Annotated in this window: 56 protein-coding genes and 5 pseudogenes (1 of these 61 only partly in view); 29 read left to right on the forward strand and 32 right to left on the reverse strand. The window is 71.7% G+C overall.

Features of this window, described 5'->3' with window-relative positions:
• Positions 1-544: 544 nt before the first annotated feature.
• On the forward strand, positions 545-1,351 hold the full coding sequence (locus tag AB0J86_RS30020) for a tRNA(His) guanylyltransferase Thg1 family protein (protein ID WP_363861011.1): 807 nt from the start codon (positions 545-547) through the stop codon (positions 1,349-1,351).
• 84 nt (positions 1,352-1,435) lie between these two features.
• Here the strand turns inward: AB0J86_RS30020 and AB0J86_RS30025 are convergent, their stop codons facing one another.
• The 7 genes from AB0J86_RS30025 to AB0J86_RS30055 all read right to left on the reverse strand — a co-directional run bounded on the left by AB0J86_RS30025 (position 1,436) and on the right by AB0J86_RS30055 (position 7,844).
• Entirely contained in the window at positions 1,436-1,885 is a 450-nt protein-coding gene (locus AB0J86_RS30025; protein WP_363861012.1) for a protein phosphatase, read from the reverse strand.
• A 28-nt stretch (positions 1,886-1,913) separates the two neighbouring features.
• Positions 1,914-2,471 carry a MauE/DoxX family redox-associated membrane protein gene (locus AB0J86_RS30030; RefSeq protein ID WP_363861013.1) on the reverse strand — a complete coding sequence of 186 codons (558 nt, stop codon included), beginning with the start codon at positions 2,469-2,471 and terminating at the stop codon, positions 1,914-1,916.
• 73 nt (positions 2,472-2,544) lie between these two features.
• Positions 2,545-3,231: a S26 family signal peptidase gene (locus AB0J86_RS30035; protein WP_363861014.1), complete on the reverse strand. Its 687-nt coding sequence runs from the start codon at positions 3,229-3,231 to the stop codon at positions 2,545-2,547.
• Entirely contained in the window at positions 3,228-5,225 is a 1,998-nt protein-coding gene (locus tag AB0J86_RS30040) for an ABC transporter ATP-binding protein (RefSeq protein ID WP_363861015.1), read from the reverse strand. Before AB0J86_RS30040 ends, AB0J86_RS30035 begins: the two co-directional genes overlap by 4 nt.
• Positions 5,222-5,770 (reverse strand): TlpA disulfide reductase family protein, encoded by a 549-nt coding sequence (locus tag AB0J86_RS30045; RefSeq protein ID WP_363861016.1) that lies wholly within the window; start codon positions 5,768-5,770, stop codon positions 5,222-5,224. Before AB0J86_RS30045 ends, AB0J86_RS30040 begins: the two co-directional genes overlap by 4 nt.
• A 103-nt stretch (positions 5,771-5,873) precedes the next feature.
• Positions 5,874-6,056, reverse strand: coding sequence for a hypothetical protein (locus AB0J86_RS30050; RefSeq protein ID WP_363861017.1), 183 nt, complete (start codon positions 6,054-6,056; stop codon positions 5,874-5,876).
• A 192-nt stretch (positions 6,057-6,248) separates the two neighbouring features.
• Positions 6,249-7,844, reverse strand: coding sequence for an alpha/beta hydrolase (locus AB0J86_RS30055; RefSeq protein ID WP_363861018.1), 1,596 nt, complete (start codon positions 7,842-7,844; stop codon positions 6,249-6,251).
• A 131-nt stretch (positions 7,845-7,975) separates the two neighbouring features.
• Here AB0J86_RS30055 and AB0J86_RS30060 point away from each other — a divergent pair, with 131 nt between their 5' ends.
• The 7 genes and pseudogenes from AB0J86_RS30060 (at position 7,976) to AB0J86_RS30090 (ending at position 13,220) form a co-directional block, all read left to right on the forward strand.
• Positions 7,976-9,160: a histidine kinase gene (locus AB0J86_RS30060; RefSeq protein WP_363861019.1), complete on the forward strand. Its 1,185-nt coding sequence runs from the start codon at positions 7,976-7,978 to the stop codon at positions 9,158-9,160.
• On the forward strand, positions 9,148-9,825 hold the full coding sequence (locus tag AB0J86_RS30065; protein ID WP_363861020.1) for a response regulator transcription factor: 678 nt from the start codon (positions 9,148-9,150) through the stop codon (positions 9,823-9,825). The genes AB0J86_RS30060 and AB0J86_RS30065 overlap by 13 nt, the downstream gene beginning before the upstream one ends.
• 246 nt (positions 9,826-10,071) lie before the next feature.
• Positions 10,072-10,542 (forward strand): annotated as a pseudogene (locus AB0J86_RS30070) (hypothetical protein); the annotation flags it as partial.
• A gap of 10 nt (positions 10,543-10,552) precedes the next feature.
• The gene (locus tag AB0J86_RS30075; protein WP_363861021.1) at positions 10,553-10,777 is read left to right on the forward strand and encodes a hypothetical protein; all 225 of its coding nucleotides are present in this window, start codon (positions 10,553-10,555) and stop codon (positions 10,775-10,777) included.
• Between the two features lie 219 nt (positions 10,778-10,996).
• Positions 10,997-11,200 carry a cold-shock protein gene (locus AB0J86_RS30080; RefSeq protein WP_121398059.1) on the forward strand — a complete coding sequence of 68 codons (204 nt, stop codon included), beginning with the start codon at positions 10,997-10,999 and terminating at the stop codon, positions 11,198-11,200.
• 145 nt (positions 11,201-11,345) lie between these two features.
• Positions 11,346-11,645, forward strand: coding sequence for a hypothetical protein (locus tag AB0J86_RS30085; RefSeq protein ID WP_363861022.1), 300 nt, complete (start codon positions 11,346-11,348; stop codon positions 11,643-11,645).
• Positions 11,646-12,179: 534 nt separating this feature from the next.
• Positions 12,180-13,220 carry an acyl-CoA desaturase gene (locus AB0J86_RS30090; RefSeq protein ID WP_363861023.1) on the forward strand — a complete coding sequence of 347 codons (1,041 nt, stop codon included), beginning with the start codon at positions 12,180-12,182 and terminating at the stop codon, positions 13,218-13,220.
• A gap of 110 nt (positions 13,221-13,330) precedes the next feature.
• Here AB0J86_RS30090 and AB0J86_RS30095 read toward each other — a convergent pair.
• From AB0J86_RS30095 to AB0J86_RS30110, 4 genes and pseudogenes are all read right to left on the reverse strand, one after another.
• Positions 13,331-13,633 (reverse strand): annotated as a pseudogene (locus AB0J86_RS30095) (transposase); the annotation flags it as partial.
• A gap of 215 nt (positions 13,634-13,848) precedes the next feature.
• Positions 13,849-14,100, reverse strand: a complete 252-nt coding sequence (locus AB0J86_RS30100) for a hypothetical protein (RefSeq protein WP_363861024.1) — start codon at positions 14,098-14,100, stop codon at positions 13,849-13,851.
• Between the two features lie 161 nt (positions 14,101-14,261).
• Positions 14,262-14,483: pseudogene (locus AB0J86_RS30105) on the reverse strand (flavin reductase); the annotation flags it as partial.
• Positions 14,480-14,707: a hypothetical protein gene (locus AB0J86_RS30110; protein WP_363861025.1), complete on the reverse strand. Its 228-nt coding sequence runs from the start codon at positions 14,705-14,707 to the stop codon at positions 14,480-14,482. The gene AB0J86_RS30110 and the pseudogene AB0J86_RS30105, both read right to left, overlap by 4 nt.
• A 329-nt stretch (positions 14,708-15,036) precedes the next feature.
• On the opposite strand from AB0J86_RS30110, the gene AB0J86_RS30115 reads away from it, so the two are divergent.
• Together AB0J86_RS30115 and AB0J86_RS30120 are read left to right on the forward strand one after the other, a co-directional pair.
• Entirely contained in the window at positions 15,037-15,927 is an 891-nt protein-coding gene (locus tag AB0J86_RS30115) for a helix-turn-helix transcriptional regulator (protein ID WP_363861026.1), read from the forward strand.
• Complete coding sequence (locus AB0J86_RS30120; RefSeq protein ID WP_363861027.1) at positions 15,924-16,124, forward strand: DUF397 domain-containing protein; 201 nt, start codon at positions 15,924-15,926, stop codon at positions 16,122-16,124. The genes AB0J86_RS30115 and AB0J86_RS30120 overlap by 4 nt, the downstream gene beginning before the upstream one ends.
• A 7-nt stretch (positions 16,125-16,131) precedes the next feature.
• Here AB0J86_RS30120 and AB0J86_RS30125 read toward each other — a convergent pair whose 3' ends face one another.
• The 3 genes from AB0J86_RS30125 to AB0J86_RS30135 form a co-directional block, all read right to left on the reverse strand.
• Entirely contained in the window at positions 16,132-16,524 is a 393-nt protein-coding gene (locus AB0J86_RS30125; protein ID WP_363861028.1) for a VOC family protein, read from the reverse strand.
• 95 nt (positions 16,525-16,619) lie between these two features.
• Positions 16,620-17,930 (reverse strand): low temperature requirement protein A, encoded by a 1,311-nt coding sequence (locus AB0J86_RS30130; protein WP_363861029.1) that lies wholly within the window; start codon positions 17,928-17,930, stop codon positions 16,620-16,622.
• Between the two features lie 327 nt (positions 17,931-18,257).
• Positions 18,258-19,157, reverse strand: a complete 900-nt coding sequence (locus AB0J86_RS30135; RefSeq protein ID WP_363861030.1) for an alpha/beta hydrolase — start codon at positions 19,155-19,157, stop codon at positions 18,258-18,260.
• 92 nt (positions 19,158-19,249) lie between these two features.
• On the opposite strand from AB0J86_RS30135, the gene AB0J86_RS30140 reads away from it, so the two are divergent.
• The gene (locus tag AB0J86_RS30140; RefSeq protein ID WP_363861031.1) at positions 19,250-19,843 is read left to right on the forward strand and encodes a TetR/AcrR family transcriptional regulator; all 594 of its coding nucleotides are present in this window, start codon (positions 19,250-19,252) and stop codon (positions 19,841-19,843) included.
• Between the two features lie 82 nt (positions 19,844-19,925).
• Here AB0J86_RS30140 and AB0J86_RS30145 read toward each other — a convergent pair whose 3' ends face one another.
• Positions 19,926-21,041 carry a MerR family transcriptional regulator gene (locus AB0J86_RS30145; RefSeq protein WP_363861032.1) on the reverse strand — a complete coding sequence of 372 codons (1,116 nt, stop codon included), beginning with the start codon at positions 21,039-21,041 and terminating at the stop codon, positions 19,926-19,928.
• A gap of 201 nt (positions 21,042-21,242) precedes the next feature.
• Between AB0J86_RS30145 and AB0J86_RS30150 the strand changes: the two genes are divergently transcribed.
• The 4 genes from AB0J86_RS30150 to AB0J86_RS30165 all read left to right on the forward strand — a co-directional run bounded on the left by AB0J86_RS30150 (position 21,243) and on the right by AB0J86_RS30165 (position 26,350).
• Positions 21,243-22,235: a DUF1152 domain-containing protein gene (locus tag AB0J86_RS30150; RefSeq protein WP_363861033.1), complete on the forward strand. Its 993-nt coding sequence runs from the start codon at positions 21,243-21,245 to the stop codon at positions 22,233-22,235.
• Positions 22,236-22,345: 110 nt separating this feature from the next.
• On the forward strand, positions 22,346-23,623 hold the full coding sequence (locus tag AB0J86_RS30155) for a M48 family metalloprotease (protein WP_363861034.1): 1,278 nt from the start codon (positions 22,346-22,348) through the stop codon (positions 23,621-23,623).
• Between the two features lie 97 nt (positions 23,624-23,720).
• Positions 23,721-24,182, forward strand: coding sequence for a hypothetical protein (locus AB0J86_RS30160; RefSeq protein ID WP_363861035.1), 462 nt, complete (start codon positions 23,721-23,723; stop codon positions 24,180-24,182).
• Positions 24,183-24,523: 341 nt separating this feature from the next.
• Positions 24,524-26,350, forward strand: a complete 1,827-nt coding sequence (locus AB0J86_RS30165) for a hypothetical protein (RefSeq protein WP_363861036.1) — start codon at positions 24,524-24,526, stop codon at positions 26,348-26,350.
• Positions 26,351-26,665: 315 nt separating this feature from the next.
• Here AB0J86_RS30165 and AB0J86_RS30170 read toward each other — a convergent pair whose 3' ends face one another.
• Positions 26,666-26,932, reverse strand: coding sequence for an integrase core domain-containing protein (locus tag AB0J86_RS30170; RefSeq protein WP_363861096.1), 267 nt, complete (start codon positions 26,930-26,932; stop codon positions 26,666-26,668).
• A gap of 35 nt (positions 26,933-26,967) precedes the next feature.
• Here AB0J86_RS30170 and AB0J86_RS30175 point away from each other — a divergent pair, with 35 nt between their 5' ends.
• The gene (locus AB0J86_RS30175; RefSeq protein ID WP_363861037.1) at positions 26,968-27,531 is read left to right on the forward strand and encodes a dihydrofolate reductase family protein; all 564 of its coding nucleotides are present in this window, start codon (positions 26,968-26,970) and stop codon (positions 27,529-27,531) included.
• Between the two features lie 159 nt (positions 27,532-27,690).
• Here AB0J86_RS30175 and AB0J86_RS30180 read toward each other — a convergent pair whose 3' ends face one another.
• Together AB0J86_RS30180 and AB0J86_RS30185 are read right to left on the reverse strand one after the other, a co-directional pair.
• Complete coding sequence (locus AB0J86_RS30180) at positions 27,691-28,569, reverse strand: DUF1963 domain-containing protein (RefSeq protein WP_363861038.1); 879 nt, start codon at positions 28,567-28,569, stop codon at positions 27,691-27,693.
• 95 nt (positions 28,570-28,664) lie between these two features.
• Positions 28,665-29,051: a hypothetical protein gene (locus tag AB0J86_RS30185; RefSeq protein WP_363861039.1), complete on the reverse strand. Its 387-nt coding sequence runs from the start codon at positions 29,049-29,051 to the stop codon at positions 28,665-28,667.
• Positions 29,052-29,119: 68 nt separating this feature from the next.
• Here AB0J86_RS30185 and AB0J86_RS30190 point away from each other — a divergent pair, with 68 nt between their 5' ends.
• The 3 genes and pseudogenes from AB0J86_RS30190 to AB0J86_RS30200 all read left to right on the forward strand — a co-directional run.
• Positions 29,120-29,593, forward strand: a complete 474-nt coding sequence (locus AB0J86_RS30190) for a MarR family winged helix-turn-helix transcriptional regulator (protein ID WP_363861040.1) — start codon at positions 29,120-29,122, stop codon at positions 29,591-29,593.
• Between the two features lie 83 nt (positions 29,594-29,676).
• The gene (locus AB0J86_RS30195; RefSeq protein WP_363861041.1) at positions 29,677-30,216 is read left to right on the forward strand and encodes an AAA family ATPase; all 540 of its coding nucleotides are present in this window, start codon (positions 29,677-29,679) and stop codon (positions 30,214-30,216) included.
• Positions 30,217-30,255: 39 nt separating this feature from the next.
• Positions 30,256-30,474: pseudogene (locus tag AB0J86_RS30200) on the forward strand (DUF1877 family protein); the annotation flags it as partial.
• Between the two features lie 169 nt (positions 30,475-30,643).
• On the opposite strand, the gene AB0J86_RS30205 reads toward AB0J86_RS30200, so the two are convergent.
• Together AB0J86_RS30205 and AB0J86_RS30210 are read right to left on the reverse strand one after the other, a co-directional pair.
• On the reverse strand, positions 30,644-31,078 hold the full coding sequence (locus AB0J86_RS30205; RefSeq protein WP_363861042.1) for a hypothetical protein: 435 nt from the start codon (positions 31,076-31,078) through the stop codon (positions 30,644-30,646).
• Between the two features lie 479 nt (positions 31,079-31,557).
• The gene (locus AB0J86_RS30210) at positions 31,558-32,598 is read right to left on the reverse strand and encodes a hypothetical protein (RefSeq protein ID WP_363861043.1); all 1,041 of its coding nucleotides are present in this window, start codon (positions 32,596-32,598) and stop codon (positions 31,558-31,560) included.
• A 296-nt stretch (positions 32,599-32,894) separates the two neighbouring features.
• On the opposite strand from AB0J86_RS30210, the pseudogene AB0J86_RS30215 reads away from it, so the two are divergent.
• Both AB0J86_RS30215 and AB0J86_RS30220 read left to right on the forward strand, forming a co-directional pair.
• Positions 32,895-33,221: pseudogene (locus tag AB0J86_RS30215) on the forward strand (ADP-ribosylation/crystallin J1); the annotation flags it as partial.
• A gap of 456 nt (positions 33,222-33,677) precedes the next feature.
• Positions 33,678-33,941 carry a hypothetical protein gene (locus AB0J86_RS30220; protein ID WP_363861044.1) on the forward strand — a complete coding sequence of 88 codons (264 nt, stop codon included), beginning with the start codon at positions 33,678-33,680 and terminating at the stop codon, positions 33,939-33,941.
• Between the two features lie 99 nt (positions 33,942-34,040).
• Here the strand turns inward: AB0J86_RS30220 and AB0J86_RS30225 are convergent, their stop codons facing one another.
• The 3 genes from AB0J86_RS30225 to AB0J86_RS30235 form a co-directional block, all read right to left on the reverse strand.
• Positions 34,041-34,826 (reverse strand): hypothetical protein, encoded by a 786-nt coding sequence (locus AB0J86_RS30225; RefSeq protein ID WP_363861045.1) that lies wholly within the window; start codon positions 34,824-34,826, stop codon positions 34,041-34,043.
• A 169-nt stretch (positions 34,827-34,995) separates the two neighbouring features.
• Entirely contained in the window at positions 34,996-35,709 is a 714-nt protein-coding gene (locus AB0J86_RS30230) for a response regulator transcription factor (protein ID WP_363861046.1), read from the reverse strand.
• On the reverse strand, positions 35,706-36,905 hold the full coding sequence (locus AB0J86_RS30235) for a sensor histidine kinase (protein WP_363861047.1): 1,200 nt from the start codon (positions 36,903-36,905) through the stop codon (positions 35,706-35,708). The genes AB0J86_RS30230 and AB0J86_RS30235 overlap by 4 nt, the downstream gene beginning before the upstream one ends.
• 109 nt (positions 36,906-37,014) lie before the next feature.
• Between AB0J86_RS30235 and AB0J86_RS30240 the strand changes: the two genes are divergently transcribed.
• Positions 37,015-37,935 (forward strand): ATP-binding cassette domain-containing protein, encoded by a 921-nt coding sequence (locus AB0J86_RS30240; RefSeq protein WP_363861048.1) that lies wholly within the window; start codon positions 37,015-37,017, stop codon positions 37,933-37,935.
• Complete coding sequence (locus AB0J86_RS30245) at positions 37,932-38,801, forward strand: ABC transporter permease (RefSeq protein WP_363861049.1); 870 nt, start codon at positions 37,932-37,934, stop codon at positions 38,799-38,801. Before AB0J86_RS30240 ends, AB0J86_RS30245 begins: the two co-directional genes overlap by 4 nt.
• Positions 38,802-38,843: 42 nt before the next feature.
• Here AB0J86_RS30245 and AB0J86_RS30250 read toward each other — a convergent pair whose 3' ends face one another.
• From AB0J86_RS30250 to AB0J86_RS30285, 8 genes are all read right to left on the reverse strand, one after another.
• Positions 38,844-39,770, reverse strand: coding sequence for a hypothetical protein (locus AB0J86_RS30250; protein WP_363861050.1), 927 nt, complete (start codon positions 39,768-39,770; stop codon positions 38,844-38,846).
• Between the two features lie 181 nt (positions 39,771-39,951).
• A complete protein-coding gene (locus AB0J86_RS30255) occupies positions 39,952-40,671 on the reverse strand; it encodes a hypothetical protein (RefSeq protein WP_363861051.1) in 720 nt (239 codons plus the stop codon).
• A 3-nt stretch (positions 40,672-40,674) separates the two neighbouring features.
• Positions 40,675-42,867, reverse strand: a complete 2,193-nt coding sequence (locus tag AB0J86_RS30260) for a hypothetical protein (RefSeq protein ID WP_363861052.1) — start codon at positions 42,865-42,867, stop codon at positions 40,675-40,677.
• A gap of 69 nt (positions 42,868-42,936) precedes the next feature.
• Complete coding sequence (locus AB0J86_RS30265; protein WP_363861053.1) at positions 42,937-43,797, reverse strand: hypothetical protein; 861 nt, start codon at positions 43,795-43,797, stop codon at positions 42,937-42,939.
• A gap of 71 nt (positions 43,798-43,868) precedes the next feature.
• Positions 43,869-45,050: an MFS transporter gene (locus AB0J86_RS30270; RefSeq protein WP_363861054.1), complete on the reverse strand. Its 1,182-nt coding sequence runs from the start codon at positions 45,048-45,050 to the stop codon at positions 43,869-43,871.
• Between the two features lie 280 nt (positions 45,051-45,330).
• Entirely contained in the window at positions 45,331-46,611 is a 1,281-nt protein-coding gene (locus AB0J86_RS30275; protein WP_363861055.1) for a glycosyltransferase, read from the reverse strand.
• Between the two features lie 234 nt (positions 46,612-46,845).
• A complete protein-coding gene (locus tag AB0J86_RS30280) occupies positions 46,846-47,838 on the reverse strand; it encodes an acyl-CoA desaturase (RefSeq protein ID WP_363861056.1) in 993 nt (330 codons plus the stop codon).
• Between the two features lie 113 nt (positions 47,839-47,951).
• Positions 47,952-48,377: a hypothetical protein gene (locus AB0J86_RS30285; protein ID WP_363861057.1), complete on the reverse strand. Its 426-nt coding sequence runs from the start codon at positions 48,375-48,377 to the stop codon at positions 47,952-47,954.
• A 178-nt stretch (positions 48,378-48,555) separates the two neighbouring features.
• Between AB0J86_RS30285 and AB0J86_RS30290 the strand changes: the two genes are divergently transcribed.
• Positions 48,556-49,185 (forward strand): nucleoside monophosphate kinase, encoded by a 630-nt coding sequence (locus AB0J86_RS30290; RefSeq protein ID WP_363861058.1) that lies wholly within the window; start codon positions 48,556-48,558, stop codon positions 49,183-49,185.
• A gap of 41 nt (positions 49,186-49,226) precedes the next feature.
• On the opposite strand, the gene AB0J86_RS30295 is transcribed toward AB0J86_RS30290, so the two are convergent.
• Positions 49,227-50,165, reverse strand: a complete 939-nt coding sequence (locus tag AB0J86_RS30295; RefSeq protein WP_363861059.1) for an alpha/beta hydrolase — start codon at positions 50,163-50,165, stop codon at positions 49,227-49,229.
• 94 nt (positions 50,166-50,259) lie between these two features.
• Between AB0J86_RS30295 and AB0J86_RS30300 the strand changes: the two genes are divergently transcribed.
• The 5 genes from AB0J86_RS30300 to AB0J86_RS30320 all read left to right on the forward strand — a co-directional run.
• Complete coding sequence (locus tag AB0J86_RS30300; protein ID WP_363861060.1) at positions 50,260-50,826, forward strand: helix-turn-helix domain-containing protein; 567 nt, start codon at positions 50,260-50,262, stop codon at positions 50,824-50,826.
• A gap of 144 nt (positions 50,827-50,970) precedes the next feature.
• Positions 50,971-51,879 (forward strand): AraC family transcriptional regulator, encoded by a 909-nt coding sequence (locus tag AB0J86_RS30305; protein WP_363861061.1) that lies wholly within the window; start codon positions 50,971-50,973, stop codon positions 51,877-51,879.
• Positions 51,880-52,263: 384 nt separating this feature from the next.
• Positions 52,264-52,740 (forward strand): (2Fe-2S)-binding protein, encoded by a 477-nt coding sequence (locus tag AB0J86_RS30310; RefSeq protein WP_363861097.1) that lies wholly within the window; start codon positions 52,264-52,266, stop codon positions 52,738-52,740.
• Positions 52,727-53,770 carry a xanthine dehydrogenase family protein subunit M gene (locus tag AB0J86_RS30315; RefSeq protein WP_363861062.1) on the forward strand — a complete coding sequence of 348 codons (1,044 nt, stop codon included), beginning with the start codon at positions 52,727-52,729 and terminating at the stop codon, positions 53,768-53,770. The genes AB0J86_RS30310 and AB0J86_RS30315 overlap by 14 nt, the downstream gene beginning before the upstream one ends.
• Positions 53,767-55,059 carry the 5' portion of a xanthine dehydrogenase family protein molybdopterin-binding subunit gene (locus tag AB0J86_RS30320; RefSeq protein ID WP_363861063.1) on the forward strand. It continues 963 nt past the right edge of the window, so only the first 1,293 of its 2,256 coding nucleotides appear in the window; it begins with the start codon at positions 53,767-53,769; its stop codon lies beyond the right edge, outside the window. The genes AB0J86_RS30315 and AB0J86_RS30320 overlap by 4 nt, the downstream gene beginning before the upstream one ends.

Raw genomic sequence — 55,059 nt, forward strand, 5'->3', positions numbered from 1 at the left:
CCAGCCAGCATTCCGCCGAAACCGTGCCGCCGGTCACCCCAAAACGGACAGGCCGCCCAGGTCGCGAGAGACCACACCATCCCGCGACCGGCCTCCCGCCATACCGCGCCACCGTCACCTGGACACCAGAAGCGCTACCGGACACCGATAACGCACCTGACGTTCAGGTAACGACGCATGCAGCCCGACCGTGGGCCGTAAACGCGGCGCAGCCGGCGACGGAAAGCACTCCCGCGCGTGACTGGTACGCCAGAGACGTTATCCGCCGGGGCGAATGACGTCTCTGGTGTACCAGTCACGGGAGGCACCCTCGGGGAACCGGAGCACCCGGGGCAGGGCGTACCCGGGGGCTGGTCCACCGAGGCGGTGGCGAATCCGCTCGGCCGGCTGGCGAAGCTGGCGGACAATGTCGCGACAGCGACCCCGCGCGGCTCGCCCCGCTTGCCCCAGAGTGGGCGGTCCGCCCCAGAGCAGGCGGTCCGGCTTCGGCAGAGGTGCGCCGAGGCGCGTGCCGTGCGGCAGCCGCCCGAGAGAAAGGTGCGCCATGAGCATTGACCGGGACTCGCTCGCCGACCGCATGAAGAGGTACGAGCGGGTCACCCAGACGGTGCTGCCCCGCCGCACCTACACCCTGATCCGAGTGGACGGGCGCGCCTTCCACTCCTATCTGCGCGACGCCGACAGGCCCTACGACTACCAGTTCATGGCCGACATGGACGTCGTCGCCCAGGCGCTGTGTGCCGAGGTGTCGGGCACCGTGTTCGCCTACACCCAGTCGGACGAGATCAGCCTGCTGGTGGTGGACTTCCAGGGCGCGAACACGCAGCCGTGGTTCGGCGGTGAAGTTCAGAAGATTGTGTCAACGTCGGCCGCGGTCGCCACCGCCGCCCTGTGTGCCCGCCGGCCGGGCAAGCCGGCCACGTTCGACGCCCGCGTGTTCACCATCTCGGATCCCGTGGAGGTGGCGAACTACTTCCTGTGGCGGCAGCGGGACGCGGTCCGCAACTCGATCACGATGGCGGCGCAGGCCCAGTTCTCGCATCAGCGGCTGCACGGGGTGAACACCCGCCAGATGCAGGAGTTGCTGTGGGCCGAGAAGCAGATCAACTGGAACGACTACCCGGTGGGGGCGAAGCGTGGCCGGGTGGTGGTGAAGGCGTCAGGCGAGCGAGAGGTGACGTTCGTTCACAGGCGCACCCAGCAACCGCAGACGGTGTCGGCGATGCGTTCGTGGTGGGAGGTGCGGGACGCCCCGCACTTCGTCCTGAACGCGGGCACCTGGCTGCCGCAGTCGATCCCGGCCATGCCACCGTTCGCCGGAGTGCTGCCGGCGGCGAGCGCCCTGGGATGAGGGTTCGACGTGCTGTCGACAGTTCCCGGTCGGAGCACCCGGTCGGGACAGCACCGACGGACCCGCGCGTACGGGCAGCCGGCGCTATCGGCCGATCGGCGAGGGGGCGTCGAAATGGGCCACGTACCGTTTCTGCCAGGGCGTCTCGACCGCACGCCGGTCGTAGTGCTCCCGGACGAAGGCGACCGCCCGTTCGGGCGGCACCCCGTCGATGACCGCCAGGCAGGCGAGGGCGGTACCGGTGCGGCCCCGACCGCCGCCGCAGGCGACCTCGACGCGCTCGGTACCGGAACGCCGCCACGCCTCGTGGAGGAGGTTCCGCGCGTACGCCCGGTCGGTGGGCAGGCGGAAGTCCGGCCACCGCAACCACCGGCTCTCCCAGTCGACGGGCGGCGGTGGCTTGCCGAGCAGGTAGACGGCGAAGGTGGGAGTCGGCCCCGGCGGCAGCGGTCGCTGCAGGGCGCGCCCACGGACCAGCCGCCCCGACGGGAGGCGCAACACGTCCGGACGGCTGGGATCCCACAGGTCGGTCACGAGGAAACAGATACCAGAAACCAACCGGCTACCGTGCCTTCGACAGTGGGGTGAACAGTTCCGCGATGTCGTCCAGCCGGACGATGACCAGCGCCGCGACCAGCGCGGGTGGCGCCCCGAGCAGGACCACCTGCGGGTCCAGGATCGGTGACCGGAGTGCGGCGTGGACGCCGAGGCCGGCCACGAGCGCGAGGGCGGCGTTGCGCGCGACGTGGTGCCACCCGAACGGCGCCGCCGTCCCGCCGCCGAAGCAGCGACAGGACGCGGGCGTACCCCGGTGCAGCACCACGACGATCGCGACCGTGAACGCGCTCAGCAGCACGCCGGCGAGGGCGAGGGCGGCGAGGGTGAGGGCGGCGACCGGCAGCGACCGTGCCGACGCCGCGACGAGCAGCGCCGGCACGGCGAGTTCGCCCACGGCGACGGCCGCCGCTACCGGCGTCACCAGCCGTTCCGGCAGCAGCCGCAGGTCGGCCACGGACGACGCGAACTCCCGGAACCGCCGGCGACCGCCCAGCTTGCTCAGCCCCGAGGCGAGAAAGACCACGCCGATCAGGCAGTGGGTGAATACCAGGACGTACGACACGGTCGGCTCTCCCTCGACGGCGGTTTCCCGGCTCGAACGCCGTCGCCCCGGACGGCGCGCGACCGGGGCTTGTTCACGTAAGGCGACGCTCTTCCCGGCGCGGAAGCGGGTCTGTCGAAAGCTGGCGGAGCACCGCCCCCAGCACCCGCTCGGCCGGGAAGTAGCCCAGTTGCCGGGAGTCGATGCTGGCCTCGGCGTTGTCCCCGAGGAGGACGAGCTTGCCCGGCGGCACCGTGGCCCCGGGCACCCGGGCCAGCGCGGGTACTCGCTCGCGCGGCACCGGGTCGCCCGGCACCGCCGTCACCCGCTTGATGATCCAGGTACGGCCGGCGACCGCGCCCCCGCCGGCCGTACGGCCCAGCGGCGGCTGCGGCCAGCCGCGACCGGCACGAGGACTCTCCGCGACCACTACCTGTCCGGGCGTGAACGCGGCCGTCCGGCGCACCAGGACCCGGTCCCCGTCATGGTAGGCGGGTTCCATGCTGGCGCCGAGCACGGTCACCACGGCGAGCCGGCGGCGCAGCAGCAGGACCGCCACCAGGCCGAGGCTGAGCACGAGCCCGGCGACGACGCAGGCCAACGCCCGGTCGGGCGCCCCGGCGCGCAGCAGCAGCCACGCCCCGGCGTACGACAGGACCGCGACGAGCGGTACGGCGGAAGCGGCCAGGGGTCCGCGCCACCGATCCGGGCGGGTTTGCGTCGGCTCGGACGAGACGACCCGTACCGGTCGCGTCGGGTCGGTGGGCCGGACGGTCCTCATCGCGCACCCGCCAGCCTGGGTTCGCTCGCCGCCCCCGCGCGGTATCCCGACGCCTGGAGCGTGAACAGCCGCGCGTACTCCCCGCCGGCGGCCAGGAGTTCGGCGTGCCGGCCCTGCTCGACGATCCGCCCCTCGGCGAGCACGACGATGTGGTCGGCGTCGCGTACCGCGCCGAGACGGTGCGAGACGAGCAGGCTGGTCCGCCCGTCGCGGTGCCGCCGCAGCGAGCTGTGCACCTCGTGCTCGGCCTCGGCGTCGAGCCCGGCCGAGGGCTCGTCGAGAATCATCAGGTCGCGCCGGTCCCGCAGGAACGCCCGGGCCAGCGCGAGTCGCTGCCACTGCCCGCCGGAGAGCACCACACCGGTCTCGGGATCGTCCTGGTTGGCCCCCATGAAGAACACCCGCGACAGCAGCGTGTCGTACCCGTGCGGGAGGGTCGCGAGCTTCTCGTGGATGCCGGCCCGGTCCGCCGCCGCCCGGATGCGCTCCCGGTCGTCGAGGGCGGCGAGGTCGCCGAGGGCGATGTTCTCCGTCGCGCTGAGGTCGTAGTTCATGTAGTCCTGGAAGACCGCGCCGATGCGGCGGCGCAGTTCGACCGGATCGGCGTCGCGGATGTCCACGCCGTCCCAGAGGATCGCGCCCCGGCTCGGGTCGTAGAACCGGCACAGCAGCCCCACCAGGGTGGACTTGCCGGCGCCGTTGAGGCCGACGAGCGCGAGCGACCGGCCGTACGGGATGTGCAGGTCGACGCCGCGCAGCACCCAGGGGTGGTCGTCGGAGTACCGGAACCACACGTCGCGCAGCTCGATCCCGCGCCTCAGCGGCGGCAGCGACCGGGGCCGTCGGGGCACCGGCAGGTCCGGCCCCGCCGCGGTCACCGCGAGATAGTGGTCGAACATCAACAGGGCCTGGTGGGCACGGGCGACGTCGAGGGCCGCGCTGGTGAGGGCCGCCTGCAACCCCGCCACCGCGGCCACGAAGATCGTCACGTCGCCGACCGACAGCCGGCCCTGACCGGCCGCGCCAACCGCCCAGAGCAGCCCGACGCCGGCCACCACCGCCGCCAACAACGCCAGGCCCGCGCCGATCGCGACCTCCCGGCGGTCCACGGCCCGCCTGGCGGCGTTGCTGGCCCGCCGCTCGCTCAGCATCCGCCCGCGCAGGAACGCACCGGTGCCGAAGAGCCGGATCTCCTTGGCCGCGTCGACGCTGCACAGCAGTTGGCGGTAGAAGAGTTCCCGTCGTTGGACGGGGCCGATGTCCCAGAACATCCGCGCCCGGCGCCGGGAAAGCGCGAGCTGCGCGAGCAGCGTCGGCACCCCGGCGGCCACGACCAGCAGGGTCATCGGCGGGCTGAGTAGGAGGAGTGAACCGAGGAAACCCGCGACGGTGAAGCCCGACCGGGCGAGCCCCAGCAGACCGTCGAGGGCCTGGTTGGAGGAGGGCGCCACCTCCCCGGCCTGCTGCGCCAGCCGCAACCGGTCCAGGAAGTGCGGATTCTCGAAGCGCCCCAGCCCGACGAACCGCTCCACCGCGGCGAAGAGCCGGTCCTGCGCCAGCAGTCCGACCCGCCGGTCCAGCTCGGCCCGGAGGTACCGGGTGACCTGCGGAACCACGGCCGCCAGTACCCCGACCAGGGCGAGCCCGGCGGCGAGCGCGGCCAGCGTGCCCGGTGGCGCCCCGGCGACGAGCCGGTCGACGACGAGCTTGGTGAGCCACGCGGCGCCGATCGGCAGCGCGCCCGCCACCGCCGTCAGCACCAGGTAGAGCGCGAAGGTGCCGGGTGCTGCCCGCACCGCGAGCGCCGCGGCCAGCCGGACCCGCCGGATCAGCTCCCGGGGCCGCGCGGGCCGGCCGGGCGCCGTGTCCGCGTCGTCGGCGGACCGGCCGGACGCGTTGGCGGACCGGCCGGGCGAACTCGCCGCCTCGTCGGCGGACCGGCCCGGTTCGGGACCGGTGGAGCCGGCGGCCCGGCGGACAACACCCGCGCTCATGCCATCGCGGCGAGGGGACGGGCCAGGTTCACCTGGTCGTCGACGACCACGGGACGCCCCTCGCGGTCCGGCTCGACCAGCAGCACGGTCGGGAACATCTTGGTCTTGAAGGCCGCGCTCAGCTCGCCGTCGTACGTCTCCACGACGACCTGGGCGACCGGGCGCAACTCGCGCACCAGGTCGTCGGCCTCGGCGATCTTGCCGACCACCCCGGCCACGACCCGCGACCGTCCACCCGGCACGCTCTTCGCGAACTCGACAAACTTCGGCAGCTTTTCCCGGCAGGGCGCGCAGGTCGGCGAGAAGAACGCGACCAGCGTGGTGTCCCGCAGCGCGTCCCGGGTCAACGGCTCGCCGTCCACAGTGGAAGTGGCGAACTCGCCGACCTCTCCGCCCACCGGCAGCGCGGGCCGCAACGCCGGCTGGTCCCGCTTCGAGAGCAGTTCCGAATGCTCGCGCAGCCGTTTGATGACGCCCAGCGTCAGGATCAGGTCCAGCGCACACAGCAGACCCACGACAACGACGGCGGCGGTAAGAAATGGCACTTCTCCTCCAGTTGGCTCATTGCTGGGGGGCCATCGCCCCGGCCGGTGCCGATTTCGGGGAACGCATTTCTCGGCCGGCCGGGACGATGGTCGAATCGAATGCCTACAGCACGTTGCAGGCGAGGTGGTACGAGCCGTCCGTGCAGGTCGTCCCGCAGCACGGGTCGTAGTCGCACTGCCAGCACGAGTCCCAGCAGCCGCGGTAGCAGGTCACCGCCGCCGCCTCGATCCTCGGCACGAACCGTTCGAGCAGGCGGGTGCCCAGCCCTTCCAGGTGCTTGAACACTTGCAACTCCCCTCCGGGTAGACGAGCGGGCGGCCGGAGTTGCCGGGACCTGACATCCCATCGCGAATACCGGACCCCCCGCGATCCTTGGTAATCATGGTTACCAATGTGAATGGCGATCCGCAAGAAAAGCGCGAAGGCACCGCACAGATATGCGCACAGGCGATATCCGATTCGCAAGCACCTATGCCCCTACCCGGCGCCCGTACCGGCCAGGATCTCGTCCAGCACCGCGGTGAAGCGGTCGGGTTGTTCGAACATGGCGCGGTGCCCGGCGGTCTCGAAGACGTACTGGTGCTTCTGCGGCGCCTGGAGTCGCTGGTACCACTCCCCGAACGGCACGGCGAGGCTGGGCATCTCGTGTCCGCCCTGGACGAAGTGGACGGGTACCGCGAGGCGTGGCACGTCGCGGCGGAGGTCGACGTGCTGCATGTCGGGGTAGAGCGCGCTCCACGCGTCGAGGAGCCCGTTCACGATGTGCACCCGCTGGAGCAGGGTGTACTCGGGCACGTCCGGGTTGAAGCCGAGGGCGCCCGGCGCGTTGGGGGTGTGGTCGTAGTCGTACGCCCGGGGTGCGTACAGCATGATCGGCTCGTAGTCGTAGACGCTCCGGTACGGGGGCGGGCCCTGGCTCGCGAGCTGCCGGGCGAGGCCGTCGCGGCCCGTGGACCTGGCCCACGCCAGGATGTCGCGGTAGGCGGTGCGGTCGGTGCTCACGAGGTCGACCGCCTGGCCGGTACCGATGTACGCGCGGTACCTCTCCGGATGCCGCTGCACGGCGAGCACACCGATGATCGAGCCGCCCGAGTGCCCGAGCAGGTAGATCTTCTCCTGCCGGAAGCGTTGCCGGAGGTAGTCGGTGACGGCGAGGGTGTCGGCGACGGCGCCGTCCAGTGCACCCGTCGCCGTGGAGCCCAGTGCGGGGTACGACGCGCCGCCGCCGCGCCGGTCGAGGGTCGCGACCACGAAGCGCCGTTCCAGCGCGCCGAGGTACCGACGCATCGCCCCGAGTTCGGTGCCGCCGGGCGCGCCGGGGATGAACAGCAGCACGGGCGCCGTCGCGTCGACTCCGCGGATCATCATGTTCAGCCCGGCCCCGCCGACGTCGACCCGGGTGAGTTCGGCGACCCCGTTCGGGCCCAGCGGGGCGGTACGGGCGGGCAGCGCCACCGCCACCGTCACGGCGGCCAGGGCCGCGGTCAGTACGCCCGTGCACGTCCGCCGGGCCATCCGCCACCACCGACCCCGGCGACCGGCGCTCGGGCGGGGCCCGGTGTCGCCCCGGACCGAGCCGTCCCGGGCGACAGGGCCGGCGGCGGCAGCAGGGCCGGCAGGAGCGGCAGGGGCGGGAGCGCCCCGGACTCGGCGGGCCAGACCCGCGCCGTAGGCCGCGCCGAGCACGAGGGGCAGCACGGAGAGCGCGCCGTGCACGCCACGGCCGCCGAGCAGGGCGACGATCCCGAGCGGGCTCAGCCGCGGCGCGTCCACCGACGGTCCGCGTACCCCGATCCGGGCCGCCTCCAGCGCCAACAGGAAGGCCGCGGGAGCCACCAGCATCGCCCACCGCGAGCGGCTGCTCCAGCCGGCGGCCAGGCCCACCGAGGCGCTGATCACGATCGACCAGAGCGCCTCGGCGTTGGTCAACGGCCCGCGCGGCGTCCAGTTGGCCGCCACCACACCCCAGGCGGCGGCTACGAGCACGGCCACGGCGGGGCGCCAGGGATGTCCGGCGACGGTTGGGTGATCCTTGACGGTCATGGTTCGCGCGGTCACAGGTCGAACGGTCATGGGTCGAGGGTGTGCCGGACCGGCGGCGGCACACATCGGCCCGTGGTCGGTGCCGACCCCTTCCGGGGTTCCGGTACCGACCACGACTTTGGTAGGTCCCGCCCGTCGCCGCGATTCCGTACGCTGCGCACATGTCGGCTCTGTTCTTCGCTCTCCTCGTACCGGAGCCGTCAGGAACTCGCCGGTCGGCGGTGCGGGACCGGGTCGCCGACGGAATCGCGATCGGGGTGGCCCTGCTCTACGGGGCGAGCATGGTGCCGCTGGGCGACGCCACCACGCCCGGCGCGGCGCTGCCGTGGCCGGTCGACGTCGCCGTCGGTACCGCGTGCGCGCTCGCCCTGGTGCTGCGTCGACGCTGGCCGGTCGCGCTCGCCCTGGTGCTGCTGCCGATCGGCGCGGTCTCCGTCATGGCGACCGGCGCCGTGCTCGTCGCGCTGTTCACCGTGGCGATCCGACGCCGGCCGCTGGTCGTGCTGCCGCTCGCCGTGGCGCACGTTCTGCTCGGTGCGGCGTACTCGCTGCTGCACCGGGACCCGGCGTTCCCGCTCTGGGTGGACGTGGTGCTGCGCGCGGGCCTCACCGTCGCGGCGATCGGCTGGGGACTGTTCGTGCAGGCGCACCGGCGGCTGACCGGCTCGCTGCGCGAACGGGCCGCCCGGCTGGAGGCCGAGCAGCACCTCCGCGTCGAGCAGGCCCGGCTGACCGAACGCGCGCGGATCGCCCGCGAGATGCACGACGTCCTGGCGCATCGCATGTCGCTGGTCAGCCTGCACGCCGGGGCCCTGGAGGTACGCACCGACGCCCGGTACGAGGAGGTGGCGCTCGCCGCCGGGGCGATCCGGGAGAGCGCGCACGAGGCGCTGCAGGAGCTGCGTACCGTCATCGGGGTGCTCCGCGACGGCGGGAACGTCCGGCCGGAGCCGCCCCAGCCGGACCTCGCCGACCTGCCGGAACTCGTGGACAGCGCCCGCGCCACGGGGATGGACGTCCGGTACGCCTGCCGGGTGGAGCCGGCCGGCCCGTCCACGGCCCTCGGTCGCACCGCGTACCGGTTCGTGCAGGAGGGCCTCACGAACGCCCGCAAGCACGCGCCGGACGGAACGGTGGAGGTGCTGGTCGACGGCGCCGCCGGCGAGGACCTGCGGATCACGATCACCAATCCGTACCCGGCCGCCCCCGGGGGACCGGCCGTACCGGGCGCCGGTATGGGCCTGGTCGGCCTCGGCGAGCGGGTCGCGCTGGCCGGCGGGCGGATCGAGTACGGCGTGCACGGCGACACGTTCCGACTCCATGCCTGGCTGCCATGGCCGAGCTGAACCCGGGCCGGCCGATCCGGTTGGCCATCGTCGACGACGATCCGCTGGTCCGGGCCGGGCTGCGCATCCTCGTCGGGGGCTCGCCCGACATCGAGGTGGTCGCCGAGGGCGGGAACGGCGCGGAGGCGGTGTCGCTGGTGGACGCCCACTGGCCGGACGTGATCCTCATGGACATCCGCATGCCCAAGACCGACGGCCTGATCGCCACGCAGCGCATCCGGCGCCGGCCGTCGGCGCCGCACGTGATCGTCCTGACCACGTTCAACGCCGACGAGTACGTCCTCGAGGCGCTGCGCGGCGGGGCCAGCGGCTTCCTGCTCAAGGACACGCCGCCGCGCGACATCCTCACGGCGATCCGGGCGGTCGCCGCCGGCGCGGCCAGCCTGTCGCCGACCGTCATCCGTCAGCTCATCGACCACATCGCCGATCCGGCGGCCGGTCCCCGCCGCAGCCGGGCGAGGGCCAGCCTGGCCAGGCTCACCGACCGGGAGCGCGAGGTGGCAGCCGCGCTCGGCCGCGGGCTGTCGAATGCGGAGATCAGCGCCGAGCTGGGCATGAGCGTACCGACCGTGAAGGGTCACGTGTCCCGGCTGCTGACCAAGCTGGACCTCAACAACCGGGTCCAGGTCGCCCTGCTCATCCACGACGCCGACCTCCCCGGCTAGTACCCCAACGTCACTTCGCCTGTCTGCGCTGGCAGTGGGATCGTCGGGCTCGGGTTGGGAGGTCTTGCGCCAGATCGACCAGCGCAGGGTGTGCGCTGATGCTAGCGATGTGGCGAGGGCGTCATCCGCTGTGGTGGCGGTGATGATCCAGGCTGAGCCACCTTTCATGGAGCTTTTTGATCATGGTCTGATGGCCGTGAGGAAGTCGTCCGTGGCAGCACCGAAGAAGTACCCGACGAGCTACGCCAGCGTGTTATGCGTTTGTACCGCGAGTCGGACCCGAAGCCGGTGATCCGGCGCCTGGCCGAGCAGCTCGGCGCGCGTCACGAGGCGCTGCGGAACTGGATCGGGCAGGCCGACGCCGGGGAGCGTCACGACCCGCCCACCAGCGAGATCGGCCGAGGAGCATTGGGCCCGCCAACGATGTTGACGAAACTGAACCACCACCCACCCTACGCGTACTGCAAGCGGCGGTGCCGCTGCCAGCTGAGGGAGCCGACTCCCGGCCCTCCTCTCGACGAGGAGGCGCGACTGACACGACCTCGTCTCATGTCCCATTGTCGTCACGTCCGCCCGCGTGTGGTCCATCGTATGAGCGTCGCCTGTGTCGGGCGACCTGCGACCTACAGCAGCGGTTCCACGTCGGTACATATGGCTGCGCGAGTCGACCGAGGAGCCCGCGACCGCACCACTGCACCCGGCACCCCGCTCGACTAGCCTCTACGACATGGCAACTACGGTGCTACGCGTCCGGCTCGTCGGTGGCGAGCGCATGGACATCACGTACGACGAACCGGACGTCTCCGACGAGGACGAGCTTGTGGAACACGTGATCTCGACACTGGCGCAGGATTCGGGAGTGCTGCGCACCAAACACGGTGATCGGCTCGTCGTACTCTACGGCCGAGGCGTCGCAGCGATCGAAGTTGCACCTCGCGGTCCAGTGCTGTGACGGACGCTGCGCGCACGGGACCGGCGGCGACCGGCGGATCCTGTGCTATGGTTGCCCAGTTGCAGTTTTGATTTCCGTAGACGTTTCGGCGCCTGATGGGTTATCCAAACCCGGCCAGGCGCTTTTTTCGTTTATCGTGTCGTTTCCGGCGCAGGTGATCAACGCGGCGGCGTGCGAGTCCGCACAGCGCGGTCTTCAACAGCCTGCGAAGGAGCAGACATGGCTACAGGTACCGTGAAGTGGTTCAACGGCGACAAGGGCTTCGGCTTCATCAGCCAGGACGGCGGCGGCGCCGACGTTTTCGCCCATTTCTCGGCGATCTCGGCGAGCGGCTTCCGCAGCCTCGAGGAGAACCAGCGGGTGGAGTTCGACATCACTCAGGGCCCGAAGGGCCCGCAGGCGTCGGATATCCGCTCGCTCTGATCCATGCTGCGCCGCGGCGGCCCGACTGGTTCAGCGGGCCGTCGTTCGGCGTTCTATCTATCATTTGTTCAGGCTCGTTTTTGCGATGTCCCGTGGCCCGCGGCCCGTGCCTTCGTCGCGACGTGCCGTTCGAGGAAGGTATCGCATGACCATGATCACCACGTCACCGCGCACACCCGACGCCCACCCGGCGACGATCCCCGGCGGGTTCAGCCGCGACCGGCACCCGGTTGCCGGCGCTCCGCCTTTCCGGAGCCTGACCCCTGCTGCGGCCTATGGTCGCATGGCACAGTTTCTTGCTCCGTCCACCGCGGAAGAAGAGAAGCCCGCGCCTCGTGCATCCGACTGCGGCGAATTGGCGATGCATCGATTGCGCCACCCGTTCACCATCGTGGACGAAACGACGCCACCATCGGCAGTAAAGATGGCCGTCCAGGTACTGTGACCTCATAGAACAGGTACCGGCAATACCTGCAGTCGTTCCCTACCCGCCACCACGGGTAGCCCGATCACGTAGGTCACGAACGGAACCAGCCACAACAGGCGCGCTTCCCGGACCCGCAGACGGCCCGGACTTGTTTGATCGCGCCTGCCGGTCGCGGAGGGTGAGAATGGACCTCGTGCACGTCCGGCGCCTCGAAGTTGAGAATCACCTGGCCAGGCTCGGGGCTCGCTGTTCAGGCTGGCGACCGTCATGGTTCCTCCTCGTGCACATGAGTGTCACCAGCGAGACGAGCCAGAGAGGCGAAAGTCGTCGCCTGCGCGCGCGAACGGGGCCGAACGCTGACCTCCCATCGGCCAGTTGCGCCGCGCCGCCCGGTGTCCACCCGCACGCCCTACCCGGCTCAGCGGACGTCCTGTCGTGCGAGCCCAGGGGTCGTTGGGCACGGCCGTCGCTTCGAGTTGGTAGTGCTAACCCCCCGTCGGGCCGGACGCTAGCGTTACTGACTTCCGAGGCGTCGGCCGGTTTGATAGGACCATGACGATCACCATGACGCCGTCGCGGACAACGACCGGCAGTGACTTCGCCATCCTCTCCCGCCGGATCACCGGCGCGGGGCTGATGCGGCGCCGGCCCGCGTACTACATGGCACGGCTCAGCGTGGTCTCGCTCATGTTCCTCGGTGGTTGGACCGCGTTCTTCCTCATCGGCTCATCCTGGTGGCAGCTCGCGACGGCCGCGTTCCTCGCCGTCACCTTCACCCAGATCGCGCTGGTCGCGCACGATCTGGCACATCGCCAGGTGTTCCGCACCAAACGCCCCAGCGAGATCGCCGGACGGGTCGCCGGGAACCTCGGCATCGGAATGAGCTACGGCTGGTGGATGGACAAGCACACCCGTCACCACAACAACCCCAACCACGACGACCTCGACCCGGATGTGGCGCCCGAGGTGCTCATCTGGGCTACGGAGTCAGCCCTCGGCCGGCGCGGGCTGAAAGGCTTTATCACCCGGCATCAGGCCGCTCTGTTCTTCCCACTGCTGACCCTGCTCGCCGCCGACCTGAAGGTGTCGAGCATCAGGGCCCTACGCAACCGCAATGTGAAGCGCCGCGGCCTGGAAAGCACCCTGCTGGTCCTGCATGCGGTCGGCTACCTGTCGGCGCTGCTGATCGTCCTCTCACCGGTACAGGCGATCGCCTTCCTGCTGGTGCACCAGGCGCTGTTCGGCGTCTACCTCGGCATGACGTTCGCACCCAACCACAAGGGCATGCCGCACCCCACCGGCGAAGAGGACTACCTGCGCAAGCAGGTGTTGACTTCTCGTAACGTCCGCGGCGGCTGGCTGACCGACGCGGCGTTGGGCGGCCTGAACTACCAGATCGAGCACCACCTGTTTCCCGGCATGCCGGCCCCTAACCTGCGCAAGGCCCAGCCGATCGTGCAGGCGTACTGCGCCGAGATCGGCGTCGCGTACGAACAAACAAGTCTTGTCACCTCGTACCGCCAAGCGCTGCAGTACCTGCACCAGGTGGGCGCACCGGCGCGCGCCGAACACGCGACCCGCCGCAGGGTTTGAAGCCCACCAACCGCGCCAACGTTGCGAGCTACGCCGTGCGCATGATGGGACTGGGTAGCATCGCGTGCCGGCGGCGGACGAGTAGCCACCGGTGCTCGTCGGGTCGGGTCTCCGTAGACCTCGTCGCCGGTCACCCACCCGAACGGGACACCGGCGTCGAGGGCGGCGGTGATCATCTGTCGGGCCAGGGTTGGTTTGGTGGCGGACCCGACCTGGTCCGGGACGCCAGCGGCGGCGGGCCGGTCGGGGTGGTGGCACCAGGTCGTCTCGGGGAAGTAGAGCCGGCGGTCGAGCAGGGCCCGACCGGTGGGTGAGATGTAGGCGAGGAACACGGCGACCTGGCGGTTCTCGATCCGGCCGGCGGTGCCCGTGGATTGGCGTTGGACCCCGACCAAGCGGAGGCCCCTCCTCAGGCCCGGCCGTCGCGGGTGGCTCCGCGCGGGCGAACCAGCCCGCGACACGCGCCACCGCCTCGTCCAGGATGACCCGCCACCGGGCGGGGTCAGCGCTGTGGCACGCGGCCACCGCACGATCGTCGGTTGTCCTCACCAAACCATCGATGATCAACGCGGTGGCCGTCTCCATGTCGGCGCCACGCCCAACGCCGAAGCCAAGTGACGTTGGAGTACTAGGTTCGTCCCGTGCGAAGGGATACGACCGGACGCAGGCCGGCGGGCTGGACGTAGACGGTGCGCCGCTCGACGGCGTCGCCGGCCCGGTTGAGCACGTACCCGTCCAGCCAGCGCCAGCCGTGGTAGGTGGGCCAGTCGTGCACCCGGATCACCCGCAACGTTATCCCCCGGTCCCCGGCGAACTGCACGCTCGCCTCGGCCCCGACCCAGACCACGTCGCCCGGCTTCGGCAGGTCGCAGTCGCCCATCAGCGTCTCGGCGCGAGGACGGCGGGACCGTCGGGGTCGAGCCGCACCCAGCAGTCGAGCAGGTCGCCGCAGGACGGGCAGCGGCCGTACTCGTCGGGCACGTGCGCGAGGGCCAGCTCGTGCCCCTCCACCAGTACGTCGACCGCGCTCATCGGCGGCGGCGTCTCGCCCGCCCAGCCGACGAACCGGTTGTGCAGCCACCCGGCCGGCACGTGCCGCAGGTCCACGGCCGCACACACCAGAAACCGACCGAGGTACGCGGCCAGCGCGAGCCGGGCCTCGCCGTACTCGGCGATCAGCTGCCGCCGCCTCGACCGGCAGGGCCAGTCCTGTCCGCATCCCCGGCAGTTCCACGCCGGCGTGACGGGGCTGTGGATGGTCACTCGTCCTCCTCCTGGTTCGGCGCGTCGTCACCGTCGTACGGGTCGTCGCTGTCGTCGGGCTGGTCCGGCCAGTGGTCGCGGCCGATCGGTACGCGGTGGGTCGCCCGGCACGGCAGCTCCGCACCGCAGGCACACCGGCGTACCAGCCAGAGCGGCCGGTGCCGGCGGGCCAGCGTCATCGCGACGGCGGAGAGGTATTCGCCGTACGACACGCGTCGCTCCATCCGCCCTCCCCGATCCGGAAGACAGAGGAGTGGCCGGGCCCCCTCGAACCGGCCACTCCCCCACCTGGACGGCCCGACCGCCGCCCGGACCAATGCCAACGCAGGGGCGTACGAATTGCAATATGTCAGATTGGTTGAACGAGATTGTTAAGCGGGCGCGTGAGTGAACATTTCAGATCACATGAAAGAATTCCCGCGCCGGTCCGGCCGCGCGCTGCCCGGATGTTGATTCCGCCCCATCCAGAGTGCTATATGAAAAGCGGAACTTGCGCGGCTGACTTGCAATCCGCAAATGGCAACCGGCAACCGCGCCCGGGAGGGAGCGAATGGTGATCACACAGACCGGATCGACGGTCCCGCGCCGGCAACTCGGGCGGCACCTGCGCCGGTTGCGCAAGCAGGCCCGGATCACGGTCAAGGCCGCCTCCGAGGCGCTGCGGTGGTCACCCCCGAAGATCTGGCGGATCGAGCGCGGCACCACCTCGACCAGCGCGCCGGACGTCGCCGCGATGTGCCGCGTCTACGGCGCGTCGCCGCAGCTCACCGCGATGCTGGTCGGATTCGCCAAGGAAACCCGCAAGGACGGCTGGTGGCACGCGTACGGCGAAGCCATGCGCGACTGGTTCGAGGCATACGTGAGCCTCGAATCCGCGGCGACCCGACTACGGAAGTACGAACCCCAACTCGTGCCGGGGCTACTGCAAACCGAGGCGTATGCCACCGAGATATTCCGGTTGAGTAGGCCCGGCCGACCACAGGCGGAGCGGGACTCGGCTGTCGCACTGCGACTCGCTCGACAGAAGGCCATCTTCGACCGGGAGGTCTCTCGCCAAACGCAGCTCGACATCGTGTTGGACGAGTCCGTGCTACGCCGGCCCTTCCTCGACGGCGCGGGGATGGCAGCACAGCTATGGCACATGAACATGATCAGTCGGCGGTCGCACGTGACGCTACGGGTGCTTCCCTTCAGCGCCGGGCTGTATCGGGCCGAACTGGCCAACGGCGGCTTCACGATCTTGGAGTTCGGTACCGAGTCGTTCGAACAGCCGGCCGAGCCGACGATCGTCTACAGCGAAGGACTGACCGGGGCCCTCTATCTGGAGAAGCCGGCAGAGGTAGCCCGATACGACGAAGCCTGGGTCAGCATGCACGGCGCGTGCCTGAGCGAGGCACAATCGCGAGAGCTAATCGCATCTCTCGCGAAGGAGCATGCCCCGTGACTTCCGATCTGGCCGGCGCAGCTTGGCACAAGTCGACCCGCAGCGGTGACGGCGACTGCGTCGAGGTGGCCGATAAGGTGCCCGGGCTCGTCGCCGTACGCGACAGCAAGGACCCGACCGGCGCGGCGCTGGCCTTCTCCCCCACGGCCTGGACCGCCTTCGTGGGCGGCCTCAAGGCCGGCCGCCTCTCCCGCTGAGGCGCGCTCACGCGGCCAGGTGCTGGACGATCTGGATCGGGTTGCCGTCGGGGTCGGCGGTCCACGCGATCAGCAGCCGGTCGAGCCACACGTGCGGGGCGGCCAGGGCGGGCGCCCCGTCGGCGACCAGCTCGGCGTACGCGGCGGCGGTGTCGTCCGTCCAGAGGATCACGGCGACGCGCTGACCCTCGGCGACGGGGTCCAGCCCGTGGTCGTCACGGGTGGAGGCGACCGAGGCGACGCCGAGCCGGTAGCCGTCCAGCACCAGATCCACGTGGATCGGCTCACCGTCGGTCGGCACCCGGAAGACCTCGGTGAAGCCGAGCCGCTGGTAGAACGCGACGGCCCGGGGAAGGTCGTCGCTGAAGAGAACCACCTGCGGGGTACGGAGGACCGACATGGCCCGACCCTACCGTTGGCCCCGCCAAACACTGATCATCACGTCCAGACAGGAGCGGTGACGGGGCGGCGGTCCCGAGGGCGCCTTTCGCCCCGTCACGATGGGCCGTCGACCCGCGGTGGCTCCAGTTCACCCCGGTGGTGTCGGATGCGAACGGCGTCGGTGATCGCGACCCCGAGCATGACGACCAGTACGGCGACGGTGGCCACGATCGGCGGCCGGTGGATCGCCGGCAGGATCAGGGCGACCAGGACCAGCGCCCCGGTCGGCCGGTTCCAGGACACTTTCGCGAAGACGATGTATTCGAAGCCCGCGCGGCCCGCCAGGAAGAGCGCGGGCCCGCCGAGGAAGGCGATGGCGTGGGCCGGCGGCGTCGGTCCGAGCGGCTGGGCGATGACCAGGTCGATGCCCCCGGCCATGCCGACGATGCCCGCCACCATGACGAGGTGGGCGTATACCGGTCCGATACCGAGGCGGGCCGGGGTCCGGGCCACCCTGAACGCTGCGGAGAGAACCTCGCCGGCGCGGTAGATGTAGGTGCGCCAGATAAGTGCGGTCACGGCGACCGACATGACGAATGCCGCGACCCGGGCGGGTGTGAAGCCGTGGGAGTCGAGTGCCAGCCCACCGGCCATGGTCAGCACGCCCAGGGCGACGATGAAGAACTGCCGGTACCGTTCGGCGAGGTGCTCGGCCGAGGTCGGCGACTGCCAGGGGCCGACATGACCGGCCCACGGCAGCGGAATGTTCACCGCGAACACCGCGTACTCGACGGCTATCGCGAACGTCCAGAGCGCGGTACGAGCGGAGCCGTGCGTGAACGCCCCCGCGATCCACGGCCCGCTGGACACGAGGCCCGACCACAACGCCCGCACCACGGCACCCTGCAACTCATGGCCACGCATGAAGAACAGCAGGACGAGATACCGGCCGGGCTGGATCGCGACGTAGACGCCCGCGAAGATCAGTCCGTATTTGCCGAATGCCTGGGGAAGCGCGGTGGCCAGCACGAGGCTGGCGAGCAGGGTCGTCACCACCATCAGTTGCATCGGCAGCCACTGCGGGTCCAGTCGATTGGTGATCCAGGTGGTGACCAGCCATACGCGCCACAGGGCGAGCAACAGGATGAGGGTGTGGAAGGCGCCGCTCCAATCCAGGTGCTGGACCAGGCCGCGCGAGACCTGGAGGAGCGCGAAAACGAACGCCAGGTCGAAGAACAGCTCCAGAAAGGTTGCCCGCTCCGGAGTATCCGGGCTACGCAGCGGCGCTCTCTTCGCCATCATCGACTTGCCTTCTCTGGCCGCCTCGTCTCGGTCTTGACGTAGTCGTACCATGCCGCGGACCCGCCGGCCGCCCAGTTCGGCCCGGTGAGGTACGCAGCAGCTCTGGCGCAACAGCAACTGCACCGGCTCCCCGTGGGTGCTGCCCAACGGGTACGCCAAGGAGGACATGGGGGCGGCCTACTGGTCCGTCGGCGGATATCCGTAAGCCGCGCAGGCCAGGGCCGGTGCCCGAGCGGCCCCGCCCGCCCTGGGCGGTGGCCGCCCGGGCCACGGGCGAACCGGTGAACGGCCGGCGGACCCGGCCGCGACCTCGACCCTCCCCCGTGGCGGGCCGGGGTCGGGCCGGCCAGGTCCGCCGGTACGCCGGTCAGGTCCGCCCGTACGGGTCGGATCGCCACGATGCGGCGGCGGCCCTGCCCGACCCACATCCCCGGTACCGGCGGGCGGCGCTCAGTCCCGTCGCGCGCCGCCGTGCGCCGCGGGTGAGCGCGGCATCTGGGCGATCACGTCGTCCCACAACTCCTCGGGCAGGTTGTGGCCCATCCCCGGGTAGAGCACGAAGCGCGCCCCCGGGATCTGCGCGGCCAGGTCGCGCCCGGCGCGCGGGTCGAACAGCGGGTCGTCGGCGCCCGAGACGACCACCGTCGGCGCGGTGATCCCGGACAGCTTCGGCAGCTTCACGGCCCGGCCGGCGGCGAGGTGCCGCTGGGTGGTACGCGGGTCGCGCGGGGCGCGGGCCTGGCTGACGGTCGCGGCCTCGCGCGCCCACTCCTCCGGGAAGGGGAAGCCGGGCGAGCTGATCGCGCGGTAGATCGCCACCAGGTTGTCGATCTCCTGCTCCGGGGTGGTGGGCTTCGGCAGCTTGCGGAACTCGCGGAAGATGCCGAAGCGCACGTAGCGCAGCGTGCGCAGCGGCCCCGCCGTGGCCGGGCCGCCCATGCAGAGGGTGAGGCTGCGCACCCGCTCGGGGTGCAGCAGCGCCATGCCCTGGGCGAGCGCCGCCCCGAGCGAGCCGCCCATCACGTGCGCGTCGGTCCAGCCGAGCGCGTCCATGACGGCGAGGCCGTCGCCGATCATGTCCTTCACGGTGTAGAGCGGCCGGGTGCCGCCGAGCAGCGCGCGCCACGGGCCGCCGTCGGCCGGTTCGGGAAAGCGCGTGGACAGCCCCGTGTCGCGGTTGTCGAACCGGGCCACGTGGTAGCCCGCGGCGACGAGCCGCTCGCAGAAGGCGTCGGGCCACCAGACCATCTGGAAGTCCAGCCCCATGATCAGCAGCAGCGGCTCGCCGGTCTCGCCGAACGTCTCGTACGCGATGGTGGCGTCGCCGTTACGGGCGTACTCGATGGCCATGTCGCTCCCCCCAGACGTTTTTTCATGCGACTGCATGATAACCGTACGGAGTCGCACGTGTCAATGCGGTCGCATTGTGTACCGTCGGGGTCGTGCCGAAGCAGGTCGATCACGAGCAGCGCCGACGCCTCCTCGCCGAGGCCGTCTTCACGGTCATCGGCACGCGCGGGTTCGAGGCGGTGAGCCTGCGCGACGTCGCCGAACAGGCGGGCGTGTCGATGGGCACGGTGCAGTACTACTTCCCGACCAAGCAGGAGATGCTGCTCTTCGCCCTCGCCCACATGCGCGAACGGGTGCTGGCCCGGCTCCAGGCCGCCGTCGCCGCGCTGCCCGACCCCACCCGCCGCGACCTGGTCCGCGCCGCCACCGCGGTGATGCTCCCGGTCGACGCCCCCGGTCGCGAGGAGGCGTGCGTGAACATCGCCTTCTTCTCCGCCGCGACCGTCACACCGGCCTACGCCGAGCAGCTGCGCGACGGGTACGGGCGCATCCTCACGGTGTCGGTCGCCAACTTCCGGGAGGCGGCCCGACGGGGCGAGCTGCGCGACGGGGTCGATCCCGACCGCGAGGCGCCCGCGCTGTACTTCCTCACCCAGGGCCTGGTCGGGCCGGTTCTCATCGGCCTGTACCGCCCGGAGGAGGCCCTGGCGCTCGTCGACGCCCAGCTCGACCGGGTGTTCCGCTAGGCCGGGTCGCGTTTCGCTAGGCCGGGTCGCGTTTCGCTAGGCCGGGTCGCGTTTCGTCAGAGCGTGCCTCGCGCCCGGCGGTTCACGCCACGAGCAGCCGGAGGCCGAGTTCTGCCGCGTCGAGCGCGACGAGCCCGCGGTTGCGCTCGGCCCAGCGGCCGGAGGAGAGATCGTCGTGGAGCGCGTCCACCGCCCGCCGTTCGGCCTCCGGCCCGACCCTGGTCCACACCGACACCGCCCGGCGCACATGCTCGTCCAGGTACGCCTCGGGCCGGCGCCAGTACGCCTCGAAGAAGCCGTCGACGCAGTCCCACGGGACGAGCACCGGCTCCGCGCGGCCCCCGATCGCACCCGCGAGATCGGCCAACGAAGGCCACCCGACGAGAAGGTCGGCGAATTCAGGCAGGTAGTCGCGGGTGAGCCAGAACCGCTGACGCCAACCGGTGCCATCGGCGTCGTACGTCAACACCACCACGCGGCGGGCCACCCGCCGCATCTCCCGCAGCCCGGCGATCGGGTCCGGCCAGTGGTGGACCGTGCTGACCGCCATCGCGGCGTCGAAGGACTGGTCCTCGAACGGCAGGCTCTCCGCCGCGGCCGCCACGCACGGCGCCGCGCCCGCGGGACGCTGCGCCCGCATGACCGCCGAGGGTTCCACCGCCGTGACGTCCCGGTCGGGGGGCTCGTACGAGCCGGTACCGGCCCCGACGTTCAGCACCGTCCGGGCGTCCCCGAGCGCGTCCCAGATGCGCGCGGCGATCCGCGGCTCCGTACGTCGCGTCGCCGGGTAGGCGGACCCGATGGTGTCGTACAGCCGCGCACCGAACATCTCCAGCTGCTCCTCCGGCGTCGTCCTGATCCCCATTGCCCGCGCCTCCAGTTCCCTGTCGATGGCCGTCACCATGGCGGCGGCGCGATCCCGCTGTTCCAGCAACAGGCCGCGCAGCCGGCGCAGGTGCGCGACCGCGTCGGTGGTCGGGTCGTCCACCAGATCCGCGATCTCGCGCAGTCCGAAACCCAACCGCCGGTAGGCGAGCACCTCCCGCAGGCGTTCCACATCCCCGGCGGAGTAGGCCCGGTGTCCGGCAGCGGTCCGCGTGGACGGCCGCAGGAGGCCGATCTCGTCGTAGTGGTGCAGCGTGCGGACGGTCACGTCGGTCAGCTCGGCCACCCGTCCCACGGTCAGGTGCTCCTCCACGACACCGACTATCTGGCATGACGCCACGTGAGGAGCAAGCCCTTCGGATCGGTTTCCGGGCGTCGGCGCGGGATGGGTTTTCCGCTCGTCGGTATGCCCGCGAGCACGTCCGCGGGCGTTCCGCCGATCGTGGCGGGAGCGTGCGCCCGGGGCCGGTCGGTGGTGGCAGCACGGGTTGCGGCGGTCGGCGATCATTGATCGGTGCTGAACCCCGTCGCGCCGCCCGTGGAACCGGGCACGTTCTCGTTGGCCACCCCGCCGCTCTTCGCCGCGCTGGCTTCGGCCCGCAGCGTCCTGATCGCCGGTGCGGGCGGCGGGTTCGACGTGTACGCGGGCCTGCCGCTGGCCCTGGCGCTGTGGCACGGCGGCGTGCGGGTACACCTGGCGAACCTGTCCTTCTCGGAACTCGAACTGATGGACCGTGACTCGTGGGTGGCGGAGCACGTCGCCGCCGTCACGCCGGACTCGGACACCCCGGACTGGTACTGCCCCGAGCACACGCTCGCCCGGTGGCTGGCGGCCCACGACCTGCCGTCGACGGTGTACGCCTTTCCCCCGCTCGGCGTCCAGACGCTGCGCGACGCCTACCGGTACCTGACGGAACGCCTGGACATCGACGCGGTGGTGCTGGTCGACGGTGGTACCGACATCCTGCTGCGCGGCGACGAGAGCGCCCTCGGCACGCCGGTGGAGGACATCACCAGCCTCGCCGCCGTGGCGGCCCTCGACATCCCGGTGAAGCTGGTCACCTGTCTCGGTTTCGGTATCGACGCCTACGACGGCGTCAACCACGTCCAGGTGCTGGAGAACATCGCCGCGCTCGACCGCGTCGGCGGCTACCTCGGCGCGTTGTCCATCCCCGGCGCGAGCCGGGAAGCGATGCTGTACCGCGACGCCGTCGCCGACGCCCAGGCCGCGATCCCGGCGCGGCCGAGCATCGTCAACGGCCAGATCGCCGCCGCCATCAGCGGCGCGTTCGGGGACGTCCAGTTCACCCGGCGTACCAATGGCAGCTCGTTGTTCGTCAACCCGCTGATGGCGATGTACTTCACCGTCGACCTCGACAAGCTCGCCGCCCGATGCCTGTACCTCGACCGGATCGAGCACACCGTCGGCCGGCGTCAGGTGATCGGGCGCATCGAGGCGTTCCGGAACGAGATCTCCCCCCGGATCCCCCGCGCGTTCCCCCACTGAACGCCCGCACCGCCGCGCGGCGCCAGATCCTGCGGGCATCCGGCGACCAACGCGGAAATGTACCTTCGGCGGACCGCCTCCCTCCGGCGGGCGTGGCAACATCTGCCCGCGTGATCCTCAGTCCTAGCAGGGGTGAGACCTGTGACCACTGCCTCGCGGTCACGGTGTCGATTCAGGACGCCGAGCCGTGGTGCCCGCACTGTGAGTGGAACCTCGACCGCTACGAGCCGGCCCGCCGCCCGCCCGAGTTCGGCTGGCGGTGGATCGACCGGCGCACGCACCGGCTCGCGTACCGGCTGACCCGGGATCAGTTCGACGCGTTGGTGGCGGACGGCATCGACCGGCGCGGACCCGCCCTCGCGCGGGTCGTGACGATCGGGGCCTCGCTGCTGCTGCTCGTGGGTGTGGTACTGGTCGCCGCGTTCGGCGTGTGGCTGGTGGTCCACGACTTCCCATCGCTGACCATCCCGTTCGGCCTGGCCGCGCTCGGGCTGGCGGTCGTGCTACGGCCACGGTTCGGCCGGCTCGACGAGTCGGCGTACGTGCTCGACCGGGACCAGACGCCGTCACTGTTCGACCTGGTCGACGAGGTGGCGCGGGCGATCGGCGCGCCCGCGCCAGATGTTGTGGCCGTCAACGACGACTTCAACGCGTACGCGACCTCGATCGGGCTGCGCCGGGCCCGGGTGCTCTGCATCGGACTCCCCCTGTGGGGAGCCCTTCCGGCGCAGGAGCGGGTCGCGCTCCTCGGGCACGAGCTGGCCCACTTCGTGAACGGCGACGTACGGCGGCTGCTGCTCACCCAGCCGGCCTTCACCATGCTGGGGACGGCCGCCGACCTGGTCCGACCGGTCTCGACGTTTGCTCTGCCGCAGTCGGCCCTGATGGGCTGGGCCGGGGAGCTGCTGGCGGAGATCGTCCAGCGGGTCCTGGCACGGTTGCTCTTCACCGTCCACGTGGTGCTCGTCGCTGTCGGGCTACGCGACGCGCAGCGCGCCGAGTACCTGGCCGACGAGTTGGCCGCCGAGGCGGCGGGCTCGGCGGCGGCCGTGAACCTGCTGGACACCCTCCTGATCGGCGAGACCATGGAAATGGTGGTGCGCCGCGATGCCCGTGCCGGACACGGGCCCGACCAGTGGCGCAGGTCGTCGGAGCAGGCGCGGACCTCGGCCGGCCCGATCCTGCCGGCGCTACGTCAACTGTCCCTCCGTGACCAGGCATCGCTCTTCGCCACGCATCCCCCGCCGGGCCTACGCGCCCGCATGATCCAGGAACGGACCGCGCAGGGCCCCGCCGTGGCACTCGACCAGGCGCGTCTCGAACGAATCGACAGCGAACTGGCCAGGCACTACGACCGGACCGTACGGAACATAAGCTGGGGCGGTTGAGTTGGGTCGCCGGCATCGCGCGGAGCGCGGCGGGGACGTGTCGGATCCGAGGGAGGCACAGCCACCCCGGTTCCGGGGCACCCCGCCGGAGCAACCGTTGCCCGGAGGTTCCGTCAGCGAGGCCGCGCTGGTCGGGAACACCGTACGAAAATCCCCGCCGCGCGATCCGGACACGGTCTACCGCGACGTGGGTGGCCAGCGACTGCCCGTGGCCTTCATCGACTGGGACATGGCCGCACCGGGCGAGCGAATCCACGACGTCGCACACGTCTGCTGGCAGTACGTCGGCCTGGGCCCCGCTGTCCGGGACGCCGTGGCGGCGGCGAGGCTCGTACGGCTCGTCGCCGACGCCTACCGCCTGGCGGACCGGTCCGCCCTGGTCGACACGATCCTGTGGTGGCAGGACCGGTGCTGGCGCGGCATCGAGGCCGCAGCCCGGGCCGGCGAACCCGCGCTGATCCGGCTGCACGAGCTCGGTACGGTGCAGGCCGTACGCGCGGCGTACGACTGGACCCACGACCACCGCGACCTGCTGCGCCGGGTGGTCACGTTGACGTAGCGAAACGTCCGTCCCTCTGGCCCGCACCTCGAAATCGGAGGGGTGTGGCCCCTCGGCAGCCAGTTCGCATCGGCCTCGGGCGGTACTCATCTCGGCGCCTCAGGATGTCGCTCGGCTTCCGATCCGGCTACGCTCAAGGTTCGCGGTCGGTCGGCCACGGGCCTCAAGCCGTTGGCCGATGGCTCGGGCTCCGGCTCGTCCGGCCAGTACATCGTGCCCATAGTGCTGCCCGTCAAGGCAGTGTCGGCAGAACGTCACCAGGCCATAGTTGACCAGGCGATAGTTGACGGGGGTCGGTGCCGGTCGGTACCCATCATGACTCACACCTGCCGGAGACGTCCGTGACGAGACCGCTGCCGGGCTCATCCCGGGATCCGCACGAGCCGGACGTCCACGTCGCGCCCGTCAAGCGCGAGGGCCAGCCCGCTCATCAGGTGGTCGCGCTGCAGCAGACGGTCGGCAACAGGGCTACGGCGGCCTTTCTTCTCGGGCAGACAACGGCGCACGGTCCGGTGGCTCAGCGGGCAGTCACGGTACAACGGTCCTGGCTCGGTGATCGGATCGCGTGGGTTCGGACCGCGATAGGCAGCGGCAACTGGCAGACCTCCGATCCGCCGGGCGCGTACTACGTGCTCAACGGGTTGTCCATGGATGACATGGTGCGACTGCTGCGCGCCCTGACCGCTGCCGAGCGCAAGACGCTCGCGGACAACCTCGAGGAGCATGGCGGGGGCTCGGACCGCCCACGGATACATCTCGCGATCACCAATGCGTCGGCTCCGCCGGCCGATGCCGCGTTCCGGGAGCGGTCCGAGAACCTGCTGTGGGCAATCCGCAGCGGCAACTTCAGTACTCCGCCGAACGCGGCCTTCCAGATCCTCGTCGCGGTGCCGGCGTCGCAGCGGTCCCGGGTGGTGTCGTCACTGAATCGTGATGCCCTCGACGCGCTGATCGACCATCGCGACGAAGCGGGTTCCGTGCCGGGCGCGGCCGCCGCGCTCATGGAAATTGATCGGCAGCGCGGCAAGCAGGGCCCCAGCAAACCCGAGCAACACCTGATCGACCTGGTCGAGGGTCGCGCGTGGAGCGAGTTCTTCCGCCAGTTCAACGGCATGCAAGAGTTCGATCAGTTACGGTTCCTCCGCGGGAACCAAGGCGTGATACCGCCCATACGCGACAACGTGCAGAAAGCGAACGGCATCGGCGATCCGGCCCGCATTCAGTACCTACTACAGCGAGCAACGACGCCCACCTCCCAGGACCTGTACGTCGATGCCATGGTGCACGCCTACTCCTGGCAGCCGAAGTACCTGGTCGAACATCCGATGGATCTTTCGCGCATCATCCGCTTCGGATCGCTGGTCGACATCGAAATCGACATAAACACGATTTCGGACGACGAGAGCGGCGAGGACGACGCCGAACGCCAGTACCGTGAGGCGAAGCCCGGCCCGGGCGGCCTGCTCTGGCCCGAGATCCGCAACCGCAGCACCTTGCCGGTGCTGTGGCAGGTCAAGCAGATGGTACGGCGGGAACAGGAAACGATCCTCGGCGACGAGGTGCTGACGCAGGGCATCTTCGTCGTGCAGTATCTACTTAACGTGGTATTCCCCATCGCCCAGTCCTCCGCCATCCGGTCGCTGTCAGCCCTGCGGAGCGCGCGCGTCACGGGCCGCTGGATGAGGGGCAGCCAGATGCTGAAACCCCCGACCGGGCCCGCAGCGCCCAGCGGTCGGGGGGTGTGGGACTTGCCAGCGCCGGCCCGTGGACGTGCCGTAGAGGGTCTCCTGAAGGCGCAACTGCCGGGAGAGAAGTTCTACGGCAACTTCCCGAACCTGGACCGGGCGGTATACAGCGCCGGCGGCGCGGAAGCCGATGCGATCGAGGTCGGGCAACTGAAAAGCTACGATGCCGTGAAGGGGTACAAAAAGCCCGGCGCCTTTTACAACAGCCTCATGAAGAACGCGGGCGAGCTCGGCGGGATGGGCGAGAGTCAGTGGAGCGGCGGCGGCAAGTCCGTCACGATCGGGAAGAACACCGTTCGCGTGCTCGACGTCGCACTGCCCGCCGACGAGGCTCTCCCCGCCGCCAACCAGACCCAACTCGATGCCGCCATCACCGGCGCGAAGAGCATCGGCGTGGAGATTCGCGTACATCGGATCAAATAGCGGCACCCGTGCCGGTCGGTTCGACGAACCTAGCCAACACCAGTGCCTTGAACACCTCGTCCCGTTCGGCAGCGGCGGAGCAGTTCCAGGTCCGCGTCCGCGTGCACAGACCCGAGATGCTCGACATCCCGCGAACCCCGCCGCCGGGAAGGCACGATCTGCACCGCTGGCGCTCCAGACGCCGCCCTCACCGTCCGCACGTACGCCATGACCGACACGACAAGCACCCGCTGAATCTGGTGCTGATGTTACGCACCGGCCCGGCGGAGGCGTTCGGGTGCCTGCGCCCGCAGCGCATCGCCGCCCGCCGGGGTGTCACCGTACAGTGCCAGTTCCCGGGCGTTGTACGCGGCCATCCACAAGCTGGCCGCCCAGGCGACCTCCTGCTCCACGGCCGTGAACGAGCGCCCTCGAATGGCAGGTGGCAGCGTACTCGGCTGGGGTTCGGTAGCCCAACGCCGAGTGACGGTGCCGCGTCTTGTACTCGTGTCTGAAGCCACCGATCACGGCCCGCGCTTCGAGTACGTTGGTCCAGGCGTTTCGGTTCAGGCACTCGCGGTTTCCCGCGTCGAGCTGTTCCAGTCCCCCGAAACCGACTGACGGAAAGGCATGGCGGCATGCGCAAGCTGGTCTACGGCATGAACCTGTCCCTGGACGGCTACGTCGCCGCGCCGGGCGACGACCTCGGCTGGAGTGCGCCGAGCGACGAGCTGTTTCAGTGGTGGCTCGACCAGGAGCGGGCGATCGGTCTGTTCCTGTACGGGCGCAGGCTGTGGGAGAACATGAGTTCCTACTGGCCGAACGGCGACCAGCAGCCAGGGGCCACCCCGGCGCAGGTCGAGTTCGCGCGGAACTGGCGGGATACGCCGAAGGTGGTGTTCTCTTCGACGGTCGACAAGGTTGACTGGAACACCCGTGTGGTCACCGGCGACGCGGTCGCGGAGATCACCCGGCTCAGGGCCGAGGACGGCGAGCCGATGAGGGTTGGTGGCGCGGGGCTCGCTGGCGCGGCGATGCGGGCCGGGCTGATCGACGAGTACGAGATCGTGACCCATCCGGTGCTGGTGGGCGGCGGCACACCGTTCTTCACCGCAGTGGACAGCTGGGTGAACCTGAACCTGGTGGAGACGCGGACGTTTCCCGGCGGCGTGGTGCTGACCAGGTACGAGACGAGGCGGTGAGCGCGATTCCGCTGCTGGCTGTCGGAGGGAGCGGCAGCGTGCCCCCGAGAAAGGTCGAGCTGGGTCCGGAGCCGCGGCGACACGGGTGGGTGCCCAGTACCTGAGGTCGGCGACCACAAGCAGCGCAGATCCGCGACCGCATCCGACGTCCCCGGGGTTCTACTCGGTGAACTCGGTCACGGGCAACGCCTTGTCCAGCCGGCCGGCGGCCAGGTCGTCGTGGCGGATCACGAAACTCCCGTAATAGAACTCGTCGGCCAGGGGAAAGCGGGCGAGCGACATCCACTCACTCGTCAGCCGGTGCTTTTCCTTCTCCACATGGGAATACCACTTCGCCACGGGGATGACGATCTCGCCGGCCTTTTCGCGCCCCGCGAGGGTCTGCTCCGCAATGCTCGTGATCACCTCGTCGTTGAGATACCCGCCGATGTAGGCGCTGGCGAGCCATTCGTCAGGCGGCCAGACATCGTGGGCCAGAGCGCGGAGTTCGTCCAGGTGTGGCATGTCACGGGCCAGATCACGGGCCAACTGCTGCTGGAAGGGCGACAGGTCGTCCTCGTCCCCGTCATCCTCGTCGAGCGGCGCGAACCACTGGGGCAGTTCCGCGAAGAGCGTGGCGCTGACGTCGTACTGCTCGCCGACGAACTCCGAGTGCGGGGGTTCCACGACCTCGGTATCGGTGCCGGCCGGTACGTACAGGACTCGCGCTCCCTGCTCCCCGGCGGCACCGGCCAGGTGGTCGTGCTCGTGGCGCAGGAAGAACAGCAGCGAGCCGTCCGCCGGTAGGCCGAAGCCGTCGACCCTCGGCAGAGCCGCGCAGTCGACGGAGAAGACGAACGGCAACGGACCGAGCTGATCGGACGGCCAGTCCTCGTTCACCGGCAGCCGGGGCGCCCCACCGAACTGTCCGACCGGAGCGCCTCCGGGCCCTCCGCTCAGCCGGATCGACAACCGGAGGTGCTGGACGAACCTGTCAATCTCGTCGTCCGGGACGCCCAGGGCGAGCGCCGCGGGACGAAACCGCCCCTGATGATCCATCGCTCAGCATGATGCCATGAACGCGGCGACGTGAGGGCGCGTCCATGGAAGCCGGTGGGCTGGCCCTGGCCGGTTCGCGGCGTTGGACGGTCTGGCTATGCCGTGACGACAACCCCACCGATGCCCGTACGGCCGGCCCGGGTGCCTACGAGTTCGACCGTCACGCCAGCGCGGACGCGTTCCCCGAAGACGTCGACGATGGCGTCCGTGACCCCGGAGACCAGGCGGGCGACGATCTCGTCGGCGTCGGGTCGGCTGAACGCGGCTTCCTTGATGCCGAACGTGACGCTGGGTGAGGGCGCCTCTGCCGGCACGCCGCCGATGCCCCATCGGTTGGACGGCAGGCCGATCAGCTGCACGACCGCGATGCTCCGGGCCCATTCCCCGTAGACCGCGACGACCGCGTCGGTCAGCTTCGCGATCAGCGCGGTCTCGCGTCCGGCCAGGTCGTTCTCCAGTACGTGGACGCTGAGGTGGGGCATACGATCCTCCGGGAACAGGGTTGATGGCAAATTAGCTTTGAGAGCAAAGGTATTTGGAGGGTGGGTGGATGTCAACGCCCAACACCACGGACGACACGGTCAGGGAGCTGCTCCTGGTGATGCCGAGGCTGGTCGGCAGGATCAAACGCCTGCCGTTGCCGGAGGAGTTGCGGTCGCTCGACCTGGCACCGAGGCACCTGTCGATGCTGTCCCTGCTCCTGCTCGACGGCCCCCTGACCGTCTCTGAGCTGGCCGGGATGCTCGGTGTGGCACCGACCACCGTGAGCCTGATCGTGAGCGACCTGAGCCGCAAGGGTGTCCTGGTGCGGCGCGAGGACGACGCCGACCGCCGCCGACGCATCGTCGACATCAGCCCGGAGAGCCGCCCCGCCATCGCCCAATGGCTCTCTCCGGGTGCCCACGCGTGGCGACACGCCCTCGACCCGCTGAGCCCAGCTCAACAACGGAGCTTCGTCGACACCCTGCTCAGGTACGAGGCAGCGGTCTCCGCCGCGAGACAGGCGACACCGGAGCACGGTTAGCGGCCATAGCTGGAGCGGGCGGTCGAACCCGGGCGGGAGAACAAGACTGTTTCCCCGAGGGCCACGCGGCTAGCGTCCGGAGTGTGAACGGTGAAGTGATCATCCTGACCGGCCCGCCGGCCGCGGGGAAGACAACGGTGGCTGAGCTGCTCGCTGTCGACGCGAGCGTCCCGACAGTCCACCTAGCGACCGACTGGTTCTACCGCTCGATCCGCACCGGATTCGTTCTTCCGTTCCTGCCCGAGGCACAGCGGCAGAACGAGGTGGTCGTCGAAGCGATCGTCGGAAGCGTCGCGACGTTCGCGCGCGGCGGCTACGACGTCGTGGTCGATGGAATCGTCGGACCGTGGTTCCTACCACCGTTTCGGGCGGTCTCGGCACACGACAACCTGGTGATGTCCTACGTCGTCCTCAGACCCGACCTGGACACGACGCTGTCGCGCGCGAAACAGCGCGTCGGCCACGAACTGAAGGACGTCGACGCAATCACCGGCCTGCACGCCGCATTCGGACACCTCGGAAATCTCGAGCACCACGCGATCGACACCGGGGACCTCGACGCGCAACGGACGGCAGCTGAAGTTCGGCGCGTCCTCGCCTCAGGCGAATACCGGCTCAGGTGAGTTCGGCGAGTCGCGGTCCGCGCGGCAACCGGCCCGGATGCCGTCCGCGCCGTCGCCACCGGACTGGACTCGCTGGATGTCGAGGCACTGCGCTCCCGGTACGACCCGGATGCGATGGCGACGGCCAAGACCTACCCCCTCGGCTGGGCCAACTACGGCGCCGCGCTCGACAACCTCGTCGCGCACTTCGTCGAGCTGCGCCGGTTCTATCGGACCGCGGCCGACAACGGCCGGGCGGCGCTCCTCGCCATCACCTGACGCACGTGAGCGGGTCCGGCGAGGACGTAACCCACACCTGGCCTTGCTGCGGCCTCCCCCGGCGAACATCGCCCGGCGCCAACCAGCCCACGCCCGGCGGCGGGTACGGTGCCGGTGCCACCGGCGCCAGGAGGCCCGCTCCCGCGCCTGTTACCGATGCGCCGGGGGCTCAGGCGAAGTCGGGATGGTCGAGGTCGACCGTCACCGCGTTGCCCAGGTTGTTCGTGAACGTGGCCGTAGAGCCGCGCACCTCCGCCTTTTCGAACGGGTTGGAGTCGGTCAGCGTCACAATCCACATCAGGTTTCGGTCCTTGTCCAACCGGGCGAAGAAGCCTTCGGAACCGTGGGCTCCATCACCGCCGCAGACGTAACCCGAGCCGTCTGGTACGGGCACGTCTGCGCCGCGGAGGATGTCGATCTGAGTTACGTTGTCGGGGTCCTCGCCCAGCATGGCGTCAAGAGCGAGCGGCGGTCCGAGTTCGAACCCGTCCAACCGTGCGCCGCCACTCAGTTCGACGGCGCGCGCGGAGCCGTCCGCCCGGTAGAGGCCGTCCCGCCCCGGCGCGAGGCCCTCGGCCCACAGTTGAACGATCCTGCTAGGCATCTCTTGCCCGCCCTTGTATTCCGCTTGGCAGCTCGCATCCGGCCGACCGCAGGTTATCGCGGGCTGCCGTCTCGTGGACGTACCCCGGCTGGCATGCTCGTGGCGTGGGAGTGCTCTACGACTACTTCGTTGCTTCCTCGGACGACGAGGCGGCCGCCACGATCGACCTGCCGGGCGGTCCGGGCGGACCGTTGCCGCCGTTGCCGATGCCGCCGCGTGAGATCGTCGCCAGGTACGGGCAGGAGGGTCTACGTCGGTTCCTCAGGCCGGTGGCCCGCAGGTCCGCGAGCGGGGCCCCGGCCATCTTCTCGGCGAGTTCGCCGTCTTGGCCCGAGAAGCCCGTACGCGGGAAGCCCACCTCTACTGCTGGGTCTGCGTCTGATCCGTCCGCGCCGTCCGCGCGTGATCGGGAGCCCCGGCGGTTGGCCAGGGAGCAACTGTCCGAGGTGCCGCAGACCAGCCCGCATCGCCGGAGGTGCCTACCTGTCCCGATCGCCCGGTTCCACCACCACCGCGCGAGCTACAGCAGAGAGCGCGGCGATGCCGTCGCTGAGGGCTCGTCGGCCCTCGGCGGTGATGCGGGCCCACGACGGCAGTTCGTCGGAATCCTCCGGTGGACCGGCGGTGATCAGGTCTTCGTGGGCCATTCTGGCGAGCTTGCGAACGGCGGTCGCTACCCTTCTGCCCGCGATCAGTCGCAGTTCGTCGGCGTCGGCTCGACCGTCACGGGCGAGCACGGCGAGCAGCCGCAGTTCGATGTCGTCCAGCAGGCGGGTGACCACGTCGACGAACAGCCGGGTGTTGTGGCGCGGCTCGACCGCGACGACCGCCGCGGAGCTGTCGGCCAGGTTCAGCACGAACACGTCGCGGTTGCCGCCGAGGATTGCCGGCAGGTCGTCCGTGTCGCCTCGGCGTCCGATTGACACCGACATGTTGTCCGCATCGCGGGTGTAGGAGCCGAACGGGCTGAGCAGGGAAATGCCTTGCCGGCGCAGCACGATCCCCCGGACGAACCCCAGCCGTAGAGTCCCGGTCAGCTCGACCGCACCCCGATCGCCACGCCAGAGCGACAGCTCGGTCGGTGACACCGCCACCGTCACCCGATCGCGCGGGGCGAACGTACCGAACGATGTACAGGCCAGGCATTCGCACGAGCCTGGTTCGGACCCTCTCCGCCTCGGGTGCAGGACGTACGAGGTGTGGATGGGAAGAGCCGCCAGGGGCAGCCCGACCGCCTGCGGCACGTGCACCGCCGCGGCCGTCAGCGTCGACAGGCGCCGGCGGCCGCCGATGTCGATCAGCCACAGCAGTGCCAGCGCCACGAGGACGACCACGGTGACGACGGCCGCCCAGGCCGGCATCAGCGCCGACGCGCAGACCAGGAGCAACACGGCGGTCGCGGCCGCGCCGAGCGCGCCGATGACCGGCGGTCCGGGACGCAGGGAGAGCTTCACTCCTCGCGCTGCCAGGTAGGTACCGACGGCGACGCCCACGAAAAGGCCCGAAGCGAGATATTCCATGACGCCCCCATCCCAACGCCGTCATGGTATTCGTGCGCACCCGTGCGGTGACTCGGGCGGCCGACCTATCCGTTCGTCCACGACCATGACGCCGCTCGAGCATGGGCCAGCTACGGACTGTGATCACCTCGGCCGGCAGTACCCATTGACAGCGGTGGCTGAGCGCCTGGATGGGCGTCTGCGCCACTTCGTTGGCCGAGCCAACCGACCCGGGGCAATACCCGGGACCGGCACCACCACAATGTCGGGCACGTGGCTCCACGACCGAGCCAGATCATGATTGCGACGGGCGGACCATGAACAGCTCCGACACGACGACCCTGTGGCGGCCCACCGGGCAGGCCGAACTCGACCTCGTTGCGGCATCGGGGTGGCTGGCCTGGCCACCACGCCTGCCGGAGCAGCCGATTTTCTACCCCGTGCTCAATCGCTGGTACGCCACGAAGATAGCCCGGGAGTGGAACGTTCCCGCGGAGGGCATCGGCTACGTGACGCGGTTCGACGTCCAACGTTCGTACCTGGACCGTTACGAGGTTCACCAGGCCGGCGGCCGCGACGTACTGGAGTACTGGATTCCCGCGGAAGAACTCGACGACCTCAACGACCACATTGTCGGCGCGATCGTCGAGGAAGCCTGTTATCGCGGGCCGGTGACCGACCAGGAGTTCACCGAGGCCGACCGGGCTTTGGGGCGAGAGCTGCCTGCCGCATGGCGAAGCTACCTCCAGAGCGAGTCGTGGTTTCAGCGGGGCTGGATGACGAGCGGCGCCTACGTCCAGCTGAATTCGCCGCGCGAGATGCTCGAGCTGCATGACGCATGGGACGAAGGCACCGACGCGCACCCCGGCGTCGCGATCATCGGCGGCGACGGCTCCCGTGAACAGCTCGTGCTCGACCTGCGCAGCGACCCCGCACCCGTGCTGTTGGCGGACGTCTCAAGCGACGGATGGAACAGCGCGATCCGGCAGGCCGACGACGTCAGCCAGCTCATCGGCCGCATCGAGGCGGGCACCTTCGAGTTCGACTTTGGAGAAGAGCGAGGGTGGTGATCAAGCTTGCCCGCGCGAGAGGATCACGCGATGTGGGTGAGCCGTCGGGGCGAAGCAACGGGAGAACCGACATCCGAGCAGGTGGAGCAGTGGCACCGGCGGATGTCCCCGCCGGAGAACGAGATCCCGGCCAGCGTCGGGCTGGCGGTCCTACTCGGCCGAACGGACGACGTGGCGGTCGGCATCACCCAGGTCGAGGCGTTCTCGACGGGTTTTCGGTTCGCGTTGGCCGTCCGGGTGCGCCAGCCACGACCGGAACTCGCCCGCGCCCCGGTCGCCGTCTGGATCGCATGATGATGCCAGCCGCCCTCACCCTGGCCCACCCACGCCGCCGCAGCCAGAGAAGCAGGAGACGGGTCGTCTCGGCCGTCCTGGTCGGAACACCTCCGCACCTCAAGGAAGATCGATATTGACGGCCGCGATGCAGGCCCGCAGTACCGTTTCGAGCAGATCACGGCTGATCTGTTCGTACTCCTGCCGTACTCCGCCATCAGCGAACCCGAGGTCGTTCCACGACCCCATGCCCCCGAACACCCAGGCCGCCAGCGCCCTGTCGGCCAGGCGGGGACCATCAGCATCGGGCCACGACACCGGAAACAGGTCCCGAGGGCGCCCAGCGCGCGGAGTCGCGTCCCGCGCCGGTTGCCGGCGAGCCTCGGCGAACACCCGCGCCCACGTTGGTAACTGCTGCCGGACGGCGAACTCGGTGGCCTTCTCCAGCGCTTGGTCCAACTCGTGGCTGGCCGTGCCCATGCCGACCCGCGCCGGGACGACCGGCCGAGGCTGGGAGACGTAGTTGGCGATCAAAATCTGGGCGCCGTCGGCCACCCGCGCGCCAGCACTCCACTGCGACTTCCACAGGCGACTGCCAGCCGAGCCGGTGCCCAACAGCCCGATCGGTACGCCGCCCACGAACCCCGCGCTCGCCGGCGCGGGCAGCCCGCCGGGCCAGTCGGCGGCCCCGAGGTCCGCAACGGCGAACCACAGCCGGTCTACCCCGTCGTCGGCCAAACGATCAACCCACGCCTCTACGCCCACCACCGAGTCGAACGCAACCAGATCCGCGAATTGTGGAAGGCCGAGCAGACCATCCGCCCGGGAGAGGCCGCCGCGCGATTGCGCGAGCCCCATCGTGACGTGCGTCGCGATGGCTAGGCACTGGGCCAGTTCACCGTTCATGGACGCGCAGCATAACCAAAACGAGCGCGCCGGCTGGCGCTCGAGCCTGTGCGATGGGGTCGAACGCACCGGACGCGTCGGCCCGGCCGAGAAGCGCTCGCCGTCCGGCCCAGTAGACGGTACCGGCCATGCCGCCCCACGGGCACGCGGGGCGACTCGACCCGGCGGCTCAGAGCGCCGAGCGCGGTTTCGGCGTCACCAGGCCGGTCTCGTACGCGGTGATCACCAGCTGCGCCCGGTCCCGCGCGCCGAGCTTGCTGAGCAGGCGCCCGACGTGGGTCTTCACGGTGCCGAGCGTCACGTGCAGCTCCTGCGCGATCTCCGCGTTGGACCGTCCGCGGGCGATCAGGCCCAGCACCTCGCGCTCCCGCCCGGTGATGGCCTCCAGCCCGGCCCGCGCGCCGGCCCGACCGGCGAACGTGGCGATCAGCCGCCGGGTGACCCGCGGTGCCAACAGCTCCTCCCCCGAGGCGACCACCCGGATGCCGGCCAGCAGCTCGGCGGCCGTCACGTCCTTGACCAGGAACCCGCTGGCGCCCGCCCGCAGGGCGGCGTAGACGTACTCGTTCAGGTCGAAGGTGGTGAGGATGAGCACCCGTACGGAGCCGGTCTCCGGCCCCGCGCAGATCTGTCGGGTCGCCTCGATGCCGTCCAGCTCCGGCATCCGTACGTCCATCAGCACCACGTCGGGCCGCCGCCGCCGGGCCAGCCGTACCGCCTCGGCGCCGGTGCCGGCCTCCCCCACCGCGGCGAAGCCCGGCGACACCTCCAGCAGGGCCCGGAAGCTCTCCCGCATGAGCGCGTGGTCGTCGGCGAGCAGCACCCGGATGTCCGGCACGGACGGGTCGGACGGCCGGTCCGGGGTGGACGGGTCGGCGGTCACGCCGCCTCCTCCGCCGTCGCGTACGGGATCTCGGCGACCACCCGGAAGCCGCCCTCCGGCCGCGGCCCGGCGCTGAGGGTGCCCCCGTACGTCGACACCCGCTCGCGCATGCCGATGAGGCCGCGCCCGGCGGGTCGCCGGCCGGACGGCCGGTGCGCGCGACCGTCGTCCAGGACCTCGATGCGCACCCGGGCGTCCCGGACCCGCACCGTCACCCGGCAGTGGCCGGCCCGCGCGTGCCGCACCACGTTGGTGAGCGACTCCTGGACGATCCGGAAGACGGTGAGGTCGACCGCCTGCGGCAGGTCGTCGGCGCCGTCCAGGCTCAGCTCCACCCGCAGCCCGGCGGAGCGCAGCCGGTCGGCGAGGTCGGGCAGGTCGGCGGTGCCGGGCGCCGGACCGAGTTCGGCGGCCGGGTCGGTCTCCGCGCGCAGCACGTCGAGCAGCCGCCGGATCTCGGTGAGCGCGGCTCGGCTGGTCCGCTCGATGGTCACCAGGGCGGCCCGGGTCTCCGCCGGCCGCTGCTCGGCGATGTGGTTGGCCACGGTGGCCTTCACCGCGATCAGGCTCATGCTGTGCCCGACGATGTCGTGCAGTTCCCGGGCGATCCGCAGCCGCTCGGCCGCGACCGCGTCGCGCGCGAGTTGGCGGGCGAGGTCGGCCTGGACCGCCCGGCGCCAGCGGACCACCCGGCCGATCGCCCAGGCGGCGGCCACCGCCACCGCCGCCATGCCCAGCTCCACCTGCCACCACAGCGGCGCCTCGCTGGCCGGCGCGTCGACCGGATCGATGCCCAACCGCTGGTAGAGCCACGGAATGGTGGCCGCCGGCGCGGCCAGGCCGCTGGCGAGGGCGACCGCCGCGCCGACGGGGCCCGACGCGGTGGCCGCCGTGTAGCCCGCCAGCGTGACCGGCAGGTAGGTCACCCAGATGACCCCGGGCCCCACGACGCCGAACGCGGTGGCCACCGCGGCGGCCACCGTCACGCCGGCGAAGACCGGCAACGGCCACCGCCGGCGGACCGCCACCGGCAGACCCACCGCCGCGGCCGCCAGCCACGCCACCCACGCCGGCCCGGCGAAGGGCGGACCCGGCGGTTCGAGCGTGGCGTGGGCCGCGAGAGACACCAGTACGGTGGCGGTCACACCGTCCACCACGGTGCCGCGTACGTCGAATCCGAACCGCCTGGAACGCACGCGCCCACGCTATATCGACGGGCACGGGTACGCGTCTGACCGTGGTATGACGCGCTCTTCCTGCCCCGGTCAGACGCGCGGGAGCACCCGCCCCCGGCATCGTCTTCCCATGATTGTCGTGAGGGAGCTGACCAAACGGTACGGGCCGACGCTCGCGCTCGACCGGCTGTCGTTCGAGGTCCGGCCGGGAGCCGTGACGGGGTTTCTCGGTCCGAACGGGGCGGGCAAGTCCACCGCCCTCCGCGTCATCCTGGGCCTGCACCACCCGACCTCCGGCGAGGCGCTGGTCGGCGGTCGCCGGTACGACCGGATCCGCCGCCCGATGCGCGAGGTGGGCGCGGTGCTCGACGCCGACGCCGCGCATCCGGGTCGTACGGCCTTCCACCACCTCGCCTGCCTGGCCCGCGCCAACGGCATCGGCGCGGCCCGGGTGACGGCGGTGCTGGAGCGGGTCGGCCTGGCGGGCGTGGCGCACCGGCGGGTGGGCGGGTTCTCGCTCGGCATGCGGCAACGCCTCGGCATCGCCGGTGCGCTGATCGGCGACCCGGCCGTGGTCCTGCTCGACGAGCCGGTCAACGGGCTGGACGCCACCGGCATCCGGTGGATCCGCTCGACCCTCCGGTCGCTGGCCGCGGAGGGCCGCACCGTGCTGCTCTCCAGCCATCTGATGAGCGAGATGGCGCTCACCGTCGACCACGTACTGATCATCGGCCGGGGCCGGCTGATCGGGGAGACCTCGGTGGCGCGGATGCGCGACCGGTTCGCCCGGGACGTGCTCGTACGGTCGCCACGCGCGGACGAGCTCGCCCGCGTCCTCACCGGCCTCGGCGCGGCCGTCACGACCACCGGGGACGGCGCGCTCGTCGCGGTCGGCGTGGACGCGCCCACCATCGGCGACGCCGCCGCGGCGGCGTCGATCCCCGTCCACGGGCTGACGCCGCGCAGCGCCACGCTCGAGGACGTGTACCTGGAGATGACCAGCGGGGCGGTCGAGTACCGGGCCGCCGCGGAGAGGACGGCCCGGCCATGACCACACCGCGGAACCGCCCGGCCACGGCGGCGGAGACCGGCAGCACGGCGGAGACCGGCGACACGGCCACCCCGGAGGTGCCGCGCTTGCGGGTGTTCCGGGACGCGGTGGCCGCCGAGTGGATGAAGCTGCGGACCCTGCGGTCGACGTACGCGTTCGTCGCCGGCGGCGCGGCGGCGACCCTGCTCGGGATGCTCATCCTGTTCCTGCTGGTCCGCGCCTTCGACCAGGCGACCACGGCCGAGCAGGCGAACTACGAGACGGCCGACCCGACCGTGGTGGTCATGCCGTTCGTGGAGTTCTTCCTCGGGTCGATCGGCGCCATGCTGGTCACGAGCGAGTTCACCACGGGCGCCATCGGCCCGGGGCTGCTGGCCGTACCGCAGCGCCGGCTGCTGCTCGGCGCCAAGGCCACGGTCGCCGGCGCGGTGGGCCTGTGCGGCGGGTTGTTGTTCGCGCTGCTCTCCTTCGCCGGGGCGCGCCTGTTGCTCGGCGACCGCCCGGCGCCGCTGAGCCCCTGGCAGAGCTGGACGGACGCGATGCCGACCGTCCTCTGCGCGGCGCTCGTCGTGGCGGTCACCGGCACCGTGGCGCTGGGGCTGGGCGCCGTGCTGCGCTCGACCGCCTCGACGCTGCTGACCCTGGGCGGCCTCGTCCTGGTGGCGCCGGTCTTCGCGCACTTCCTGCCGACGGCGTGGCAGCTGCGTTTCGGTTCGGTCCTGCTGCCGAACCTGACGCCGCAGCTGGCCGGCTCCGACCACCCGTACCTGCTCACGCGGGGCGGCGCGGTCGCCGTGGCGGTCGCGTACGTGGTCGTGGCGCTCGGCGCGGGGGCGCTCAGCTTCGACCGCCGCGACGCCTCCTGACCCGGCGCCTCCCTACCCGGCGGTTTCTGACCCGGCGCCGGGTCAGGCGCGTGGCGTGATTGTGTACGGGTGGAGGTCGGCGGCGACCGAGGCGGTACCGAAGTAGTTGTATCCGATCTGGTAGACGAATCCCTGCTCGCCGACGGCCGCGTCGTCCGTGAACGTGATTCTCAAGGTCGCCGTGTACGCGTCCCCGGGCTGGAGGCTCGGGTAGCCGACGGCGTAGAACCAGTAGTAGCCGTTGGACGGCCCGGCCACCCGGGTCCACTGCGCGCCGTCGAGCCGCTCGACGACGACCTCGGAGGCGTCGCTGGCGCGGAACATGGCCAGGGCCGGCCGCAAAAGCGGGTACGGCAGCGGCGTGGTGTTGGTGAGCGTCGCCGTGACGACGGCCGGGGTCCCCACCGGAAGCCGCTCCGGCCATCCGGCCAGCTCGGCCCGGGGCTCCACCATCGTCATCCGGTCCGGCTCGGGGTCGGTCGCGAACACCGCGCCGGTGGAGCTGTCCAGCGCCTCGGCGTCGACGAGCGCCGTCACCTCGTCGACGTGCGGGGCGGTGCTGGTCGGCCTGGTGGCAACCCGCAGGCGGATCGTCGTGGTCTCGTCGGCGCGCACCGTGAGCAGGTCCGGCGTGGTGGCGACGAGGGTGTCACCCCGGGTCTCGTAACTCATCTGGCGCTGCTGGACACCGAACTCGTAGGTCAGGACCAGCGTGGCGGCGAGCGGTCGCGTGGCGCTGCCGGCCACCGGCGTGACGGTCAACCGCAGCCTCGCGAGGTGGTCGGTGCCGCCGGTGTTCACGACCCGTACCGGAACGTCGATCGGGTTCTGGCCGGCGCCGACGACGGCCGGCGCGGTGGTGTCGACGGACGGGCCGGCGGTGGCCGCACCGGCCGGGTCGGCTGGCAGCGCGACGGCGCTGGTCAGCAGCAGAGCCGCTGTCGCGGCGCGCGAAAGCGAGAAACGCATGTCGGTGAACCCCCGTGACAGTAGGTGCGCTACGGGGGGAGCGTATCGACGCCGGTCGCGGTCCACTACCTCTTGTCGCGTCTCCGTCACCGGCTCGGGGCGCGGGCGGCTCAGGCGGAGGCGTCCTCGTCCCGGGCCGGCGCCGGACTCGCTCCGCCTCCGCTCAGTGGTGACGGCGGGCTCAATGGTGGTACCGGTGCCGCCGGTGGTGGCGGCCGAGAGGCGGGACGGGCATCGGAGGCGGGGCAGGCATCGGGGGCGGGGCCGGTCGGGGCGGAAACGCGACCGGCGGAGGGTAGGGCACGCGCTGGCCGGGCGGCGGCGGATACGGGGCGCCGTACCCGGGCGGCGGGTAGGGCACGCGGTACCCGGGTGGTGGCGAAGGATGAGGAGCGAGCCGGGGGCGCCGCTCCTGGCGGGCCAGCCGGGCGTCCCGGAAGTACCGGGAGGAGGCCGGCAGGGCGAGCAGGACGACGGACCCGATCGTGAGCAGCAACGACGCGCCGGCCAGCGCCCGGGTCACGCCCGCGTACCAGGGGACGGGGTCGTAGACGCCGACCGTGAGCAGCGCGACGTCGAAACAGCCGGCGAGCCCGCCGACGACCCAGGTCAGCACCCGGGCCGGGTTCAGCCCCCGCCCGTCGAGCACGGCCAGCAGCAGGCAGACGGCGCCGAACACGATCGCCAGCAGCGCGAACACGACCAGGCCGAACGCGGCCAGCGCGCCCGCCGCGCCGTCGCCGGCCCGTTCGCTGTGGTACTGGCCGAACTCGGGCACGGCGAAGAACGCGCTGATCGCGGTGACCAGGGCGAGCGCGGCCACCCCGGCGAAGAGGTAGCTCGCCGCGAAGACGGTACCGGGGGCCGCCGGTGACGGCGGGGTGCTGGTGGTGGTGCTCATCGGTCAGGCCCCGCTCGACGTGGTCCGCGCCCGGCGCCGGCGCAGCAGCAGGCCGCCGGCGAGCAGCCAGGCGACGAGGGGCAGCGGCGCGAGCGCGTAGAACAGGGGGTTCGAGGTCGCCGGCGCGGGCCGGGCGAACGCCTCGGCGATGGGCTTGGCGGTGGTGAGGCCGCCCAGCCAGACCTCCCGCCCCTGGCCGACGGGACCGTGCAGCGAGTCGCCGACGGAGGCGGCCAGCGCGGGGTGTTGCCGGGCGAACGCGTCGGCGTCGACCCGGTCACGGTCGACGCGGCTGAAGTCCACCCCGCCGTAGACGAAGGTCTGGGTGTAGACGGTGTTGCCCCTGCGGGTGGTGTGCGGGACCTTGAACTCGCCGTTCTTGTACGACTGGACGTACCGGTCGAAGACGTCGCGCGGGTTCCACGGCTCGCGGGACTGCCAGCGGCTGATGTCGCCCTTGCCGATCAGGTCGGAGTAGGCGGTGCGCTTGGTGGCGCTGCGCTGGCGGAACCACTCGGCGGCAACCCGGCTCGCGTAGACCCGGCGCAGGTCGGCGTACTCGGGGGCGTGGTTCACCGCGTCCTGGACCTGCGGCAGGATCGTCGTGCGGTACAGGGACTCGTTCTGCCGGGTGATGGCCTCGTCCTGGTGGCTGCACCCGCCGATGCCGCCGACGCCCCGGGCCTTGATGACGTCGGACTCCATCTTCACCTGGAGCGGTGCGTCGAGGATGTACAGCTCGTTGCCGTTCTCGCGGACGGTGGCGGTACCGGGCACGATCCACTGCCGCATGGTCATGCACTTGGTGGGGCCTTGCAACGCGTCCCAGTACTTCCGACCGCCGGGCGTGTTCGGGTGGATGAACTTCGCGACCGACTTCTTGAGCGTCAGGTCGGCCTCCAGCAGCACGCGCCCGGCGTCGGTCCGGCCGAACGCGGCGTCGATGATCCGGTCGGGCTCGTCGGGGTTGAGGTTCACCGTGAACGCGGACGGCGGCAGCTCCAGCCAGACGAAGAACGCGTCCGAGGCGAGCCGCGCCGCCCGCCGGCCGCCGAAGGAGCGCTGGTCGGCGGCGGTCAGTTGATCGGCCTTGAAGGCGTACTGCACGCCGGAGCCGTTGTGGTAGGTGTCGGCGACGTAGCGCAGCTCCAGGGTGGAGAAGTCGACGCCGCCCAGGTCCTGGGCCAGCTCGGGGTGGCCGGACTCGGCGGCGAGCTGCTGGTTGACCCGCGCCAGCTCCTCCGCCTCCGCCGGGGTGTCCGGGGAATCGGCGAACTCGTCGAGCGCCGCGCCCTGGGTGCCGCGCTGGTCCGGCGCGCGTAGCACGTCGGCGGCGTTGCCCGCCGGTCCGGGTTGCGGATCGCCGCCGGACGGACCACCGGTACCGGCGCCGCCGGCCTCGCCGTCGTCGCCCGGGTTGACGAGGTTCTTCAGCGCGGGCACCACGAGGTGCGACAGGCCGGCGTCGCGCAGCTTCGTCTTGGCGGTCTCGCTCGGTTCGACGGCGAAGAGGTACACCAGCGTACGGGGGTTGGGCTTGCCCTTTTCGAGTGCCACGAACTGCTTGTCCCGCGCCAGTTCGCCGTCGTCGACGCCCTTGCCCGACTTGATCTCGTAGAAGAGGCCGAGCTCCTCGTTGGCCAGGTCGTAGTAGCGGTTGACCTCCGGGACGTGCACCTCGGAGCGCCAGCCGTGGTTGGCGCCGAGCCGCAGCCGCTTGGCGACGTGCAGCACGTACGCCTTGCCCTGGTTGTCGTTGCCCTGCGCGGGAATGTAGGTCCGCAGCCAGCTCCGCCACGGCAGCGGCCGGCTGGTCTGCTTGCCCGCCGCCTGCTCGGCGGCCTTGCGCTGCTTGTACTCCAGCCACCGCTTCTGGCAGTGCTCCCAGGTGCCCGCCTTCTCGGCCTCCGGGCTCAGCGCCGCGAGCTGCGCCGCCACGTCGTCGGGTGGCGGCTCGTCGGTGTGGGATCGCAGCGCCTCGGCCGGGTTCTGGTAGTCGTAGCGCTGGCGCGGCCCGGGGTCGGCCGGGTTGCTGCCGCCCGGCAGGGTGTCCGGGTCCGGCGCCGGCCCCCTGACGTCGGGCAGCGGGATCGGCTGCGGCGCCGCCGGGGCCGGGCTCGGCCAGCCGATCGCACCAACCGGTACCGCCAGCGACAGCACGGCCAAGAGCGCGAGCACCGGACGAAGCCTCTTCACCACCCGACTCCCCTCATCGGACACCGCCGTAGGGTCAATGTATCGGCCCGGGCAAATGCGAGAGCGGCCTCACGCCAGCCGCTCGGCCAGCCCGCGCAGCAGGCCGGGCTCCCGCCGCGCGAGTACGCCCTTGAGCAGTACGAACGGCACGACCGTCCGCCCGTTCGGCACCGGCTGCTCCAGGAACGGCCGGCCGACGAACATGTTCTCCGGATCCGGCTCGCCGGGGTGGTAGCGCCAGCGCGCGGACAGCACCGGCCGGAAGACCTCGCCGAGGTACCAGGACGCGCCCTCGGCGAACTCCGCCCGCGCCGCCAACTCCTCGGGAGCCGGCACGAGCCGGAGCAGCACCTCCTCCAGTTCGTCCAGCGAGGCCACGGAGAAGTCCCAGCGTTCCGGCCGCGGGGCGTACTCGGTCAGCCAGGCCGCGAAGCCAGCCTTCCGTTCGGCCAGCCAGGCGTCGAGCTCGGCCGGCGGCTCCGCCGCCGGCTCCGGGTCCAGTCCGGGGGTCGGCTCCTTGCGGGGCCGCCAGCCGGGATCCGTGGCCCGCCGCCGCGTCACCGCCAGTTCCAGCGCCCGGTACGCCCGCCCGAACTCGTCGCCGTCGCGATTCGCCAGCGCCCGCTCGACGAGGTCGGCCGGGCAGATCGGCGGCAGGTCCAGCTCCGGATCGGGGAGGACGAGGGGCAGCCCACGCGACGTCTCCCAGCCCCAGCGTCCGCCGGCCGTCGTCAGCAGCGCCTCGCCGAGGTAGCCGGAGACCCGCTGGCGGAAGTCGGGGGTCGGTACGGCGCGGGCCAGCACCTCCGCCTCCAGCCGGGCCAGGGAGTCCGGTGAGTAGTCCCACTCCCGCCCCTGCGGAAGTTCGAGGTCCAGCAGCCCGGCGATCCGGGGCTGCATGCTCTCCAGCCACTCTTCCAGCGGCTCCATGGTTTCCTCCCGGCCCGCGCGGTATCGGACGACGTCGACCTTTGCGGATTGTCGCAGAAGGGAGGGCGGACTCAGGCGAACCGGCGCCGGGCGGCGATCGCGAGCGCCAGGAGGACGAGCCCGGCGGTCGGCGCCAGCGCGAAGGCGGCGGCGGCGCCCAGGCCGTCGGCGGCGCGGCCGGCGAGGGACGCCGCGAGTGCCGAGCCGGCCGCGCTGGCGGAGTTGTTCCAGGTGAACGCCGCGGTGAGGACCGTCCTGCGCACGGACCGCTCGGTGAGGACGTTCAGCAGGACGAGCGTGGGCGGTACCGCCGCCTCCGTCGCCACCATGGCCGCGCCGAGCCAGGTCGCGGACGGTGCGAGGGGAAGCAGCAGCGCCGTACCGGTCAGGTACGCGGTGGCGACGACGAGTTGACGATGCGCCGGGGCGCGGCGCCGACGCCGCCCGTAGAGCCAGCCGGAGAGCAGCCCGCCGAGGCTGGCGGCGGCGGTGATCGGCGCGGCCGCCTCGGGCAGGCCGTGTCCGACGGCGAAGGCGCTCACCGAGACGCCCATCGTGCCGAAGTAGAGCCCGATGGCCAGGTTGAGCGTGGCGAGCAGGAGGAAGTCCGGTCGCAGCAGCGTACGTCCGACCTGGGCGCCGTCGGTGTGCCCATTGGCGGGCCGGGGCGCGGTACGGCCCTGGGCGGCCAGCGCGGCTCCGCCGCCCAGGATCAGCGCCGCGGCGATGGCACTGGACAGGGCCGCCCGGTCGACCGCGCCCAGCGCGCTGACCAGGACGGGCCCCAGCAGGAAGGCGGTGGCGTTGGCCAACGACTCCAGGGAGAACGCGGCGGGCAGTTCACCGGTCCGCTCGCGCAGCAGGTGGACCCAGCGGGCCGCGGAGAGGGCGCCGAGTTGGGGAAGCGCCGCACCCGCGCAGGTGGCGGCGGCGACCAGCGCGGCCGACGAGGTGGCGGCCAGGACACCGACGATGGCGGTGCCGTGGGCGAGCAGGGAGAACGGCAGGACGCGGGGCTGGCCGAACCGGTCGACCAGCCGCGCCAGGTACGGGCCGACCAGGGCCTCGGCGAGGGCGAACCCGGCGGTGGCGAGGCCCGCCGTGCCGTACGAGGCGGTGCGGGCGTGTACCAGCCAGAGCAGGCCGAGGCCGGTCATCGCGATGCCGACGCGGCCCACGGCGGCGGCGAGGAAGAAGGCGGCGGCACCGGGGGTGCGCAGCAACGGACGGTAGCCGGATGCGGCAGACGACATGAGCGGTCCTTCGTCGCCGGTCAGGGCGGGCCACCCCGGGTCGCCGGCGCCGGACGCCCCGCGAGGGGTGTCGAGGAAATCAGGGGGGCGACCCGTGGCCCGCCAGGGACTCCAGCCGCGGCAGGACGGGACGCGCGCCCTCGCCGCCACCCCGGTCACCAGGCGGAGAAGAGTTGGGTCCGGGCCGAGGCGGGACCGAACGACTGGGAGGACGATAACAGCACGGAACGGGGTCCGCGCGGACACGGCGGACGCGGTGGAGGCGGTGCCCGCGGTCCGGTCAGTCCCCGCCCGGACGGCCCGCCACGAGCGGTCGCGGCACCGCGGCACCCAGCTCCGGTCGCAGCACCGACCGTTCGAAGAAGACGTCGTCCCACGGTTCGCACAGCTCGCGGTAGCGGGCCGCCTCGGCATCGCTGTGGAACGTCGCCAACTGGGTGACGATCAGCGCGTCGAGATGCCGGCCGGTCGGGGAGATCGCGCTGCTCGCGACGAGGGCGTCGTCGCGCCGCAGGCGTACGCTGCGCACGAGGTCGGCGGCGGTGCCGGCGCCGGCCAGGAGCGCGAGCAGCGAGCGGAAGTAGTGCGCGTCGGGGTTGTCGCCCCCGTCGAGCGCGTCCAGCTCGGCGCAGTGGTGGTCGACCGCCCGGGGACGCCCCAGCGCCACCAGCCGCTGACAGGAGAGGCTGAGCGCGCGGCGGTAGTAGGCGCGCGCGTCGTACCGGTCGCCGGTGGCGGTACGGGTCCGCGCCAGCTCCCCCAGCGCGGCGCAGAGTTCCCCGATCCGCGCGCCGTCGAGGGTCGGCAGCGGGTCGCGGAGCTGGTGGAACAGCCACCGCGGATTGTCCGGGTCGCTCGCCCGGGCCGCCTCCAGCAGGGCCAGGTTCCGCGCCAGCCTGCCCTTGGCCTCGGCGATCCGCCGGTCGTCGCCGTCGTGCAGCAGGTCGATGTCCAGGCTCACCAGGCCGACCGGATTCTCCTCGTCGCCCGGCAGCACGGGGTACTCGTGCACCGGCCCGCGGAAACGGATCGGGCTCTCCGCACGGAGAATGCGCGGGCGCTCCTCGTCGAACTCGCCGCTCTGCGCGTCGTAGATCTTCGGGGCGAACGTCAGGCGGGAGAGGCCGGCGAGGCCGTCCAGTGACGAGAGGCAAGCGCGGAGCTGTTCCGTGGAGCGCTCGGTCAGCCATTCGTCGGCGTCGACGAAGACCACCCAGCCGGAACCGACGGTCTCGATCGCGAAGTTCCGCACGTCCGCGAAGGAGTCCGGCCACCGGCATTGGACCAACCGGACGCCCGAGCCGCGGTAGCGGCCGACGATATCGGTCGTCGCGTCCACGGAACCGGTATCGATCACGAGGATGTCGTCGAAGCCGCCGCCCACGAGGCTGTCCAGACAACGGGCGATGCAGCGCTCTTCGTCCCGGGCCAACACGACAATGCTCACCCGCGCCCGCGCGCCGCCGTCGGTGGGAGTCAGCTGCGTGAGCGGCGGGAACAGTCTGCGTACCCACGCGTTGGGGCGGACAGACTGATCATGATCGAATGCGTGGCCCCTCATGCGACGGCCTCTCCTACTGATGCGCTCGGTCACCCGCGGCGTCCTGCTAGCCGGGAGGTACGGAAAACCGCAGCCGATACTGTAATGCGCGAAGCGGAAGCAATGTATGAGGCCCACGCCCGCGCTTGCCGCGGACGTTATCGCGTACGCCTTTCAAAGGGCTTTCGAGGGCTGGAGATATTTTCGGCCGTCCTCGCGCGCAGCACGGCGCACGTCATTTCCACCGCCGCGACGTCACCGCTTCGGGCGTCCGACGCGGCGGGCGGGCGGCGGTTCGGCGCGGGCGAGCCGGGCGAGGCGGGCCGGGCTCGGCCAGCGCACGTCGTGGACGAGACCGAGCCGCTCCAGGACCCGGATCAGCCGGGCGGAGATGTCGATCTGGCCCGGCCGTACGCCGTGCCGGGCGCACGTCGGGTCGGCGTGGTGGAGGTTGTGCCAGGACTCCCCCATGCTCAGGATCGCCAGCGGCCAGAAGTTCGCCGACCTGTCCCGCGTGGCGAACGGCCGCTCGCCGATCATGTGACAGATCGAGTTGACCGACCAGGTGACGTGGTGCAACAGCGCGATCCGGACCAGACCGGCCCAGAAGAAGGCCGTCACCGCCCCCCACCAGCCTCCGGTGAGCACTCCACCGAGGACGGCCGGCAGCAGCAGCGTGGCGACGGTCAGCGGCCCGAACAGCCGCTGGACCAGCCGGAGGTCCCGGTCGGCCAACAGGTCCGGGGCGAACCGCTGCTGGTTGGTCAGATCACGGTCGAGTAGCCAACCCATGTGGGCGTGCCAGAAGCCGCGTGCCAGCGCCGCCGGTGAGGTCCCGAAGAGCCACGGCGAGTGCGGGTCGCCCTCCCGGTCGGCGAAGGCGTGGTGGCGGCGGTGGTCGGCGACCCAGTGCAGCACCGGCCCCTGCACCGCCATGCTCCCCAGCACCGCCAGCGCGATCCGCACCCCACGGCCCGCCTTGAAGGCGCCGTGGGTGAAGTACCGGTGGAAGCCGACGGTCACGCCGAGACAGGTCACCACGTAGAAGAACGCGGCGAGGCCGACGTCGACCCAACCGAGCCCCCACCCCCAGGCGACCGGTACGGCGACCAGCAACGCCAGCAGCGGTACCACCACGAAGGCGTAGACCGACACGTGCGCCAGGAGCGGACGTCTCCCGCCGAGCAGGGGTTTCGGACCGGGTACGGTCCCGTCGGGCATGGTCGGCCGGGTAACGGTATCGGCCATCACGTCACCTTCGCTTCGCGGCGGTTACGGCGGACGCTAGCCGTCGGTCGCGTACGGCACCGCGCCATTCGACGAACCCTGGTGGGGCGGTACGTGAACGCACCGCTGCCGGCTCAACGGCCGGCGACCTTCCGCATCGTCGCCCGACTCGGCGCCTTCTCGGGTACGTACACCCGCCCGGCCTTGCGGCTGCCGCCGGTCGCCCGCTTGGCGGCCGTCTTCCGGGCGGCGGCCGACTCGCCCGTCCTGCGGGTCGCCGTCGACTTCGCGGTGGTCGCCTTCCGCGCCGGCGCCTTCTTGGCGTTCGCCGCCGCGGGAGCCTTCTTGGCGGGAGCCTTCTTGGCGGGCGTACCCGCCTTCGCCGTCGGCCGCCGGGCCGGCCCCTTGGCGACGCTCACGGCGGCCTCCCGCTTCACCGCGGCGGCGGTCCGCTTCGCCGTCACGGCCTGCTTCGTCGGTGCGCTCTTGGCCCCCGCGCGCTTCCGGGTACCGCTGGTTCCGACGGCCCGGCGGGCGGCCGTCTTCTTCGCTTGGGCCATCGGGGCTTCCTCCTCGCGGAACGTGCGCTCGGGGACGGTCACCGGAGAGCCGGAGCGGGCCGTCGCCTCGGCGAAGGTCCAACCCCCTCTACGGTAGGCCCGCTCCATCCCCCCGACCGGCGAATACGCGATGTCGCACGGGATCCGGTGGCGCCACGCGGGCGGGTAGATTGCGCCGATGCGGATCGCCGTTCTCGGACCACCCGGCGCGGAGAGGGGGACGGTCGCCGGCCTCGTCGCCGGCCGGCTCGGGGTCCCCCCGGTCAGACTGGCCGATGCCTACGCGGCCGGGCTCCGGCATGGAACTCCGGCCGCGACCGAGGCCAAGCGCCACATGGACAGCGGTCGGCTCGTGCCCGACGAGGTGGTCCTCGCAATCGTCCGCGAACACCTGGCCGGATTGGCGGGCGCCGGTTTCGTCCTGGACGGCCTCCCGCGCGGACCGGTCCGGGCGGGGCCGCTCGACGCCCTGCTCGCCGACCTGGGCGCGCCCCTCGACCGGGTTGTCGACCTGGTCCTCTCCGACGCCGAGGTGGTACGGCGTCTGGGCGGTCGCCGTACCTGTCGCGGCTGCGACGCGCGCTGGCACGTGGAGTTCGATCCTCCGAGCCGGCCCGGTCGCTGCGACCGGTGCGGGAGCGGGCTGTTCCAGCGCGACAACGACCAGCCCGAACGCGTACACATCGGGCTGGAGTCCTACCGACCCATGGCGGAGCCGGTGCTCGACCACTATCGGTCGCGGGGGACGTTGCTGTCCGTCGACGCGACCCTCCCGGTGGAGGAGATCGCCGCCCGGGCGACGGCCTGAGCGGCGGCCCCGGCCTGCCGTCTCCCCCCCCGGGAAGAGAATCAAGCCGCGCGGTCGAGGGCCGCCCGGTCGAGCAGGTCCCGGATCGCCTCGACGACCGCGTCGGGGTGCTCCACGTGCAGGTACTGGTGGGAGGCGCCCTCGACGACCCGGTACTCGCCGCGGGGCACCGAGGCCGCGATCGCCGCGTGCAACGCGCGGATCCCGTCGTGAGCCGCCCGCATCAGCTCCTCCGAGGCGAACCGCGCCCAGTACGCGTTGCGGCCCGTCGCGCCGAGCACGGTCAGCGGTACGTCCGGCAGCCCGCCGCCGTGCCGCAGCTCGTCGTAGACCTCGGTGTCGAAGTTCAGCGTCTCGCGTACGCCGGTGCGCCAGGTGGCCAGGTGGTGTTCGGTGAGCGCCTCGCGTACCGGCTCGGGCCAGGCCGCGTAGAGCTGGGCGTACTGCTCGCGGGCGGCCCGGAGTTGCTCGTCGGTCAGCTCGGGCAGCCGCTCCGGGTCAAGCCTCATCGCCTCGTTCAGGGCGGCGGCCTCCTCGGGCAGGTAGCCGAGCATGTCCTCGTGCCCGGGGTCGAGCAGGAGCAGGCCGGCCACCTCACCGGGGTGCAACTGCGCGTACCGGCGGGCGTAGAAGGCGCCGAGCGAGTGCCCGACCAGCAGGTAGGGGCCGGGCACGTCGGCGGCGCGCAGGAGCGCCCGCAGCTCCTCGACGACCTCGCCGGGCCGGCGGGGCAGGGTCACCGGGTCGCTCCAGCCGGTGCCGGCCCGGTCGTAGAGGACGCTGGTGGTGAACCGGGCGGCCCGCTCCTGCACGTCGAGAAAGTCCAGGCCGACCAGGCCGCCGCCGGGCAGGAACACCACAGCGGGAGCGCCGGCGCCGGCCCGGTGCAGCATCAGCCGCCGTCCGGCTACGTCGTGCAGCCGGCCGAGCGGCGGATCGCCGGCGGGGTCGTGGGCGGTCCGGTGGGGCTGGGGTGGCATGGCGTGCTCCTCGGGTGAAAGGCGGGGTCCGGGCCGGCCGACCGCGGATTATTCTCAACTTTGAGAACGGTATCAGATATGAGATCGTTCGGGCGTGGACAGGTCGGAGCTGCTGGTGCATCCCGTACGGCTGCGAATCGTGCACGCCATGTCGGGCGGCCGGACCCTCACCACCGCCCAGCTCTGCGCCCGGCTCCCCGACGTCTCCAAGGCCAGCGTCTACCGCCACGTCGGGCTGCTCGCCGACGCGGGCGTCCTGGAGGTCGAGGGCGAGCAGCGGGTGCGCGGCGCCGTCGAGCGGCGGTACCGGCTGCGCCGCGAGCGCGCCGTGATCGACGCCGAGCGGGCGGCCTCGGCCACCCCGGAGGACCACCGGCGCATCTTCGCCGTGGCGATGACCACGCTGATCGCCGAGTTCAACGCCTACCTGGAGCGCGGGGGCGCCGACCCGGTCGCCGACGCGGTCGGCTACCGGCAGCACGCGATCTGGCTCAGCCCCGGGGAGCGCGACGAGCTGATCGACGGTCTGCGCCGCGCGATCGTGGCGCAGCTCGGCAACGCGCCGGGCCCGGAGCGCCGGCCGTACCTGCTCAGCCCGATCCTCTTCCCGATCGAGGAGCCACCGGCGGAGCCGCCCGGGGAGTCCGCGCCCGGGAAGTGAGATGGCCCACGCCCGCAGGCGTACGGACGCGGACTTCCCGGGCGAACCCGTGGTCGGCCGCGCGCGGACGCGTCAGGGTTGGACCCGCCCGGCCGGAGCGCGGGCGGGCGAAGCACCGGCGCGAGGGCCGAGCGAGGGGGCGGGATGCCGCAGGACGGGACGTTCGTCCGTAGTCGCCTGGCGGAGCGGGCGCTGCCGTCGCAGCGGCTGATCTCCAGCGACGGGCTGGGCTGGCGTACGCTGCTGGCCCGCTCGTACCGCGACCCGGCGCGGACCGAGGCGTTCAGCACCGCCCAGTCCCCCGACCTGCTGGTCGTCTTCGTCGTCAGCGGCACGTACGTGATCGAGAGCCGCAAGGGACGGTTCTGGCGCCGGGCCACGTACGGCCCCGGCGCGGTCGGAGTGACCGCCCCCGGCAACGTCAGCGTGCTGCGCTGGCACTCGACCTCCACCCAGCCGCTGGAGTCGCTGCACGTACACCTCGCCGCCGAGCTGCTGGACGAGACCTTCCAGCATCTCGGCGGTGGCGGCCAGCCGGTGCCGGACCGGTTCCCGGACACGCTGCTGCTGGAGGATTCCCTGGTCACGGCGGCCGGGCAGATGATCGGCCGGGCGCTGCGCCACGGCGCGCCGGGGCCGTACGCGGACTCGCTGGCGCAGATGCTCGCGACCCACCTGCTCTACCGCACCGTGCTGGAGGCGCGGCCGGTCACGCCGGCCGCCCGGCCCGCGGTGCTCGGTCCGGCGCAGCTGGGCCGGGTCACCGGATACATGCGCGAGCACCTCCGCGACGAGGTCAGCCTCGACGACCTGGCCGGGCAGGCCAACGTCAGCAAGTACCACTTCCTGCGCATGTTCACCCGGTCGACCGGCGTCACCCCGCACCGGTACCTGGTCCGGATGCGGCTGCGGCACGCGGCCGACCTGCTCCGCGACACCGACCAGACGGTGCTCCAGGTCTCGCTCGCCTGCGGCTACCGCAGCCCCGGCCAGTTCGCGGCGGCCTTCCGCCGCGAGTACGGCGTCAGCCCCTCCCGCTTCCGCGCCGGCTGAGCCGCGCGGGAACGACGGTCCGGCACCTCGCGCGCGAATGGCGATCCACGGTCCGGCACCTCGCGCGGGGACGACCCGACCCGCCGGTAGCGCAATCTTCGGTGGCCATTGCGCAATCCACGGCGAGATCATCGGGCGCTCCACCGGTGATCCTGGCCAGGCCGGTGGCCAGCTCTACCTGTCGGAAGACGCAGCCCGGCGGGTACGCGCGCACCCCTGACCGGGTGCCGGCGCGCCGCGAGGACCGTCGCGGCGCACCGGCACCCCCACCGGCGGCGGACCCGCCGGCGACGAAGGGGTAAGTGACCGATGGACCAGCGCGATCACACCGTGGGCGGCCCGCCGCCCACGCCGGACGGGGCGCGCGGCCCGGTAGCGGCGCCGGTGCGCCTGAGGGTCAACGGCGTGGACCGCGAGGTACCGCTCGAACCGCGGGTGAGCCTGCTGGACGCGCTGCGCGAGCACCTGGGCCTGACCGGCTCGAAGAAGGGCTGCGACCAGGGCACCTGCGGCGCCTGCACGGTCTGGGTGGACGGGCGGCGGGTGCTGGGTTGCCTGACCCTCGCGGTCACCTGCGTCGGCCGCGAGGTGACCACGATCGAGGGAATCGCCCCGGCCGACGGGCTGCACCCGATGCAGCAGGCGTTCGTCGACCACGACGCCTTCCAGTGCGGGTACTGCACCCCGGGGCAGATCATGTCCGCCATCGCGCTGCTCGACGAGGGGCACGCGGGCGACGACGCGCAGATCGCCGAGTGGATGAGCGGCAACATCTGCCGCTGCGCGGCGTACCCGAACATCCGCGCGGCCATCCGGCAGTGCCGCGACCAGCGGGAGGGGGCCCGGGGTGCGACCGCTTAGCTACGCGCGCGCCGCCGACGTCGCCGACGCGATCGCGATGGTCTCCGCCCGTCCGGAGGCCGCGTACCTGGCCGGCGGCACCACCAAGGTCGACCTGCTGCGCCTGGGCGTGGAGGACTCCGCGCACCTGGTCGACATCAACGACCTGCCGCTGGCGGAGATCGTCGACCGCCCCGACGGCGGCCTGCGCATCGGCGCGCTGGCCCGGATGAGCGACGTCGCCGCGCACCCCGGGGTCCGCGACCGGTTCCCCGGCATCTCGCGGGCGCTCCTGCTCGGTGCCTCCGCGCAGCTGCGCAACATGGCCTCGATGGGCGGCAACATGTGCCAGCGGGTGCGCTGCAACTACTTCCGCGACGGCGTGTCGCCGTGCAACAAGCGGGAGCCGGGCAGCGGCTGCACCGCGCTCGACGGCGCCAACCGGGGGCACGCGATCCTCGGTACCAGCGAGCACTGCATCGCCACGCACCCCTCGGACGTGGCCGTGGCGCTGGTCGCCTTCGACGCCGTACTGCACCTGGCGGGGCCGGACGGCCCGCGCAGCCTGCCGGCCGAGGAGTTCTTCCTGCTCCCCGGGGACACGCCGCAGCACGAGCACCCGCTCGCACCCGGCGAGCTGATCACCGCGATCGAGGTACCGCCCGCGCCGATCGCCCGGGGCTCGGTCTACCTGAAGTTCCGCGACCGCGAGTCGTACGAGTTCGCCCTGGTCTCGGTCGCGGCGGCGATCGAGGTGGTGGACGGGCTGGTGGCCGACGTCCGGCTGGCGCTCGGTGGGGTCGGCACCCGGCCGTGGCGGGCCCGGCGGGCCGAGGCGGCGCTGCGCGGGCGGCCGGCCGAGCCGGCCAGCTTCGCGGCGGCGGCCCGGGCCGAGCTGGCCGACGCCGTGCCGCGGCGGCACAACGCCTTCAAGATCGGATTTGCCGAACGGGCCGTCGTGCGCGGCCTGAGCACCGCGCTGGACCCCGCGACGCAACGGCCGGGAGCCGGCGACCGGGCGGTCCCGGACGGAGACGGAGGAGCGGCATGACCACCAACATCGGCCGGCCGGTGCCCCGCGTCGACGGGCGGCAGAAGGTCACGGGCGCCGCCCGGTACACCGCCGAGACCGTGCTGCCCGGCCTGCTGCACGCCACGATCGTCGGCGCCACCATCGCCCACGGGCGAGTCGTCGCCGTCGACACCTCGGCGGCGCGGACCGCCGACGGCGTCGTCGCCGTCTACACCCACGAGAACCTGCCGAAGATCCCCGGACAGCCGCACCTGATCCCCTCGCTCTTCGGCTTCCCCGCGCCCGGCCAGAGCCACTTCCCGCTCCAGGACGACCGGATCCACTTCGCCGGCCAACCGGTCGCCGTCGTGGTCGCGGAGGAGCACGAGCAGGCGCAGTACGCCGCCCGCCTGGTCCGGGTCGAGTACGCCCCGGAGCCCTCGATCACCACGGTCGAGCAGGGACGGGAGCAGGCGTACGAGCCGGAGCGGATCTTCGGTGGGTTCGTCCCGGCCCGTACCGAGCGGGGCGACGTGGCGGCCGGGCTGGCCGAGGCGGACGTACGGGTCGACGCCACGTACCGGCTCGCCGCCAACCACCACCACCCGATCGAGCCCTCGGCGACGGTCGCGGTCTGGGACGGCGACCAGGTCACGGTCCACGACACGACGATGGGGATCAAGGCCACCCAGCTCACCGTCTCGGCCCTGCTCGGGCTGCACCCGACGCAGGTCCGCGTGCTCACCCGGTTCGTCGGCGGCAGCTTCGGCGCCAAGGCGATGGTCTGGCCGCACGTGGCGCTCACGGCGCACGTCGCCCGGCAGGTCGGGCGCCCGGTCAAGCTGGTGCTGACCCGGCCCCAGATGTCCGCCGCGCACGGGCACCGGGAGGCCCAGGAACACCGGGTCGCGGTGGGGGTCCGCCGCGACGGCACGCTGACCGCGATCCAGCACCAGAAGATCTCGGTCACCTCGCCCTTCGACGACTGGGCCGAGCCGGTCGTCGGGGTCTCCTCGTCGATCTACCGCTGCGCCAACTTCTCCGGCGTGCACCGGCTGGTCCGGGGCAACACGATGACGCCGACCTTCACCCGGGGACCGGGCGAGGCGGCCGGCATGTTCGCGCTCGAATCCACCCTGGACGAGGTCGCCGAGCGGCTCGGGATCGACCCGGTCGAACTGCGGCTGCGCAACCTCTCGGAGACCGACCAGAACACCGGCAAGCCCTGGTCGAGCAGCGGGGTGGCGGAGTGCTTCGCCCGGGGCGCCGCCCGCTTCGGCTGGGACCCCGACCGTACGCCGCGCCGCCGCCGCGACGGGCACTGGCTG

Origin of the sequence: Micromonospora sp. NPDC049559, from assembly GCF_040676675.1 — a bacterium.
Taxonomy (GTDB): Bacteria; Actinomycetota; Actinomycetes; order Mycobacteriales; family Micromonosporaceae; genus JBFAPK01.

What these genes read in the sequence shown, in the direction of transcription:
- AB0J86_RS30020 (WP_363861011.1), top strand. Translation starts at nt 545, where the DNA reads ATGAGCATTGACCGGGACTCGCTCGCCGACCGCATGAAGAGGTACGAG.
- AB0J86_RS30035 (WP_363861014.1), bottom strand. Translation starts at nt 3,231, where the DNA reads ATGAGGACCGTCCGGCCCACCGACCCGACGCGACCGGTACGGGTCGTC.
- AB0J86_RS30040 (WP_363861015.1), bottom strand. Translation starts at nt 5,225, where the DNA reads ATGAGCGCGGGTGTTGTCCGCCGGGCCGCCGGCTCCACCGGTCCCGAA.
- AB0J86_RS30055 (WP_363861018.1), bottom strand. Translation starts at nt 7,844, where the DNA reads ATGACCGTTCGACCTGTGACCGCGCGAACCATGACCGTCAAGGATCAC.
- AB0J86_RS30060 (WP_363861019.1), top strand. Translation starts at nt 7,976, where the DNA reads ATGTCGGCTCTGTTCTTCGCTCTCCTCGTACCGGAGCCGTCAGGAACT.
- AB0J86_RS30065 (WP_363861020.1), top strand. Translation starts at nt 9,148, where the DNA reads ATGGCCGAGCTGAACCCGGGCCGGCCGATCCGGTTGGCCATCGTCGAC.
- AB0J86_RS30075 (WP_363861021.1), top strand. Translation starts at nt 10,553, where the DNA reads ATGGCAACTACGGTGCTACGCGTCCGGCTCGTCGGTGGCGAGCGCATG.
- AB0J86_RS30080 (WP_121398059.1), top strand. Translation starts at nt 10,997, where the DNA reads ATGGCTACAGGTACCGTGAAGTGGTTCAACGGCGACAAGGGCTTCGGC.
- AB0J86_RS30085 (WP_363861022.1), top strand. Translation starts at nt 11,346, where the DNA reads ATGACCATGATCACCACGTCACCGCGCACACCCGACGCCCACCCGGCG.
- AB0J86_RS30090 (WP_363861023.1), top strand. Translation starts at nt 12,180, where the DNA reads ATGACGATCACCATGACGCCGTCGCGGACAACGACCGGCAGTGACTTC.
- AB0J86_RS30100 (WP_363861024.1), bottom strand. Translation starts at nt 14,100, where the DNA reads ATGGGCGACTGCGACCTGCCGAAGCCGGGCGACGTGGTCTGGGTCGGG.
- AB0J86_RS30110 (WP_363861025.1), bottom strand. Translation starts at nt 14,707, where the DNA reads ATGGAGCGACGCGTGTCGTACGGCGAATACCTCTCCGCCGTCGCGATG.
- AB0J86_RS30125 (WP_363861028.1), bottom strand. Translation starts at nt 16,524, where the DNA reads ATGTCGGTCCTCCGTACCCCGCAGGTGGTTCTCTTCAGCGACGACCTT.
- AB0J86_RS30135 (WP_363861030.1), bottom strand. Translation starts at nt 19,157, where the DNA reads ATGGCCATCGAGTACGCCCGTAACGGCGACGCCACCATCGCGTACGAG.
- AB0J86_RS30175 (WP_363861037.1), top strand. Translation starts at nt 26,968, where the DNA reads ATGCGCAAGCTGGTCTACGGCATGAACCTGTCCCTGGACGGCTACGTC.
- AB0J86_RS30180 (WP_363861038.1), bottom strand. Translation starts at nt 28,569, where the DNA reads ATGGATCATCAGGGGCGGTTTCGTCCCGCGGCGCTCGCCCTGGGCGTC.
- AB0J86_RS30185 (WP_363861039.1), bottom strand. Translation starts at nt 29,051, where the DNA reads ATGCCCCACCTCAGCGTCCACGTACTGGAGAACGACCTGGCCGGACGC.
- AB0J86_RS30190 (WP_363861040.1), top strand. Translation starts at nt 29,120, where the DNA reads ATGTCAACGCCCAACACCACGGACGACACGGTCAGGGAGCTGCTCCTG.
- AB0J86_RS30205 (WP_363861042.1), bottom strand. Translation starts at nt 31,078, where the DNA reads ATGCCTAGCAGGATCGTTCAACTGTGGGCCGAGGGCCTCGCGCCGGGG.
- AB0J86_RS30210 (WP_363861043.1), bottom strand. Translation starts at nt 32,598, where the DNA reads ATGGAATATCTCGCTTCGGGCCTTTTCGTGGGCGTCGCCGTCGGTACC.
- AB0J86_RS30220 (WP_363861044.1), top strand. Translation starts at nt 33,678, where the DNA reads ATGTGGGTGAGCCGTCGGGGCGAAGCAACGGGAGAACCGACATCCGAG.
- AB0J86_RS30225 (WP_363861045.1), bottom strand. Translation starts at nt 34,826, where the DNA reads ATGAACGGTGAACTGGCCCAGTGCCTAGCCATCGCGACGCACGTCACG.
- AB0J86_RS30240 (WP_363861048.1), top strand. Translation starts at nt 37,015, where the DNA reads ATGATTGTCGTGAGGGAGCTGACCAAACGGTACGGGCCGACGCTCGCG.
- AB0J86_RS30245 (WP_363861049.1), top strand. Translation starts at nt 37,932, where the DNA reads ATGACCACACCGCGGAACCGCCCGGCCACGGCGGCGGAGACCGGCAGC.
- AB0J86_RS30250 (WP_363861050.1), bottom strand. Translation starts at nt 39,770, where the DNA reads ATGCGTTTCTCGCTTTCGCGCGCCGCGACAGCGGCTCTGCTGCTGACC.
- AB0J86_RS30255 (WP_363861051.1), bottom strand. Translation starts at nt 40,671, where the DNA reads ATGAGCACCACCACCAGCACCCCGCCGTCACCGGCGGCCCCCGGTACC.
- AB0J86_RS30265 (WP_363861053.1), bottom strand. Translation starts at nt 43,797, where the DNA reads ATGGAGCCGCTGGAAGAGTGGCTGGAGAGCATGCAGCCCCGGATCGCC.
- AB0J86_RS30270 (WP_363861054.1), bottom strand. Translation starts at nt 45,050, where the DNA reads ATGTCGTCTGCCGCATCCGGCTACCGTCCGTTGCTGCGCACCCCCGGT.
- AB0J86_RS30275 (WP_363861055.1), bottom strand. Translation starts at nt 46,611, where the DNA reads ATGAGGGGCCACGCATTCGATCATGATCAGTCTGTCCGCCCCAACGCG.
- AB0J86_RS30280 (WP_363861056.1), bottom strand. Translation starts at nt 47,838, where the DNA reads ATGGCCGATACCGTTACCCGGCCGACCATGCCCGACGGGACCGTACCC.
- AB0J86_RS30285 (WP_363861057.1), bottom strand. Translation starts at nt 48,377, where the DNA reads ATGGCCCAAGCGAAGAAGACGGCCGCCCGCCGGGCCGTCGGAACCAGC.
- AB0J86_RS30290 (WP_363861058.1), top strand. Translation starts at nt 48,556, where the DNA reads ATGCGGATCGCCGTTCTCGGACCACCCGGCGCGGAGAGGGGGACGGTC.
- AB0J86_RS30295 (WP_363861059.1), bottom strand. Translation starts at nt 50,165, where the DNA reads ATGCCACCCCAGCCCCACCGGACCGCCCACGACCCCGCCGGCGATCCG.
- AB0J86_RS30305 (WP_363861061.1), top strand. Translation starts at nt 50,971, where the DNA reads ATGCCGCAGGACGGGACGTTCGTCCGTAGTCGCCTGGCGGAGCGGGCG.